64 protein-coding genes, 1 pseudogene and 2 riboswitches (2 of these 67 running past the window's edge) are annotated in these 56661 nt (G+C 37.8%); of the genes and pseudogenes, 55 read left to right on the forward strand and 10 right to left on the reverse strand.

What is annotated here, in order from left to right:
* Positions 1 to 12, reverse strand: the 5' end (the start) of a protein-coding gene (locus A2U94_RS02235; protein WP_025911580.1) for an endolytic transglycosylase MltG. 417 nt of this gene lie to the left of the window's left edge; only the first 12 of its 429 coding nucleotides appear in the window; it begins with the start codon at positions 10 to 12; its stop codon lies off the left edge, out of view.
* The gene (locus A2U94_RS02240) at positions 5 to 310 is read right to left on the reverse strand and encodes a hypothetical protein (RefSeq protein ID WP_025911579.1); all 306 of its coding nucleotides are present in this window, start codon (positions 308 to 310) and stop codon (positions 5 to 7) included. Before A2U94_RS02240 ends, A2U94_RS02235 begins: the two co-directional genes overlap by 8 nt.
* A 128-nt stretch (positions 311 to 438) precedes the next feature.
* Here A2U94_RS02240 and A2U94_RS02245 point away from each other — a divergent pair, with 128 nt between their 5' ends.
* The 12 genes from A2U94_RS02245 to A2U94_RS02295 all read left to right on the forward strand — a co-directional run bounded on the left by A2U94_RS02245 (position 439) and on the right by A2U94_RS02295 (position 12700).
* Positions 439 to 933 (forward strand): DUF4912 domain-containing protein, encoded by a 495-nt coding sequence (locus A2U94_RS02245; RefSeq protein WP_025911577.1) that lies wholly within the window; start codon positions 439 to 441, stop codon positions 931 to 933.
* Positions 926 to 3190 (forward strand): glycosyltransferase, encoded by a 2265-nt coding sequence (locus tag A2U94_RS02250; protein WP_025911576.1) that lies wholly within the window; start codon positions 926 to 928, stop codon positions 3188 to 3190. The genes A2U94_RS02245 and A2U94_RS02250 overlap by 8 nt, the downstream gene beginning before the upstream one ends.
* A complete protein-coding gene (locus A2U94_RS02255) occupies positions 3187 to 4293 on the forward strand; it encodes a nucleotidyltransferase family protein (protein WP_025911575.1) in 1107 nt (368 codons plus the stop codon). Before A2U94_RS02250 ends, A2U94_RS02255 begins: the two co-directional genes overlap by 4 nt.
* A 186-nt stretch (positions 4294 to 4479) precedes the next feature.
* The gene (rpmG, locus tag A2U94_RS02260; protein WP_013059189.1) at positions 4480 to 4629 is read left to right on the forward strand and encodes a 50S ribosomal protein L33; all 150 of its coding nucleotides are present in this window, start codon (positions 4480 to 4482) and stop codon (positions 4627 to 4629) included.
* 60 nt (positions 4630 to 4689) lie between these two features.
* Positions 4690 to 5262 (forward strand): 5-formyltetrahydrofolate cyclo-ligase, encoded by a 573-nt coding sequence (locus A2U94_RS02265; protein WP_025911572.1) that lies wholly within the window; start codon positions 4690 to 4692, stop codon positions 5260 to 5262.
* Positions 5231 to 6052: a DUF92 domain-containing protein gene (locus A2U94_RS02270; RefSeq protein ID WP_035321355.1), complete on the forward strand. Its 822-nt coding sequence runs from the start codon at positions 5231 to 5233 to the stop codon at positions 6050 to 6052. Before A2U94_RS02265 ends, A2U94_RS02270 begins: the two co-directional genes overlap by 32 nt.
* Positions 6053 to 6097: 45 nt before the next feature.
* Positions 6098 to 6274, forward strand: a complete 177-nt coding sequence (yqgO, locus tag A2U94_RS21430; RefSeq protein ID WP_167556106.1) for a protein YqgO — start codon at positions 6098 to 6100, stop codon at positions 6272 to 6274.
* Between the two features lie 129 nt (positions 6275 to 6403).
* Positions 6404 to 7924: a rhomboid family protein gene (locus A2U94_RS02275; RefSeq protein ID WP_025911570.1), complete on the forward strand. Its 1521-nt coding sequence runs from the start codon at positions 6404 to 6406 to the stop codon at positions 7922 to 7924.
* Between the two features lie 116 nt (positions 7925 to 8040).
* The gene (locus A2U94_RS02280; RefSeq protein ID WP_025911569.1) at positions 8041 to 8241 is read left to right on the forward strand and encodes a YqgQ family protein; all 201 of its coding nucleotides are present in this window, start codon (positions 8041 to 8043) and stop codon (positions 8239 to 8241) included.
* 8 nt (positions 8242 to 8249) lie between these two features.
* Positions 8250 to 9215 carry an ROK family glucokinase gene (locus A2U94_RS02285; protein ID WP_025911568.1) on the forward strand — a complete coding sequence of 322 codons (966 nt, stop codon included), beginning with the start codon at positions 8250 to 8252 and terminating at the stop codon, positions 9213 to 9215.
* Between the two features lie 289 nt (positions 9216 to 9504).
* Positions 9505 to 11409 carry an LTA synthase family protein gene (locus A2U94_RS02290; RefSeq protein ID WP_025911566.1) on the forward strand — a complete coding sequence of 635 codons (1905 nt, stop codon included), beginning with the start codon at positions 9505 to 9507 and terminating at the stop codon, positions 11407 to 11409.
* Positions 11410 to 11791: 382 nt separating this feature from the next.
* The gene (locus A2U94_RS02295; protein WP_231882726.1) at positions 11792 to 12700 is read left to right on the forward strand and encodes a M14 family metallopeptidase; all 909 of its coding nucleotides are present in this window, start codon (positions 11792 to 11794) and stop codon (positions 12698 to 12700) included.
* A gap of 56 nt (positions 12701 to 12756) precedes the next feature.
* Here the strand turns inward: A2U94_RS02295 and A2U94_RS20390 are convergent, their stop codons facing one another.
* Positions 12757 to 12930, reverse strand: a complete 174-nt coding sequence (locus tag A2U94_RS20390) for a DUF2759 domain-containing protein (RefSeq protein ID WP_025911564.1) — start codon at positions 12928 to 12930, stop codon at positions 12757 to 12759.
* A gap of 196 nt (positions 12931 to 13126) precedes the next feature.
* Here A2U94_RS20390 and A2U94_RS02300 point away from each other — a divergent pair, with 196 nt between their 5' ends.
* Complete coding sequence (locus A2U94_RS02300; RefSeq protein WP_025911563.1) at positions 13127 to 13759, forward strand: MBL fold metallo-hydrolase; 633 nt, start codon at positions 13127 to 13129, stop codon at positions 13757 to 13759.
* A gap of 42 nt (positions 13760 to 13801) precedes the next feature.
* Here A2U94_RS02300 and A2U94_RS02305 read toward each other — a convergent pair whose 3' ends face one another.
* Positions 13802 to 14041 (reverse strand): DUF2626 domain-containing protein, encoded by a 240-nt coding sequence (locus tag A2U94_RS02305; protein WP_025911561.1) that lies wholly within the window; start codon positions 14039 to 14041, stop codon positions 13802 to 13804.
* A 279-nt stretch (positions 14042 to 14320) separates the two neighbouring features.
* Between A2U94_RS02305 and A2U94_RS02310 the strand changes: the two genes are divergently transcribed.
* The 8 genes from A2U94_RS02310 (at position 14321) to comGG (ending at position 18905) form a co-directional block, all read left to right on the forward strand.
* Complete coding sequence (locus A2U94_RS02310; RefSeq protein WP_025911560.1) at positions 14321 to 14704, forward strand: Spx/MgsR family RNA polymerase-binding regulatory protein; 384 nt, start codon at positions 14321 to 14323, stop codon at positions 14702 to 14704.
* A gap of 216 nt (positions 14705 to 14920) precedes the next feature.
* On the forward strand, positions 14921 to 15979 hold the full coding sequence (gene comGA / locus A2U94_RS02315) for a competence type IV pilus ATPase ComGA (protein ID WP_025911559.1): 1059 nt from the start codon (positions 14921 to 14923) through the stop codon (positions 15977 to 15979).
* Entirely contained in the window at positions 15960 to 17018 is a 1059-nt protein-coding gene (gene comGB, locus A2U94_RS02320) for a competence type IV pilus assembly protein ComGB (protein ID WP_025911558.1), read from the forward strand. Before comGA ends, comGB begins: the two co-directional genes overlap by 20 nt.
* A gap of 13 nt (positions 17019 to 17031) precedes the next feature.
* Positions 17032 to 17343, forward strand: coding sequence for a competence type IV pilus major pilin ComGC (gene comGC / locus A2U94_RS02325; protein WP_025911556.1), 312 nt, complete (start codon positions 17032 to 17034; stop codon positions 17341 to 17343).
* Positions 17309 to 17779, forward strand: a complete 471-nt coding sequence (gene comGD / locus A2U94_RS02330; RefSeq protein WP_231882727.1) for a competence type IV pilus minor pilin ComGD — start codon at positions 17309 to 17311, stop codon at positions 17777 to 17779. Before comGC ends, comGD begins: the two co-directional genes overlap by 35 nt.
* A complete protein-coding gene (locus A2U94_RS02335; protein ID WP_025911553.1) occupies positions 17763 to 18098 on the forward strand; it encodes a type II secretion system protein in 336 nt (111 codons plus the stop codon). The genes comGD and A2U94_RS02335 overlap by 17 nt, the downstream gene beginning before the upstream one ends.
* A complete protein-coding gene (gene comGF / locus A2U94_RS02340; RefSeq protein ID WP_025911552.1) occupies positions 18095 to 18523 on the forward strand; it encodes a competence type IV pilus minor pilin ComGF in 429 nt (142 codons plus the stop codon). Before A2U94_RS02335 ends, comGF begins: the two co-directional genes overlap by 4 nt.
* Positions 18486 to 18905, forward strand: a complete 420-nt coding sequence (comGG, locus tag A2U94_RS02345) for a competence type IV pilus minor pilin ComGG (RefSeq protein ID WP_025911549.1) — start codon at positions 18486 to 18488, stop codon at positions 18903 to 18905. The genes comGF and comGG overlap by 38 nt, the downstream gene beginning before the upstream one ends.
* A gap of 78 nt (positions 18906 to 18983) precedes the next feature.
* Here the strand turns inward: comGG and A2U94_RS02350 are convergent.
* Positions 18984 to 19583: pseudogene (locus A2U94_RS02350) on the reverse strand (cupin domain-containing protein).
* A gap of 144 nt (positions 19584 to 19727) precedes the next feature.
* Here A2U94_RS02350 and A2U94_RS02355 point away from each other — a divergent pair.
* Positions 19728 to 19919, forward strand: coding sequence for a YqzE family protein (locus A2U94_RS02355; RefSeq protein ID WP_025911548.1), 192 nt, complete (start codon positions 19728 to 19730; stop codon positions 19917 to 19919).
* A gap of 37 nt (positions 19920 to 19956) precedes the next feature.
* Here A2U94_RS02355 and A2U94_RS02360 read toward each other — a convergent pair whose 3' ends face one another.
* Positions 19957 to 20778, reverse strand: a complete 822-nt coding sequence (locus tag A2U94_RS02360) for a YqhG family protein (RefSeq protein ID WP_025911547.1) — start codon at positions 20776 to 20778, stop codon at positions 19957 to 19959.
* Positions 20765 to 22441, reverse strand: coding sequence for a DEAD/DEAH box helicase (locus A2U94_RS02365; RefSeq protein ID WP_025911546.1), 1677 nt, complete (start codon positions 22439 to 22441; stop codon positions 20765 to 20767). Before A2U94_RS02365 ends, A2U94_RS02360 begins: the two co-directional genes overlap by 14 nt.
* A gap of 186 nt (positions 22442 to 22627) precedes the next feature.
* Positions 22628 to 22716: riboswitch (glycine riboswitch) on the forward strand.
* Between the two features lie 3 nt (positions 22717 to 22719).
* Positions 22720 to 22801: riboswitch (glycine riboswitch) on the forward strand.
* 106 nt (positions 22802 to 22907) lie between these two features.
* Here A2U94_RS02365 and gcvT point away from each other — a divergent pair.
* Genes gcvT through gcvPB form a run of 3 tightly spaced genes read left to right on the forward strand, consistent with a single transcriptional unit; the run spans position 22908 to position 26830 of the window.
* On the forward strand, positions 22908 to 23996 hold the full coding sequence (gene gcvT, locus A2U94_RS02370; RefSeq protein ID WP_025911545.1) for a glycine cleavage system aminomethyltransferase GcvT: 1089 nt from the start codon (positions 22908 to 22910) through the stop codon (positions 23994 to 23996).
* A gap of 31 nt (positions 23997 to 24027) precedes the next feature.
* On the forward strand, positions 24028 to 25374 hold the full coding sequence (gene gcvPA / locus A2U94_RS02375) for an aminomethyl-transferring glycine dehydrogenase subunit GcvPA (protein ID WP_025911543.1): 1347 nt from the start codon (positions 24028 to 24030) through the stop codon (positions 25372 to 25374).
* Positions 25367 to 26830, forward strand: coding sequence for an aminomethyl-transferring glycine dehydrogenase subunit GcvPB (gene gcvPB / locus A2U94_RS02380; protein WP_025911541.1), 1464 nt, complete (start codon positions 25367 to 25369; stop codon positions 26828 to 26830). Before gcvPA ends, gcvPB begins: the two co-directional genes overlap by 8 nt.
* A 40-nt stretch (positions 26831 to 26870) precedes the next feature.
* Here gcvPB and A2U94_RS02385 read toward each other — a convergent pair whose 3' ends face one another.
* Positions 26871 to 27245 carry a rhodanese-like domain-containing protein gene (locus A2U94_RS02385; protein ID WP_025911539.1) on the reverse strand — a complete coding sequence of 125 codons (375 nt, stop codon included), beginning with the start codon at positions 27243 to 27245 and terminating at the stop codon, positions 26871 to 26873.
* Positions 27246 to 27469: 224 nt separating this feature from the next.
* Here A2U94_RS02385 and lipM point away from each other — a divergent pair, with 224 nt between their 5' ends.
* The 4 genes from lipM (at position 27470) to A2U94_RS02405 (ending at position 33363) form a co-directional block, all read left to right on the forward strand.
* A complete protein-coding gene (lipM, locus tag A2U94_RS02390; protein ID WP_025911538.1) occupies positions 27470 to 28303 on the forward strand; it encodes an octanoyltransferase LipM in 834 nt (277 codons plus the stop codon).
* Positions 28304 to 28578: 275 nt separating this feature from the next.
* Positions 28579 to 31134, forward strand: coding sequence for a vitamin B12-dependent ribonucleotide reductase (locus tag A2U94_RS02395; RefSeq protein WP_025911537.1), 2556 nt, complete (start codon positions 28579 to 28581; stop codon positions 31132 to 31134).
* A gap of 510 nt (positions 31135 to 31644) precedes the next feature.
* Complete coding sequence (gene mntR / locus A2U94_RS02400; protein ID WP_025911536.1) at positions 31645 to 32076, forward strand: transcriptional regulator MntR; 432 nt, start codon at positions 31645 to 31647, stop codon at positions 32074 to 32076.
* 405 nt (positions 32077 to 32481) lie between these two features.
* Positions 32482 to 33363, forward strand: a complete 882-nt coding sequence (locus tag A2U94_RS02405) for a patatin-like phospholipase family protein (RefSeq protein WP_025911535.1) — start codon at positions 32482 to 32484, stop codon at positions 33361 to 33363.
* A gap of 39 nt (positions 33364 to 33402) precedes the next feature.
* Here the strand turns inward: A2U94_RS02405 and A2U94_RS02410 are convergent, their stop codons facing one another.
* Together A2U94_RS02410 and A2U94_RS02415 are read right to left on the reverse strand one after the other, a co-directional pair.
* On the reverse strand, positions 33403 to 33801 hold the full coding sequence (locus A2U94_RS02410; RefSeq protein WP_025911533.1) for an SA1362 family protein: 399 nt from the start codon (positions 33799 to 33801) through the stop codon (positions 33403 to 33405).
* 41 nt (positions 33802 to 33842) lie between these two features.
* A complete protein-coding gene (locus tag A2U94_RS02415; RefSeq protein ID WP_025911531.1) occupies positions 33843 to 34790 on the reverse strand; it encodes a DUF1385 domain-containing protein in 948 nt (315 codons plus the stop codon).
* 222 nt (positions 34791 to 35012) lie between these two features.
* Here A2U94_RS02415 and A2U94_RS02420 point away from each other — a divergent pair, with 222 nt between their 5' ends.
* The 26 genes from A2U94_RS02420 to spo0A all read left to right on the forward strand — a co-directional run.
* Positions 35013 to 35537 carry a YqhR family membrane protein gene (locus tag A2U94_RS02420; RefSeq protein WP_025911530.1) on the forward strand — a complete coding sequence of 175 codons (525 nt, stop codon included), beginning with the start codon at positions 35013 to 35015 and terminating at the stop codon, positions 35535 to 35537.
* Positions 35538 to 35629: 92 nt separating this feature from the next.
* Positions 35630 to 36067, forward strand: a complete 438-nt coding sequence (gene aroQ, locus A2U94_RS02425; RefSeq protein ID WP_025911529.1) for a type II 3-dehydroquinate dehydratase — start codon at positions 35630 to 35632, stop codon at positions 36065 to 36067.
* 3 nt (positions 36068 to 36070) lie between these two features.
* Positions 36071 to 37129 (forward strand): M24 family metallopeptidase, encoded by a 1059-nt coding sequence (locus tag A2U94_RS02430; RefSeq protein ID WP_025911528.1) that lies wholly within the window; start codon positions 36071 to 36073, stop codon positions 37127 to 37129.
* Between the two features lie 19 nt (positions 37130 to 37148).
* Complete coding sequence (gene efp, locus A2U94_RS02435) at positions 37149 to 37706, forward strand: elongation factor P (RefSeq protein WP_025911526.1); 558 nt, start codon at positions 37149 to 37151, stop codon at positions 37704 to 37706.
* 123 nt (positions 37707 to 37829) lie between these two features.
* A complete protein-coding gene (locus tag A2U94_RS02440) occupies positions 37830 to 38111 on the forward strand; it encodes a YqhV family protein (RefSeq protein ID WP_025911524.1) in 282 nt (93 codons plus the stop codon).
* A 66-nt stretch (positions 38112 to 38177) separates the two neighbouring features.
* Positions 38178 to 39110, forward strand: a complete 933-nt coding sequence (spoIIIAA, locus tag A2U94_RS02445) for a stage III sporulation protein AA (protein WP_025911522.1) — start codon at positions 38178 to 38180, stop codon at positions 39108 to 39110.
* Positions 39111 to 39126: 16 nt separating this feature from the next.
* Positions 39127 to 39639: a stage III sporulation protein SpoIIIAB gene (gene spoIIIAB, locus A2U94_RS02450; RefSeq protein WP_025911521.1), complete on the forward strand. Its 513-nt coding sequence runs from the start codon at positions 39127 to 39129 to the stop codon at positions 39637 to 39639.
* Positions 39640 to 39657: 18 nt separating this feature from the next.
* The gene (gene spoIIIAC / locus A2U94_RS02455) at positions 39658 to 39864 is read left to right on the forward strand and encodes a stage III sporulation protein AC (protein ID WP_025911519.1); all 207 of its coding nucleotides are present in this window, start codon (positions 39658 to 39660) and stop codon (positions 39862 to 39864) included.
* 20 nt (positions 39865 to 39884) lie between these two features.
* Entirely contained in the window at positions 39885 to 40268 is a 384-nt protein-coding gene (gene spoIIIAD, locus A2U94_RS02460; protein WP_035321354.1) for a stage III sporulation protein AD, read from the forward strand.
* Positions 40269 to 40305: 37 nt separating this feature from the next.
* Positions 40306 to 41478, forward strand: a complete 1173-nt coding sequence (gene spoIIIAE / locus A2U94_RS02465) for a stage III sporulation protein AE (protein WP_090752760.1) — start codon at positions 40306 to 40308, stop codon at positions 41476 to 41478.
* 11 nt (positions 41479 to 41489) lie between these two features.
* Positions 41490 to 42101 carry a stage III sporulation protein AF gene (gene spoIIIAF, locus A2U94_RS02470; RefSeq protein WP_025911513.1) on the forward strand — a complete coding sequence of 204 codons (612 nt, stop codon included), beginning with the start codon at positions 41490 to 41492 and terminating at the stop codon, positions 42099 to 42101.
* Positions 42102 to 42108: 7 nt separating this feature from the next.
* Positions 42109 to 42756: a stage III sporulation protein AG gene (gene spoIIIAG / locus A2U94_RS02475; protein WP_025911511.1), complete on the forward strand. Its 648-nt coding sequence runs from the start codon at positions 42109 to 42111 to the stop codon at positions 42754 to 42756.
* 13 nt (positions 42757 to 42769) lie between these two features.
* Positions 42770 to 43363 carry a SpoIIIAH-like family protein gene (locus A2U94_RS02480; RefSeq protein ID WP_025911509.1) on the forward strand — a complete coding sequence of 198 codons (594 nt, stop codon included), beginning with the start codon at positions 42770 to 42772 and terminating at the stop codon, positions 43361 to 43363.
* A 330-nt stretch (positions 43364 to 43693) separates the two neighbouring features.
* Positions 43694 to 44197: an acetyl-CoA carboxylase biotin carboxyl carrier protein gene (accB, locus tag A2U94_RS02485; RefSeq protein WP_025911508.1), complete on the forward strand. Its 504-nt coding sequence runs from the start codon at positions 43694 to 43696 to the stop codon at positions 44195 to 44197.
* Positions 44198 to 44210: 13 nt separating this feature from the next.
* Positions 44211 to 45563 (forward strand): acetyl-CoA carboxylase biotin carboxylase subunit, encoded by a 1353-nt coding sequence (accC, locus tag A2U94_RS02490; protein ID WP_025911507.1) that lies wholly within the window; start codon positions 44211 to 44213, stop codon positions 45561 to 45563.
* Positions 45564 to 45592: 29 nt separating this feature from the next.
* A complete protein-coding gene (locus A2U94_RS02495) occupies positions 45593 to 45994 on the forward strand; it encodes an Asp23/Gls24 family envelope stress response protein (protein WP_025911505.1) in 402 nt (133 codons plus the stop codon).
* Between the two features lie 289 nt (positions 45995 to 46283).
* Positions 46284 to 46676, forward strand: coding sequence for a transcription antitermination factor NusB (gene nusB, locus A2U94_RS02500; RefSeq protein WP_025911503.1), 393 nt, complete (start codon positions 46284 to 46286; stop codon positions 46674 to 46676).
* Between the two features lie 83 nt (positions 46677 to 46759).
* Entirely contained in the window at positions 46760 to 48103 is a 1344-nt protein-coding gene (gene xseA / locus A2U94_RS02505; RefSeq protein ID WP_025911501.1) for an exodeoxyribonuclease VII large subunit, read from the forward strand.
* 2 nt (positions 48104 to 48105) lie between these two features.
* Positions 48106 to 48339 carry an exodeoxyribonuclease VII small subunit gene (locus A2U94_RS02510; RefSeq protein ID WP_025911499.1) on the forward strand — a complete coding sequence of 78 codons (234 nt, stop codon included), beginning with the start codon at positions 48106 to 48108 and terminating at the stop codon, positions 48337 to 48339.
* A gap of 2 nt (positions 48340 to 48341) precedes the next feature.
* Entirely contained in the window at positions 48342 to 49235 is an 894-nt protein-coding gene (locus A2U94_RS02515) for a polyprenyl synthetase family protein (RefSeq protein ID WP_025911497.1), read from the forward strand.
* A 316-nt stretch (positions 49236 to 49551) separates the two neighbouring features.
* Positions 49552 to 51450, forward strand: coding sequence for a 1-deoxy-D-xylulose-5-phosphate synthase (dxs, locus tag A2U94_RS02520; RefSeq protein ID WP_025911495.1), 1899 nt, complete (start codon positions 49552 to 49554; stop codon positions 51448 to 51450).
* Positions 51447 to 52277, forward strand: a complete 831-nt coding sequence (locus A2U94_RS02525) for a TlyA family RNA methyltransferase (RefSeq protein ID WP_025911493.1) — start codon at positions 51447 to 51449, stop codon at positions 52275 to 52277. Before dxs ends, A2U94_RS02525 begins: the two co-directional genes overlap by 4 nt.
* Before the next feature lie 186 nt (positions 52278 to 52463).
* Positions 52464 to 52913 carry a transcriptional regulator AhrC/ArgR gene (gene ahrC / locus A2U94_RS02530; RefSeq protein ID WP_025911491.1) on the forward strand — a complete coding sequence of 150 codons (450 nt, stop codon included), beginning with the start codon at positions 52464 to 52466 and terminating at the stop codon, positions 52911 to 52913.
* 16 nt (positions 52914 to 52929) lie between these two features.
* Positions 52930 to 54648 (forward strand): DNA repair protein RecN, encoded by a 1719-nt coding sequence (recN, locus tag A2U94_RS02535; RefSeq protein ID WP_025911489.1) that lies wholly within the window; start codon positions 52930 to 52932, stop codon positions 54646 to 54648.
* 186 nt (positions 54649 to 54834) lie between these two features.
* A complete protein-coding gene (gene spoIVB, locus A2U94_RS02540) occupies positions 54835 to 56112 on the forward strand; it encodes a SpoIVB peptidase (protein ID WP_025911488.1) in 1278 nt (425 codons plus the stop codon).
* A 225-nt stretch (positions 56113 to 56337) separates the two neighbouring features.
* Positions 56338 to 56661, forward strand: the beginning of a protein-coding gene (spo0A, locus tag A2U94_RS02545; protein WP_025911485.1) for a sporulation transcription factor Spo0A. 468 nt of this gene lie beyond the right edge of the window; 324 of the gene's 792 nt are visible here — the first part of the coding sequence; it begins with the start codon at positions 56338 to 56340; its stop codon lies beyond the right edge, outside the window.

The following is a 56661-nucleotide window of genomic DNA, read 5'->3' on the forward strand; positions in this document are numbered from 1 at the left end:
TAAACTATTCATGGCGATTTACTCCTTGTACGTTAAGCAGTCGTTTTACGTCTTCTTTATGAAGATGCTGCTGGTTTGGAGGTAGAGCATTAGCATGGGCCGAATGAGTTGCTGTATCAGGATCTTCGTCAGATAATAGGGCTTCTTCTAACAAATCTAAGCGCTTAGTGGTTTGATATTGATCTTGTAGAACAGTCAATGAAAGGTGCTCTAGCTGTTTTTCTACGGATTGTATTTTTGTTTCCTTTAAAAAAGAAAATAAAAGTAAAAATAGGGAAAGTGCAATTAGGGTAATAAAAGCATATAACATGTGGTTCACCTCTTACAAAAGATAAAATCAATCTATGATACCATAAATCGACAAATTGTGTTTATTGTTACAGTTTTTTCTTAGTGGTAATATGACAATAAGTATATCTTAAGTAAAGTGGTGAGGCTTTGAAGACAAAAGTAAATGAATTGGATGTATGCGTTGTAAATCGAGTAAACGCTTCAGCTTTGTATGTACATTGGTCTTTTTCTGACGCTATTCAGGAAATGGTGGAAAAGATGTATCAAAAGAAATGGAATGATCTGGCATTTGCTCTGTGTATTTATGATGTAACCGGTCTTAGCGTCACATTTGATGGGCATCAATCAAAGCGTCATACGCTTTTAGAGGTGTACAGCAATCAGACAGAAGCATTCTTAAAAGATATGGATACGAACTGTACATATGTTGTAGATGTGGGCGTATACGAACACCATTTCTTTGCACTGATACGTTCAAGTAGAGTTCAGCTGGGAACAAGTATAGAACCTAAGCAATTGGATCAAACGAAGTGGTCCTGGAGTGAAAATGCACCGCAAACGGATTATGTTCATGATGACTGCTTTAGCACGTATTCTTATTATACAAATGAGTGGAACAAGGTGAATCAAAGTGATGAATGACTTTAATTGCCTAGTAATTAATATGGAAGACCCAGTCTATGACATGGTTCATTGGAGTGAAGCGAATGAAAAAGCATTATTTGAGCATTTAGTTAGAAAGTATCTCCCACTTGTACATTACATTCAAAATAATGGCTTAAAAGGTGCTTCAATTATTCTCTCTTCTTTAATTTTAGGAATTTTGGATCATAATGGCTTTAATCAACGATTTAATCACTTCATACAACGTCAAGGTCAATTTGTTGATACTCTGAAGCAGTGGGATGGAAGATTGCTTGACGCGTTAAAGTATTATCAGGATGAACAAATTATAGAGTGTATAGCAATACCTATAACTACGAGGTGTCCATCCCTATTAAAAACATCTAAAGGATACCATTTACAGATTAGCCTTGCAATTGAGCTATTTAATAAATACCTGGGGCAAAGGCCTAAAGGGTTTTACTTGCCAAATGGAGATTATACGTATGAAATTGATAAGTTATTGAAAGCGCATAACGTTGAATATAGTTGTATTGAGGTACAGCACGACTACGGAGTCAATCTGTATACTTCATCAAGCGGTATATTCCTTCTTAAGCATGACGCGCTATTACCTGTCATTTCAAAAAGTGACACAGGTTTACGAAGTTTAAAGGATGGAAAGCTACTATATCAATGTGTAAAAGATATAAACAATCAACAGAAATTAGTGAAGATTTCACCTAAGCATGAGTCATCTAGATATAATCAACCAATCACAGAGGAAAACAGCTGGTTTTATAAGACGATGCAGCAGACAGAAGTAAAGTTAAGCAAGGTTAATAATAAACTGCATAAACTTGAGAGGAAAAAAGAATTAGCGCATACATGGATTATCTTGGCGTCTAGCGAGTGGTTAATTCACTCCAAAGATGACTATAACCGGCAGTTAAAATTATTTAACCAGTTATGTCATGTTGAAGAACAAAAAGTAATGAAGAATGAATATTTACAATGGGTTCCCGATGTGGTGAAAGAATGCGGGATTGCTTATAAAGAGACCAAGAAAGATATCTCCTTATATTTACCGGGAAATATGTCGATTTTAATGCTAGCTTGGGAATATCCACCCCTTGTTATCGGAGGGTTAGCTCGACATGTTTTTGATTTATCCAGAGCTTTGGCGAAATCTGGCCACTATGTGGTCGTTATTACCGCATTTGTAGAAGGGCTACCTTTGTATGAATGTATGTATGGTGTTCATGTCTATCGAGTAAAAAGTTTGCAACCTCATCATGCTGACTTTCTTACGTGGGTAAATAGTTTAAATGTAGCGATGGCATTAGAAGGTATTCGTTTAGCAGCAGCTACGCCGTTTCAAGTAATTCATGCTCATGATTGGTTGGTTGGTACAGCAGCACAGGGTATCGCTAGCCATGTGAAAAAACCGCTCATTACAACAATACATGCAACAGAGCATGGACGGAATAATGGCATTCATAATGAAATGCAGCAAAGAATTCACCAGCGTGAAGAAGAGCTTGTTCATGAGTCCACAGCCATTATTGTATGCAGTACCTATATGAAAAAAGAAATAATGGAATTGTTTAATATAGAGCCAGAGCGCATTTCAATTTTTCCAAACGGCATTGATCAGCACATGGTTGCTAGTGTCGTTAATCGTTCAAAAGAAGTAGCGGTCAAAGGAAAGTTTAAGCTGCGAAATGCACCTATCTTCTTTTCAATTGGTCGCATTGTTTATGAAAAAGGCTTTCAGCTTTTAATTCAAGCTGCAGAATACTTTAAACAGGTAGATATTGATATTCAGTTCATTATTGCGGGTAAAGGGCCCCTCTTGCATGAATTTCAACAACAAATTAAAAATCGAAACCTAGATCAGTATATTAAATTTATTGGCTATATTACGGATGAAGAACGAAACTGCTTGCTACACTTAAGTACCGGAGTAATCTTCCCAAGTCTTTATGAACCATTTGGTATTGTAGCATTAGAAGGAATGGTGGCGAAAAAACCTACAATTGTTTCTGAAACGGGTGGTTTAAAAGATATCGTTAATCATAGGGTAACCGGACTTACGTTCAAACCTGGGGTTGTCGAAGAGTTAATTCATTGCGTTTTCACTGTGATCACAGATTCACAACTGATTCAAGAAATTAGTGAAAAAGGGTATGTTGAGGCAACTACGATGTTTAGTTGGGAACAAATTGCACTGGATACAAGCGCATTGTTTCAAGATCAAATCAAACAGAGTAAAAGGAGGAAGGAAAAGCGTTGAAAGCCATTATACTTGCTGGTGGTAGAGGAACGCGTTTACAGCCGTTAACAAACGACGTTCCAAAACCGATGCTTCCACTCTATGAATATCCTGTTATCGAATATATAGTTGAACTCTTAAAAAAGTATGGAATTAATGAAATTGGCATTACGCTACAGTATCTACCCGAACAGATTATGAATTACTTTGGAGATGGAAAGAAGTGGGGGGTCTCAATTACTTATTTTATTGAAGAGATGCCTCTTGGAACAGCGGGGGGAGTCAAAAAAGCAGATTGGTTTATTGAAGAAGAATGCATCATCATTAGTGGCGATGCTGTAACGGATTTAAATCTAGCTAACGTCATTGCGTTTCATCGTCAACATCAAAGTGAAATGACAATTGTGACGAAGCTTGTGCCAGATGTTACACATTACGGACTCGTATCTGCGAATGACAAAAATGAGGTCACGCGTTTTATTGAAAAGCCAAAGCAATACGAAGCAACTGGAAACTTAATTAATACTGGTATTTATGTAATTCATAAATCAATTTTAAACAGTATTAGCCGTGAAGGAGCAGTTGACTTTAGCTTTGATGTTATTCCCGCACTGTTAAAGAATAATCGTAAAGTCTATCATTATACAACCGCAAACTATTGGATTGATATCGGGCAGCTTCATCATTATAGGCAGGCACATTATGATTTATATGAAAAATTGTTTGGTTCTAATAGTTTGAACCATATTTCAGACACTGCTGTTATTGCAGAGGATGTGAAGGTCATTCCTCCTGTTTATATTGGAGAAGAGGTACAAATCAGATCGGGATGTACAATTGGTCCGTGGGCTGTTATCGGGAAAAACAGTCACATTAATAGTAACGCAACAATTCGAAAAAGTGTTTTGATGAATGATGTTATTGTAAAAAAGAACTGCTTTTTATATGATGTTGCGTTGGAACACGGGATGATTCTTGAAAGAGAAAGTGTGCTTTTAAACGATAAAGCCGAAAGCGGAGCCGTCGCGCGTGTGTTTGATGTGAAGACTAAGCCTCTTTTTAGTATCGCAAAGTTTATGAATCAATTTTCACTTAGAGTGCAAAAACAAAAGAAAGAATTTTAGAAAAATAATCTTTATAAGGAATTTATTAGTTGAAAAATACTCGCTTTACCTTGTATTAGAGATGAAAAGAAATAATATAATCAAAAATTAACTGTGTTAGTTAGAAAAACAGACTGGCATTCCGAAGTAAAAAATGATATTATAGTAAAGTCTGATTTATGTTTATAATGTTTGGAGGGAAAATAGATGCGCGTAAACGTTACATTAGCTTGTACTGAAACTGGTGATCGTAACTACATCACAACTAAAAATAAGCGTAACAACCCAGATCGTCTTGAGTTGAAAAAATATAGCCCAAGACTTAAAAAAGTAACACTTCACCGTGAAACTAAGTAAGCAGTAGGAGAATATTCCTGCTGTTTTTTTTATATAAATATCAGTGTGAGGAGTGAAAAGATGAATAAAGCGGACATGCGACGTAAAATGAAGCAGACGTTATTGAACTTATCGACAGCAGGTACATACAATGCAAAATCCATGTTGATTACAAAGCGGCTCTTAGATACTACCTGGTGGAAAGATGCTGATGTAATTGCAATAACGATTTCTAGAGGACAAGAAGTAGATACAAAACGACTAATTGAAACAGCTTGGTCTCAAGGAAAAACTATCGCTGTTCCAAAGTGCATTTCCGAGCAAAATGAAATGATTTTTCGGAAAATTACATCTTTCTCTCAGCTAGAAGTTGTATATTTTAATTTGCAGGAACCAATTGAATTACAAACAGAGCTTATTAAAAAGAGTGAAATTGATCTCATTCTTGTACCAGGTGTCGTATTTAGTTCAAATGGTTATCGAATTGGATATGGAGGAGGCTATTATGATCGCTTTCTCGTCGATTATGAACAAATGAAGGTAAGCTTGGCTTTTCATGAACAAATCGTACAACGTGTACCGGTTGAATCCCATGATATCCCGGTGGACGCTATTATTACAGATGAGGAGATTATACATTGTGCTCATAAATAGTTTTCTTATTTATGTAATCATTTGTTTTGTATCCTTTATAGGATATGTACTTAGTGTTTTGTCAAGGTCAGGTGCCATTATGGCTGCTGCTGTTGGTATTAGCATTTATATTGGTTTTGAATTAAAAGGTCTATTACTGTTAGGGATGTTTTTTGGAACATCTACGTTTTTTAGTCAATATAAAAAAGTCAAAAAGAAACTAGTGGAAGAAAAAGTAGCTAAGCATGATCAGCGTGATCATATACAGGTAGCTGCAAATGGTGGGGTTGCAGCGCTGAGTGCTCTTTTATTCTTTAGCTTTGAATCCCACGTCTTTTTAATGATGTTTGCCGTTAGTTTAGCAGCGGCTAATGCCGATACGTGGGCTTCTGAAATTGGCGTATTAAGTAAAAAAAAACCAGTCTTTATTTTAACCTTTAAACAGGTAGATCCAGGAACGTCAGGAGCCATTTCGATACTTGGAACAGCAGCGGGTATCGGTGGATCTTTGATTATTGCAGCTACTGCTTTCTATGCTTTTCCCGAGTTATCAATTATAGAGTGCTTATTTATTAGTATGTTTGGCTTTTTAGGAAACCTTATTGATACGTTTTTAGGAGCGACAATTCAGCTAAGATACCGCTGTTCGGTCTGTTTTTTGCAAACTGAAAAAGAACAGCACTGTGGGATTCCAACTCTTTATGAAAAGGGATGGAATTACTGCAATAATGACGCTGTTAACTTGTTATCCGTTATATTTGCTACAATTCTTGGAGGGATTTTTTTTATCTTATGTAAAGCCACGGGATAAAGTAGGTTAAACTGTGCATGCTAAATCGTAAGGAGGTTTAGCGAAATGAAACGTTTTATAGGATGGCTTAGTGTACTTTTAATCGGTTATGTTGTATATCAAATAAGATATCGTTTAGTTAACGTGTTTTTTCGTAATTCGTTTTTACGTAGCTTAGCAGTTCGTTCATTTTTTAATATGCCTTACGTGCGGGAGCGTTTAATGAATCAAGTGTTTCGCTAAATGCAACGCATAATAAAAGCACTTTATAAGTCCACTTATAAAGTGCTTTTATTATGCAGAGAAAAGATTGATTTTTTAAGGGTTTTTTGCGATGGTAATAAAGAGAAAATAATAGGGGGTGCATAATGGATGTCAGCCATGCAAGATTATTATTATTGGTCCTTGGTTCATGCAGTACAACATAATAAAGAATGTTCGATTATACATACGAATCGTGATGGAACAGAAGTGTGGTTTGATTGTAAAGTACACGGTGAAAAAACAACGTTTCGAGTGGCGCGTAAAAGCTTTAGCTGGGAGAACGATCTTCAAAAAGATCAAGTGCTAGCGTTCGAGCGTGCTGAGGGACTACGAAAGCAACGGTTTCAGCGTAGAATAATCTTTCATAATATATACATAATAGATTTTGAACCTTTGCAATACGATGGAAGAGAGCAAAAAAATCTTCAGTTAAAAAAGGTGAAGGTGAAATTAGAAAGGTATGTGGGAGAGCAAGTTTATGAAATAGAGTCGCTATTTTCACATTTAGACTTAGCAGTACCAAATGTTGAAGGGTATTCAGAAGAACAGTTTCTTCATCAAGCTCATCAAATACGCTATGAAGTGTTAAGTCAGATGAATACAGAGCGTAAAGAAGAAGAGAGGTTGTTTCAATATGGAAAGCCTTTCTTTACATACATTTTTCTTGTTGCTCAAATTTTAATGTTTCTATTTTTAGAGTGGAAAGGAAGTAGCGAAGATCCGTTAACTCTCATTGAGTATGGTGCAAAGTACAATCCTCTTATTTTAGAGGGAGAGTGGTGGCGTTTCTTTACGCCAATCATTATACATATTGGTGTTTTTCATCTATTAATGAACAGCTTAGCTCTTTATTATTTAGGAACGTTAGTAGAAAGAATGTATGGTAGCGCACGCTTTTTGTTCATCTATACAGCAGCAGGCTTTGCAGGCGTTTTAGGAAGCTTTGTATGGACTTCAAACTTATCAGCAGGAGCTTCAGGCGCAATATTTGGCTGCTTTGGTGCGCTACTTTTTTTAGCACGTACAAATCCAAGAGTCTTCTTTCGGACAATTGGTTATAATGTGTTAGCTCTTATCGTCATTAACCTTATCTTTGGTTTAGTAGTACCAGGAATTGATAATGCAGGACATATCGGTGGGCTTGTTGGTGGATTCTTAGCTGCCAGCATTGTTAGTTTGCCGAAAAAACCAAAGTTATACGTACAGATACCAGCATTTGTATCAACCGTATTGCTCGTACTGGGCTTGTTATACTATGGTTTTTCTATTCGAACAACAACAGCAGACGAGCCATACGCTCTCAGCTTAGCAAGCGAGTATATTAAACAAAAAAAATATGAAGTAGCAATTAAATCGTTAGATAGCTTTGTAGAACGGGATACAAACAATGCATTGATTTACTATTTAAGAGGATATGCTTACACTGAGCTAAAAGAATATGAACGAGCGGAACAAGAGCTAAAAGAATCTGTGAGGTTAGACTCTAACTTTCATGAAGGCTACTACTACTTAGCTCTATTGAATGCAGAGTTAAATCATGTGGATGAAGCGAAGGAAAACGTAGAAAAGGCATTAGAAATAGAACCAGCTAACAAAGAATATCAAGATTTACAACGGAAATTAAATTGATAAAAATAGACAGAGTACTTAAGATTTTCTGCTTTACTATTGTGAGAACGTTTACTAAAATAAACTAGATAGGATTAAATGGTCTCATTATTTTATGACTATATGCAGGTGAAGAGATGAACACGTTATACGATGTGCAACAACTTTTAAAATCGTTTGGAATTGTTATATATATTGGTAATCGTCAAGCTGATATAGAGTTAATGGAAACAGAGATACGAGAGCTATATCAATCAAAGTTGATTGAAACACAAGATTATCAAATGGCAATTTTATTGCTTAGACAAGAATTACAAAAACAAAAGGAAAAAGGATGAGTAAAAAAATGGATGATAAATGGTTAGTTGGTGTTGACTTAGGCGGTACAACAATTAAGATGGCTTTTGTTAATCAATACGGAGAAGTGATTCATAAATGGGAAATTCCAACGGATATTAGCGAACAAGGGCGAAAAATCCCAACGGATATTGCAAAAGCAATCGACAAAGAAGTCGTGAACTTAGGAGAAAGCAAGTCGAAACTTATGGGGATTGGTATCGGTGCTCCAGGTCCAGTGAATTTTGCAAACGGTTCGATTGAAGTAGCAGTTAACTTAGGGTGGGAAAAATTCCCTATTAAAGATATTCTAGAAGTGGAAACTTCTTTGCCTGTAGTAGTGGACAATGATGCAAACATTGCGGCAATTGGTGAAATGTGGAAAGGTGCAGGAGACGGAGCGAAAGATTTACTATGCGTAACGCTTGGAACAGGTGTAGGAGGAGGGGTTATTGCAAACGGTGAAATCGTTCAAGGAGTAAACGGTGCGGCTGGTGAAATTGGACATATTACATCGGTGCCTGAGGGTGGAGCGCCATGTAACTGTGGGAAAACAGGCTGTTTAGAAACAATTGCTTCTGCAACAGGTGTTGTTCGATTAGCGATGGAAGCAGTGGTGAATACGGATAAGTCAAGCACCCTTCGTACACTTCTAGATGAGCATGATCAAATTACTGCTAAAGACGTTTTTGATGCTGCCCGTGCAAACGATGAATTAGCTGGAGAAGTGGTTGACAAAGTGGCGTTTCATTTAGGACTAGCACTTGCAAATTCGGCTAACGCATTGAACCCCGAGAAAATTGTCCTTGGAGGCGGTGTATCACGTGCAGGAGATGTGTTGCTCGATCCAGTGAAGTCTTACTTTAAAAAGTTTGCGTTCCCAAGAGTAGCTGAAGGAGCAGAGTTGGCAATTGCTACACTTGGTAATGATGCAGGAATTATTGGTGGGGCATGGTTAGTTAAAACATATGTATAAATAGGCGTAAACTAAAAAAAGAGAATGGTAGACGGTTCTACCACTCTCTTTTTTATGTAAAATAAAAGAAGGATTATCTTATCTCTTTGGTAAATTATCTTAATTATGTTTTTTGAAACTTTTTAGAAGAAAAAACGTAGAAAAAGAGAAGTATCTAATCTGATTATAACATTTCAATTATAAAGGTAATATGTTATAAATTATTTGCTTTTTTGTAAAAAAAACATTAAGATTAGGGTCGTTATATGACATTTACGGTGTCTGAAAACAGTGGATAAGGAGGTCCTTGATGAAAGACAAAATTTCATTGTCAAAGTTGTCGTTTATTCTTACTGCTGTCGTTTTGCTTTGGATAAAAACATATATTGTTTATAAAACACAGTTTGATATTACAATTGAGAATTCGACACAAGAGTTTCTATTGTTTATAAACCCACTGAGCTTTTTATTGCTTATTCTAGGGGCAGGTTTATTCTTTAAAACACGTAAAGGAGCTAAGGCTTACGTTTTAACTACTAGTTTCATAGTTTCCTTTATTTTATTTGCAAACGTAATGTTCTATCGTTTCTTTAATGATTTCTTAACGTTACCCGTTCTTTTTCAAACAAGTAACATGGGAGACTTAGGAAATAGTGCGTTTGAGTTGTTTAAGTTGACGGATGTTTTAATGTTCGTAGACGTAATTTTCCTAGCAGTCCTTGCTTCTTTATTTAAAGCAAACAATAAAGTAGACGAGCCGACTACTCGTAAAACAAGGTTTGCTTTTTATATTGCAGTGGTGGCCGTATTTATTTCAAACTTGGCTTTAGCTGAAACAGAACGTCCAGAACTATTAACTCGTGCATTTGATCGTGAAATGCTGGTGAAAAATATCGGTACGTACAACTATCATATTTACGATATTGTACTGCAGTCAAAGACAAAAGCCCAACGAGCATTTGCTGATAGTAGCGAATTTGTTGAAACAGAAAATTATTTAAAAGCAAATCAAAAAGAGCCAAACCCTGATATGTTTGGAAAAGCAAAAGGGAAAAACGTAATTGTTGTTTCACTAGAGTCTACTCAAAGTTTTGTTGTAAATAATACGATAAACGGTGAAGAAGTTACGCCGTTTTTGAATGACTTTATTGAAGAGAGCTATTACTTTGATAATTTCTATCACCAAACAGGACAAGGAAAGACTGCTGATAGTGAGTTCTTATTAGACAATTCACTGTACCCACTAGGGCGTGGATCGGTATTCTTTACGCATGGAACTAATGAATTTAATGCAACGCCTGAAATATTAAAAGAAGAAGGTTACTACTCTGCTGTTTTCCACGCAAATAACAGTAGCTTCTGGAACCGAGATATTGTATACCCTAACTTTGGTTACGATCGATTCTTTAATATTAATGATTACAACGTAACAGATGAAAATTCTGTAGGATGGGGCTTAAAGGACAAAGAATTCTTTGAACAATCTGTGGAACACATGAAAACATTACCACAGCCTTTTTATTCAAAATTCATTACGTTAACAAACCACTTCCCATTTGAGCTAGATGAAGAAGATCGAATGGTTGATGAGTATGATTCAAACAGTCGCACGTTAAATCGCTACTTCCCAACATTACGTTATCAAGATGAAGCGTTTAAACAATTTATTCAAAAGTTAAAAGACGAAGGATTGTATGAGGATTCAATTATCGTTGTATATGGTGACCACTATGGTATTTCACAAAACCATAACGCAGCAATGGAAAAATATCTAGGAAAAGAAGTAACGCCTTATGTATGGACACAGCTACAGCGAGTGCCTATGGCGATTCATATTCCTGGAGAAACTGATAATAAAACAATCTCAAAAGTTTCAGGCCAAGTTGATTTAAAACCAACTATTTTACACTTATTAGGTATAACTACGGATAATCACGTTCAATTTGGAACAGATATGTTTTCCGAGGATAAGTTAGACTTTACTGTCCTTCGTGACGGAAGTTTTATTACAGATAAGTACGTGTATACTAGTGATAAATGTTACGATAAGTCTACTGAGCAGGAAACAGATAGAAGTAACTGTGAACCTTATATGGAAAAAGCAAAACAAGAGTTAGATTACTCCGACCAGATTGTATATGGAGATCTTCTACGTTTCTATGATGGAACAACTTATCGTCCAGATAAAAAGCAAGAAGAAACTGATAAGAAATAAGAAAAAAGAGACTGAGACATAAGTAGTTCAGTCCTTACTATACCTGAACGATTGAGAGTTCATAACTTTTAATCGTTCAGGTTTTTTTGGTTGATTGTGAAAACAATGTTGGAAACAGGGTGGAATGGAGCGTAGGACACTCGACTCCTGCGGGAAAGAGAGGGAAAACTGAGATCCCGCAGCGCAGCGAGGAAGCTCAGGTTCCTCCCCGCGGAAAGCGAGTGGCCGTAGCGCAATGGAACGAACGTGTTGAGACAAACCAAAGAGATGGGAACATCTATTGTTCGTCTTTTAGAAGTAATCATTTTGTTATGTCCCAAACTCTTTTTTTGTTCATTCTCCATCATAGTTTTAACATATAGATAATAAAGAGGAGCGTGATATGATGACCATTGTGAATGAATGTATTCCTTATAACTATGAGCGAACGATAACTGACCTCTATCGATTAATTTCTAAGTACCCTTATGGAAGGATTGAAAGTATTGGAAGAAGCGTACTTGGAAAACAGATTCCACATCTACTCATTGGTCATGGAAGCCATGTTGTACATATAAATGCTTCATTTCATGCGAACGAGTGGATTACAACAAACGCACTAATGAAATTTCTAGAAACGTATTTACGAGCCATTTATCGAGGAGAACGCGTTGCTGGAATTGATGCTCAGCTTTTATATGAAAATATTACTTTGTCTATTGTACCAATTGTAAATCCAGACGGTGTTAACTTAGTTATAGATGGAATTAATGCACATGAGGCGTACTCAGCGTTTATTCCTTATATAGGAAGGGAGGTTAATGATTTTCAGGGGTGGAAAGCAAACATTAGAGGGGTGGATTTAAATAATCAATTCCCTGCATATTGGGAGATTGAAAGAGAACGTAAAATTCCAAAGTCACCACACTTTCGAGATTTCCCTGGCTATGCTCCTTTATCTGAGCCTGAGGCTAAAGCGATGGTTCAGGTTGCAAAACGATATCAATTTGACTGTGTAATTGCGCTGCATACCCAAGGTGAAGAGTTTTACTGGGGATATATGAACAAAGAGCCAATGGAAGCGAAAGAGATGGCGGAGTATTTTGAGAAAGTGAGCGGATACCGAGCAGTGAGAACAATTGATAGTCACGCGGGGTATAAGGATTGGTTCATTCTTGAAACTGGAAAGTTAGGCTTCACGCTTGAACTTGGTAAAGGAATTAACCCAATTCCTTTATCGCAGTTTCACATTTTATATCCAAAAACAGAATCAATTCTTGCTAATGCAATGAATATCCTTGCATGTAAATAAAATATAATCGTAATAAAAGCGCCTATCAAAGAGGCGCTTTTCTTTATACTCATTCGTTAATGAGCTGCTGGATATCCATGATGTAAAATAGTCATAACCGTAAACCAACCAAATACAGCAAACGTTGCCACAGCAAAGCCTACTCCAAGGAAGTTTTTATTGCGCAAAGATGAAATAGCGGCAAAAATACCTAATAATGTTGTTAAGCCTAATATAATCATTAGTCCCATGAAACAACCTCCTTATTTGTAAGGATTGAAAGTAAAGCGCTAACATACTTCTAACTTCTTTATTGTAAAACTTTTCTAACGATTTGTCGAGGTGGAAAATTAGCAAAACAATGTTCTAGGGTTTTCATTTCCCTAGATTTATGTGTATGATAAAGCATAGAGACAATGAACTGAGAAAGATAAGGAGGCGCTGCTGATGAAATATCATCGCGTACCATTAGGACCTATACAAACAAACTGTTATTTACTTGTGAATGATGACAAAGAATGCTTAATTGTTGACCCAGGCGGCGAAGGAAAAAAACTTAATCAACTCATACATAAGCAACAATATAAACCACAAGCAGTGGTATTAACTCATGCGCACTTTGATCATATTGGTGGAGTGGATGAAGTAGCATCACATTTCTCTATCCCTATATATGTTCATAAAAAAGAAAAATCTTGGTTAAAAGACCCAGCAGTAAATGGTTCCACTTTTTTTGGTCTAGGAGAAGTAACTGTTCAATCTGATGTGACGCTGTTTGCCGGAGAGGGCAGCACAACAATTGGGTCATTTTCGTTTGAATTATATGAAACGCCAGGTCACTCGCCAGGGAGCGTATCTCTTTACTTTAAAGAAGCAGAGTTAGTTATTTCAGGAGATGCACTGTTTGAAGGAAGTGTTGGGCGTACCGATTTACATGATGGAAATCATGAACAGTTGCTGAAGAGCATTCATACAAAGCTTTTGGTACTGCCTGAAGAAACGTTAGTTTTATCTGGGCATGGTGGAGAAACAACAATTGGTCAGGAAATGGATCACAATCCGTTTTTAAATGGATTTTAAAAAAGAAGCAGCGATGAATCCATCGCTGCTTCTTTTTTATCATTATTGTCCGCCTGGCGTCATCATAAATGTACTCCAGTAAGTAAACCCTACAAAGAATACTGTTAAATAAGCACCAAACACATAGATGTACATACGTTCTGATAGTTTTAAATAGCTTAGTAAGACAAAAAAACCTGTTTGAGCTAAAAAGAGCAAGGATGTTTGTGGCATATGTCCAAGGTAAAACATGACTGCAAAGATCCCTGTCCAAAACCCCATTACACGGTACATACGTTCCATGTTTGTTGCCTCCTTTATCCCACTTGTCAATTATTAATTATAAAGTACAATTTATCCAATTGTAAATATAATCTAAGCATGCTTGTTGAAATTGTGTAGAAAGATAAGTAATTCTTTTCCATTATAGTACATTTATTGTTTGATGAAAACGTTATCTTTTTTGTTCAGCGAATCTTTTTGAAAAAAAGCATAAAAATAAAACAAAATAGTGTACAATAGTTATACAAAACATGTACGATGTGTATAAATTGATTAAACGACCTTACAGGAGGATATAAAATGGAATCAGTTATGTTTTATACGTATCCAAGTTGTACATCTTGTCGTAAGACGAAAAAATGGCTTGTAAAGCAAGAAGTTAATTTCAATCAGCGCCACCTCTTTCGCGAAACTCCTACTTATGAAGAGATGCTTGAATTATTATCAATGACAACTGAAGGTATTGATGAAATTTTAGCTAAGCGGAGTCAAGAAGATAAAAATTTAGATGTCGATGTAGAAAGCATGACGATTTCGGAAGTCGTTCATTTGTTAATGGAGCAACCAAGACTTCTTAGAAGACCCATTTTAACAGATGGTAAAAAGCTTGTAGTAGGATACAATGAATCCGCGTTAAAAAACCTCGTAAAAAAGCAAAAAAAGGTTTCATCAATGGTGGGATGATGAGAGTTGTTATGGTAGATGGATAAGCGATAACGATTGAAGGTAAATAAATCGTTATCGTTTTTTTATGCTTTATGAAAAAATTAGTTCCGAGCCAATCGTTTAAAAAGAAAGAAAAAATTTTAAAAAAAGAAGGAATTTCACTAAATAAGTCGAATTTCAACTAACACTACCAAGAAATATGCTTAAATATGACAGAATAAGGAGAGATGCTCATTGAATGAAATTGAACAATTAGCCACACGCATGATTCGTGAAGCATGTGAGATGAAGAGCTCGGATATTCACATTATCCCTCGAGCTAGAGATGCCATAATTCAGCTAAGAGTTGATCAAGATTTGGTTGCTCATCAAACGCTCCCAAAAGAGGTATCTGAACGACTCATTTCCCACTTTAAATTTTTAGGGAGCATGGATATTGGTGAAAGACGAAAGCCTCAAAATGGTGCACTGTCTACAACAATCGATCATATTAAAGTTAATCTACGTTTATCCACTTTACCTACATTGCAGGATGAAAGTCTCGTTATTCGTGTATTACCCCAAACGCAAACAACTTCTCTTAAATATTTATCACTTTTTCAAAATCATACCAAAAAACTTATTTCACTGCTTAAGCATTCACATGGATTAATTGTGTTTACTGGGCCAACAGGATCCGGTAAAACAACAACTTTGTATACGTTACTTCATGAGGTCAACCATTTATTAAATCGAAATGTCATTACGCTTGAAGATCCAATTGAACAGCAGAGTGAAAAAGTACTGCAGGTACAAGTGAATGAACGAGCTGGCATCACGTATGCAACAGGTTTAAAAGCAATTTTACGTCATGACCCTGATATTATTATGGTCGGGGAAATCCGCGACGCTGAAACAGCTCAAATTGCGGTTCGCGCAGCTTTAACCGGTCATCTAGTACTGACAACTATGCATACGAAAGATACAAAAGGCTCTATTTATCGATTGCTTGAGTTTGGTGTTAGTATTCAAGAAATTGAACAAACGTTGGTAGCCGTAGCTGCACAGCGATTAGTCGAAATAAAATGTAATTTTTGTGAAGGAAGATGTCATCCGCTATGTAAGAAAGAGCGTTTAAATAGACAGGCTAGCGTGTATGAGCTTCTATATGGAAGGGAAGTAAACGAAGTAATTAATGAAGTGAAAGGAAAGGAATTTCAATATGATTATGCACGACTAAGAGATGCAATTCGAAAAGGTATTGCGCTTGGGTATTTGTATTCACATGCGCTAGATGGGTGGGGGTCTTATTAAACGAAAGACATCAAACAAACATTGGGGACTTTCCAAACAAGCTAAAGTTTTAAGTCAGTTATCGAAGCTTGTTGAAAAAGGATATACGCTATCTCAAGCTTTATCGTTTATAGCATTCCAGCTATCAGCGAAGCAGCGTAGCGATGTGGATGCTTGTTTAATGGCAATGCGTCAAGGCGAGTCTTTGCACAGCTGTCTTCTAAAACTGAAGTTTCACCGAGACGTATTAAGCTACCTTTATTTTGCTGAACAGCATGGAGATCTTCATTTTGCGCTAAAAGAAAGTAGTCATATGCTAAGTGAGAAGATAAAAAACAAGAAACGATTTCAAAAGCTAGTACAATATCCACTTTTACTTTTAAGTTTCATCCTTGGGATTTTATTTATATTAAGCACCGTTTTGTTACCGCATTTTCAGTCTCTTTATAAAACAATGGGACACGAACAATCACCATTTCTTCTTATCTTTATGTCGACTATGTCTTACTTTCCACACGCACTTCTTGGAATCTCTGGAACCTTGTTGCTAATAGGAGGTCTGTATCTTATTAGTACAAAAAAGCTTGCTCCTGTAAAGAAAATGAACATTTTGATGAAAATTCCTTTTATGAAGCAGTTCACTAAGCTGTTTAACTCCTATTTTTTCGCGGTTCATACGAGTAATTTATTAAAAGGTGGACTATCAATTTATGAGTGTCTCTCGCTCTTTCAGCTGCAGCAACACTATCCTTTTTTTAGAGAAGAAGCTAAGCTTTTCACAACAGAACTTGCCGCTGGAAAATCTCTTAATCAAATTTTACAAACACGTCCTTATTATCAAAAAGATTTAGCAGAGGTCGTTGTTCATGGACAAAAAAATGGGGATTTAGCAAAAGAATTGTACGACTACAGCCTATATATGGTTGAGAGAATGGAAGAATGGGTTTTTCACATTCTCAAATATGTTCAGCCCATTACGTTCGCCTTTATTGGTATCGTTATTCTACTTATGTATATGTCAGTCATGATGCCAATGCTAGAAATTATGTCGAGTTTATAAAGGGGATTCAAACATGTTAAAAAATGAGAAAGGTTTTACTTTAATTGAGATGCTCATTGTTATGTTAGTTATTACAGTGCTATTGCTTATTATGGTGCCAAATGTATTAAAGCATAACGCTGTTATTAACAATAAAGGATGCTCGGCTTTAGTGAAAACAGTGGAAGCACAAGTGCAGGTGTATGAGCTTGAAAACGGAACAAAGCCTACTTTAAACGAGCTTGAAAGCGGAGGATACTTAAAAGAAGGAACGGTGTGTCCAAATGGTTCGAAAATTACAATAGGTACGGATGGACGCGTATCAGCGAGTGATGGAAACTCGTAAAATGAATCAAAAAGGCTTTACGCTAATCGAGTCCTTAATCGTGTTAGCCATTGTGCAAGTTATGGTGTTAATCATCGTCATCAATTTAAAACCTCTTATGGCCCACTATCAGTTAACCTCATTTTTACGACAACTTCAAGCAGATACCTTTTATACGCAACAAATAGCCATCACTACTCAGCGTCCGGCAAGGCTTACATTTGAGCTAGCCAACTCCCGATATTTGTTGCTTAAGATTGGAGCTGAAAGGCCCATTATGCAAAGAGGTTATCATTCGAATATTCGCGTTGTGTTTAGCAGTGGTACAAGTTCGATTCAATACAATGAGCAAGGAAATATTTCGCAGGCAAAAAGCTTGTTTATTTCAAGTAACAAAGAAACATATAAGGTCACGTTCCAAATTGGAAGAGGACGCTTTTATGTTACGAAAATATAATAATCAAACAGGCTTCACATTACTGGAAATGCTAGTAGCATTCAGTGCGCTGATTATGCTCACCGCTGTGATTGTTCCTTTATATATTCAAGCAATACAAGCTGAAAAAGATAAGAAGCGAATGTATGTAGGAGATGCGCTTTTGTATGAAAAAGTCATGACGGATGCTGATCAAAAGCACTTACTCTCTGAAAAGAGGATGTATAACGGGGTTGAATACCTCCTTGTATTCAAAGAAGAACCGGTTCCAAAGTGGTGTGTTTCTTGGAAAAGAACTAATCAGAAAATCATAGAAAGATGTGAATCTACGTTAAAATGAGGAACCAAAAAGGTTTTACATTAGTAGAAATGTTGCTTAGTTTAACGATTTTCTTTGTAATAGTATCCTTTATTCCGCCTGTCTTGTCATTGGCTAACCAAAAATATGCCCCTGATGACCTAGCAACAGAAATGGAATGGGAAATCTTTATTCAGCAGTTAACAAAGGAGTATCGAAGAGCGCATCATGTTAGCGTTAACGAAAGAATTTTATCATTACGAATAGATGGAGAGCCTTTAGTTACGTATGAACCTTTTAACGATAAGGTTCGGCGTAGGGTTGACCAGAGTGGTCATGAAGTTGTCTTGCAGTTTGTGAAGTTAATTGAGTACAAATACGAAAGTAATCTGCTTCATGTTAAGGTGGTATATAAACACGGTGAAATTCATGAAACAACGATTAAAACATTTATGGATGTTGAATAAAGATAGGAAAGCGTACCAAGCGGGTTTTGCGCTTCCCTTTGTACTAGCCTTTAGTGCGCTATTTTTATTTTTACTATCCCACCAGTTGGTGTATTTTGTAACGAAAAGTACGTTTTATGCCGAAGTAAATCAGCGCTATGAATTAGACTATTTACTGCAAAAAGGAGTCCGAGATTTACAAGCAGACGTTCAAACAAATAATTTTTCACAAGAAAGCAATGGGGTACTAACTTATGATTCAGGAACCGTTAAGTACCAAATACTAAGGCAGACAGAGGATAGTGTGACTATTCAAGTTCGCTGCGCTACAAAAGAAGAAAGACAGCTTATTCATACAATTACTTTTCAGCGAGAAAGCGGTAAGGTAATTGCCTGGGTTTAGAGATAGAGCAAAAGACCTTGAGTTTATGAAGAAATCAAGGTCTTTTGTTGTTAATCATCAAATTCAACATCTTTATCATTAATATTTGACTTTTACATGATGATGTTCTACATTACGCTTTGAATGGTTAGTGAAAGGAGGCCCAATCACAACCGTTTCATCAGTGGGTTCCAATGCTTGTTTAATTTGGCTTTCGTTGACATTATAAGCTTTTTGAAACACTTCAGGAGGTGTTAAGCGAAGGATGTCTGAACCTTCTGCTGATTCAAACTGGTCGTTATTAAAGAAAAGGTGAAGGTGAGCTTCTTCTGTTAATGGTTCAATCCAGTGCCACCAACCCATTGGGATAAATGCTACATTTCCTTTTTTAATACGATACGTATGCAGGGTGCTCGTATCGGGATCTATAATTGATACCTCGACTTCTCCAGAAATCACCACATCTAACTCCCAAGCATTTGGGTGCCAATGGGGTTCTCTCATATAGCCTTTAGTTAAATATAAGTCTACAAAAGCTCAACCGATCATGGCAGGGAGCTGTGTAGATGTTACTTGATACGCAATGTTGTTGGTGTTTCGTTTAAATAATACGCTGTTTTGGTAGTTAAACGATAAGTTTGGTGTACCAGACGTCTTCTTAATATTCGAATTATCAGGAACAAATCCAGAATGACTCATAGTTGTTTCAACCTCTTTCTTACAAAAGAATATAACGTATCATATTATTAGTCAGGAAAGAATGTGTTACATCATCACAAAGTTTTCTTGCTTTTGATTAATAGCTTTTCAGCGAGGATATACTAGTTCGTAGGAGATGATGATGTGAAAACAAACGACTACGTGAAGTACGTAACGCAGCAGCTTGTTCAATATATGGATCAACCGAAAGAAATTCGTAAAACCAAACGAATTGAAAAGAAAAAGACACGAGATCCGTTTTTTAATAGGTGGTTTGGAATGATTCCTCTTTCATTTCAAATCTGGTATCGAAATACGAAAAAAGGTAAAAAGTAGCCTGCGCTCTTTTTACCTTTTTTATTTATAGAATGTTTTATACGAAATGACGTGAAAGGTGATGATTAACAGTTTGTTCAGACAAGTAAAACAATCCGCCGTTTACAATTTTCGTTAAAATAACAGGCTCATATAAATCTTGTAAAGCCTGTTTTTCTGTCGTATAGCTTTCGGGTAGCTCTTCCATATTCTCATAGAAATGATCTAAAAGTGCAAGGTCTTCATACCATCTTTCTTGCGCTTTTTTTGCCCAATCCATCGGCTGCTTTGAAATGTGATCTTCCACATAAGCTGATAATCTTGAAATTCCGCTTTTGGGGCGAATAATTGGCGATAGCGTAAAGCAATAATCAGGAATCTTTGACGTGAAGTTTTGTTTGGACATCATCAGCTGAAAGTTATCAAGAATCGCTCCCGTAATTAAATTTAACCCAAGCGATAGTAATTCATCTTTTTTTCGGTCACACTTATACGAAACCTTCATATTTAAAGCAAGCCAAGGCTGAAGTGAACGCTGCGATTGTGAGTGAGAATGCATTTTTTCATATAAGTGAACGAATCCTCCAAACTTTTGGGCTGACCCAAAAATTTGATGTAAACGCGGTGAGCCAAAGTGAATTTTTTCGCCTTGTACAGATGAATCATCATAAGTTGGATCGGTGATAAACGTAAGTGAAGCAGGATTAGGTTTCCCGCCTGTTTTTTCAATATAATGCCAATAAAAAGGTCGGTTCATAAGCTCTTTATCCATTTCAATAGTAAGCTGAACCTTCAAATAAGATGGGTCGTCTTCTGTCAAGTCACAGTTATGTGCCGTGAAATATTTTTTGAGAAATTGATGAATTTCAGTTTGCTGCATGCTGTTCACCTTCTTCATCTTCGTGATATTCAATAATGGATGTAAGATTGTTCATCTTAATTTTCATTTCTCCTTCACTTCGTGAATGAAGAAGAATATCTTGAATGTGATCTTCAATGTTATCAATTTCTAGTTTGGTTAAAATTTCATCGAGCTCACCAACAACACGCTCAAATAAATTTATTTTTTCATAAAGTAGCTTTAAAATATGTTCTTCGACTGTATTCTCAATTGCTAGATTATAAATGTGCACATCATGCTGTTGACCCAGTCTATGAACGCGTCCAATTCGTTGCTCTAATCTCATTGGGTTCCAAGGTAGGTCGTAGTTAATGATATGGTGACAGAATTGAAGGTTAATTCCTTCACCTCCAGCTTCCGTTGCGATAAAAACTTGAGCATGGCTTTCAAAAAGCTGTTTCATCCAGTCTTTTTTTCCACGCTTAAATCCACCCCTAAACGGAACAGATGTAATACCGTGTTGTTTTAAATACCACTGTAAATAAAGCTGAGTTGCTCGATATTCCGTAAAAATGATGACTTTATCATTAATCTGTTGAATTAATTCAATTACCTTTTCTGCTTTCGCATTTTGAGGAACGGTTTGTACTTTTTCAAGGAGTGGTTTAAGCATCTGAGTAGCTTTTTCACTGTTTTCGTCCTCTTGGCGTTCAAGCATGCTTTTTAAGGTCATAAATACTGCTTCGCGACTGCTACAAGCTTCGCGCTGCAATGTTAAAATTGCAAAGGAACTGCTGGGTAAATTTGAATGTTGCTTAAATGAAGTGATTTGATCATACAACTCTCGTTCTTCAGATGAAAACTCAACAGGAACGGTTTGAACAATTCGTTTTGTCCATTCAATACCTGTGTCTTGCCTGCGGTTTCGAATCATCACTTTGTTAACGAGTTCCTTTAAATACTCATCATTTTGAACAGAACGTTTCTTAGCAGAAAATAAATCAGCAAAATAATCTTTGTTTCCTAGGTGGCCTGGTTTTAATAACGAAACTAAGTTGAAAATCTCTTCTACTCGATTTTGAATTGGTGTCGCTGTTAATAATAAGCAGAACTTTTTCTTTAAGCTTTGAACAAACTCATAGTTTTTTGTTTTATTATTTTTTAGTTTATGAGCTTCATCGATGATGATAAGGTCATAATCTTGTTCTAATACAATTTCGCGATGAGGGGAGCGCTTGGCTGTATCAATGGATGATACTACTACGTCGCATTGCTCCCACACGTATGTTTTCTTTTGTGGAACAGCAGGAATAAAAAATTTATGGTTAAGTTCCATTGCCCATTGGGATACAAGTGATGCTGGTACAAGAATAAGGGCTTTTTTCACAAGACCACGAATCATATATTCTTTTAAAATGAGTCCTGCTTCAATTGTCTTTCCAAGCCCCACTTCGTCAGCTAAAATCGCTTTTCCATTCATTTCTTCTACCACTTTTTTAGCTACTTCTAACTGGTGTGGATGCGGGGTTAGGTCTGTTAAATGGCGAGGTGCTTGCAGACCTTCAAATTCAGTAATTAACGTTTGCTCCTCGATTTCATATGCTAATTTATACATTTCCCAATCAGACCAAGAGCCGTCTTGCTCAAGTTTATTTAAAAAAGTAGATTCCCATGCTTCATCTTTCTTCATACTGATGTTCATCGTTAGTTTTGCTCCTTTCTGAAAGTTTTTATTGAACTGCTGAACAGAATCATGTAGGATAAAAATATATTTTAGAAAATTTAAAATAGAAAATAGATTGTCACTAAATGAACTATTTTGTTATTGATGTGTGTAAGTAATAGTTTCTTAGTAGTATGCCCAAAATTACAAACTTTATAGAGGCGAATGATGACAAGGGGAGAGACTGCTTTAAAGTGGCGCCGAAGGAGCAAACAACATGTGAATCTCTCAGGCAAAAAGACTCTTGTTGGACGCAACTCTGGAGAGCGTCTATTTCGAATAGACCACCCACGAGGCAAACCTATTTAACGGGTAAACTTTCAGGTGAAAAGGACAGAGACTTCCTGCTATACAGCAGGGAGTTCTCTGTCCTTTTTTATGTGTAAAAAAGATACGATGATTCCCCGAAACCAAAGCAAATGGCCTTATATGAGGAGGATGTTAAATGACTGAGCTAAACAAAACACCACTTTACGATGTCTATCAACAGTACGGTGGAAAGATTATTGATTTTGGAGGTTGGGCTCTTCCAGTTCAATTCTCATCTATTAAAGAAGAACATCATGCGGTTCGTACAAAAGCTGGCCTGTTCGATGTTTCTCACATGGGAGAGTTTGATGTAAAAGGGACAACTAGCTTGGCATTTTTACAAAAAGTTATGACGAATGATGTTTCAGTATTACGTCCAGGTAAAGCACTATATACCGCAATGTGCTATGAAGATGGGGGCACAGTGGATGATCTCCTTGTTTATCAAAAAGGAGAAGATGACTACCTGCTTGTTGTAAACGCAGCAAATATTGAAAAAGACTTCGAATGGCTACAGCAGCATAAGCCAGAGGGTATTGAGCTTGTAAATCGTTCAAGTGAGTTTGCTTTACTAGCTTTGCAAGGTCCAGCTGCACAAGGTGTTTTACAGAAATTAACAGATGAATCATTATCTGACTTGAAACCATTTACATTTAAAGATGATGTAGAAGTAGCAGGTGTGAGAGCGCTTGTTTCACGTACAGGTTATACAGGCGAGGATGGTTTTGAACTGTACTGTTCTGCATCAGATGTAGTAACGCTTTGGACTGAGCTTTTAAAAAATGAAGAGGTAGTTCCGTGTGGATTAGGAGCACGAGACACGCTTCGTTTTGAAGCAACTTTAGCTTTATATGGTCAAGAGCTTTCAAAAGATATTACGCCAATTGAAGCACGTATCGGATTTGCAGTGAAAACGGATAAAGAAGATTTTATCGGCAAAGAGGTATTAAAGCGTCAGCGTGAAGAAGGACCAAACCGCAAGCTTGTTGGGCTTGAAATGATTGATAAAGGAATTCCACGACATGGATATGAAGTGTTTAGTGAGGAAGAAGAGATTGGCTTTGTTACAACAGGCACACAATCGCCAACTTTAAATAAAAACATTGGTCTTGCACTTATCGATGCTAAACATGCTGAGCTAGGTACAGAAGTGTATGTGCAAGTGCGAAAAAGACGTTTAAAAGCAAAAGTCGTGAAGACACCTTTTTATAAGCGTTCAAAATAATGTTGGGTAATTAAAGAGAGGGGACAAAAGAATGGTACATCGTTATTTACCAATAACATCAGAAGATCAGCAGCAAATGTTAAAGGCAATTGGCGTGTCTTCAGTGGATGAGTTGTTTTCAGATATCCCAGAAAGCGTTCGTTTCCAAGGGGAATACAATATAAAAAAAGCGGCATCAGAATCTGAGCTAGTAAAAGAGTTAACAAACTTAGCTACTAAAAATAAGAACGTAAAGGAATACGCTTCATTTTTAGGAGCAGGTGTTTATGATCACTATATGCCAATTATTGTTGATCACGTTATTTCGCGTTCAGAGTTTTACACAGCTTATACACCATATCAGCCTGAAATTTCGCAAGGAGAGCTGCAGGCTATCTTTGAATTTCAAACGATGATTTGTGAGCTAACAGGAATGGATGTTGCCAATTCATCCATGTACGATGGTGGTACAGCACTTGCTGAGGCAGCCATGTTAAGTGCAGGTCAAACGAGAAAGAAAAAAGTGTTAGTTTCAGAAACAGTTCACCCTGAATCACGAGCTGTGTTAGAAACGTACGCAGCAGGTCAGTACATTGAAGTAGTAGAAGTACCAAGCAAAGACGGTGTAACGGATCTGACGGTGCTGAAGGAGCGCATGGATGATGATGTAGCGGCTGTCATCGTTCAGTATCCAAACTTCTTTGGTCAAGTAGAACCTTTAAGAGAAATTGAAGCCATTGCTCATCAAGGAAAAGGAATGTTTGTTGTATCAAGCAATCCACTATCTCTTGGATTGTTAACTCCTCCGGGTCAGTTTGGTGCTGATATTGTTGTAGGAGATGCACAACCTTTTGGTATTCCAACACAGTTCGGTGGTCCTCACTGCGGCTACTTTGCTACAACGACAAAGTTAATGCGTAAAATTCCGGGACGCTTAGTTGGTCAAACGATTGATGAAAATGGTAAGCGTGGCTTTGTCTTAACGCTTCAAGCACGTGAGCAACATATTCGCCGTGATAAAGCAACTTCAAACATTTGTTCAAATCAAGCGTTAAATGCACTTGCAGCTTCAGTAGCGATGACTGCCTTAGGAAAGCAAGGGGTAAAGGAAATGGCTACGCAAAATTTATCAAAAACGCATTATGCATATAACGCATTAAAAGCAAGCGAAGTAGATGTTGTTTTTAATGGGGCATTTTTCAATGAGTTGGTTGTAAAACTACCTCAACCCAGTAAGGAAGTAAATCAAAAGTTATTAGCGAAGCATATCATTGGTGGCTATGATTTAGGCCGAGACTATCATGAGCTTAAGGATCACATGCTACTTGCTTTTACTGAACTCCGTACAAAAGAAGAAATCGACCAACTTGTGAAGGAATTGGGGGATCTTTATGCATAATCAACATCAATCGCTTATTTTTGAAATGAGTAAAGAAGGACGCGTTGGCTATTCATTACCAGAACTAGACGTGCCGGAAGTAACCAGTACAGAAGTGTTGCCAGCAGAATATGTACGTACCGAAGCACCAGAACTTCCAGAAGTGTCTGAGCTAGACATTATGCGTCACTATACTGCTCTTTCAAAACGTAACCATGGAGTAGACTCTGGCTTTTATCCGCTTGGTTCTTGTACAATGAAATATAATCCAAAAATTAATGAATATACAGCCCGTATTCCAGGCTTCGCTAATATTCATCCACTTCAGGATGAAGAAACGGTTCAAGGTGCTCTTGAGCTCATGTATGATTTGCAGGAGCACTTAACAGAGATTACAGGCATGGATGAAGTTACGCTTCAGCCAGCAGCAGGTGCTCATGGTGAGTGGACGGGGTTAATGATGATTCGTGCCTATCATGAAGCAAACGGTGATACGAAGCGTACGAAAGTAATCGTTCCTGATTCAGCTCATGGTACAAATCCAGCCTCGGCAACAGTAGCTGGATTTGAAACAGTTACTGTAAAATCTAATGAGCATGGTTTGGTAGACTTAGATGATCTTCGTAAAGTAGTAAACGAAGAAACAGCAGCTCTTATGTTAACAAACCCAAATACGTTAGGTCTTTTTGAAGAAGATATTTTGGAAATGGCAGAAATCGTTCATGCAGCTGGTGGTAAGCTTTATTATGACGGAGCGAACTTAAATGCTGTATTAAGTAAAGCACGACCAGGCGATATGGGCTTTGACGTTGTACATTTAAACCTTCATAAAACATTCACAGGTCCACACGGTGGTGGTGGTCCAGGTTCTGGTCCAGTTGGTGTAAAAGCAGATTTAATTCCATTTTTACCAAAACCGGTACTAGTCAAAACGGAAAGCGGCTTTACTTTCGACTACAATCGCCCACAGTCCATTGGCCGAGTTAAACCGTTTTACGGCAACTTTGGTATTAACGTACGTGCTTATACGTACATCCGCTCTATGGGTCCAGATGGTTTAAAAGCGGTAACGGAAAATGCGGTATTAAACGCAAACTACATGATGAGACGATTGTCAGAGCATTATGATTTACCGTTTGATCGTCATTGTAAGCATGAATTTGTTTTATCAGGGAAGCGGCAAAAGAAACTCGGTGTTCGCACGCTGGATATTGCGAAGCGACTGCTTGATTTTGGGTATCATCCACCGACAATTTACTTCCCTCTTATTGTCGAAGAGTGCATGATGATTGAACCAACTGAAACGGAATCAAAAGAGACGCTTGATGCGTTTATTGATGCAATGATTCAAATTGCAAAAGAAGTGGAAGAAAATCCGGAAATCGTTCAAGAAGCACCTCATACGACGGTTGTGAAGCGATTGGATGAAACGCTTGCAGCAAGAAAGCCTGTACTCCGCTATCAAAAAGAAAGTTAAAAAACAGCCCCTTCATCTAAGAAGGGGCTGTTTTTGTGGTTTATTTTTTTGTTTTAATTTTGCCGTTCCAAGCTTTGAATCCGCCTTTTAGGTCATGAATCTCTTTCACACCATGCTTGCGCAAGAGCTGAGCAGCACGACCAGTTCGCATGCCACTTTGGCAGTAAATATAAACGGGTTGATCAGTACGGAACTCCTTTATACGCATACGGAACTGTGAAAGAGGAATATTTCTTGCTCCTAAAATATGTCCGTTTTCAAATTCATTTGGTTCGCGAATATCAACTAGCTGTGCTTTACGATAACCGCTGCGGAATTCTTCTTCCGTTAACGTTTTCATAATGCGACGTTGGTAAAAAAACATTACGACAGAATAAATAATAATTGCCGCAAGTACAATGATTAGTGCCCACATGTTGTTTCTTCCTTTCTTCGACAAAATACATAGTCTTATTATATAAGTGAATGAAATTAGAAGTAAAGGGATTCTTCTTGAAGTCACGATAGTTTTTACGAAAGAAAAGTAAAAAATTACTGCTTCACTTTTCTTTTCCTTCTGCTTATCTTTTGGTAGACTAAAAAACGGATTAAGTTTATTACATATGTAAATGTCTACTATACTAGTTAGGGATGAGAAGAATGAAGCAAAAATGGAGATTCATTGATTCAAAAGAACGTTCGCCATATTACAATATGGCACTTGATGAAGCGCTTTTAGAGTGGCATAGCACTGGTCAAATACCACCAACGATTCGATTTTACGGCTGGAATCCTCCAACATTATCAATTGGTTACTTTCAAAAAGCTGAAAAAGAAATCAATTTTGAACAGGTAGATAAATTAGGATTAGGATTTGTGCGTCGACCAACAGGGGGACGAGGCGTTTTGCACGACGAGGAGCTTACTTACAGCGTCATTGTATCGGAAGACTATCCAAACATGCCTAAGACGGTGACAGAGGCGTATCGTGTCATTTCAGAAGGGTTATTAGAGGGATTTCGTTCGCTGGGTCTGGAAGCATATTTTGCAATCCCTCGCACAGAAGAAGAAAAAAATAGTTTGAAAAATCCACGTTCATCTGTTTGTTTTGATGCACCTTCATGGTATGAGCTTGTGGTAGAAGGGCGTAAAATTGCTGGAAGTGCACAAACGCGTCAAAAAGGTGTAATTTTACAGCACGGTTCTATTTTATTAGAGATTGACGAAGATAAATTATTTAGCGTATTTAATTATCCAAATGATCGTGTGAAAGAGCGAATGCAGCGTGCGTTTCGTTCAAAAGCTGTTGCAATCAATGCTATTGCAGGCCGTAAAATCCAAATGGAAGAAGCGAAGGAAGCATTTTATAAAGGCTTTGCTAGCGCTTTAGATATTGACTTAGAACCTTATGAATTAACAGAACAAGAAGAGCGTTACGTAGAAGAATTAGCACAAAAGAAATATGCTTCTGTTGAATGGAATTTTAGAAGATAACGATTGCTTAGGAGCACACTATTTAAGCTGTGCCCCTAAGTATTCTATCTAGCTGAAGAAAGTAATTGATGTAAAAGTCAAATACTTTTTTTAATGTAAAAAAAATATTTTTCTTGACATCTATCTATATGTAGGTGCTTGGGTTTTGGTTGAATACTACATGTTGAATTTGTCCAATCCGTGTGGTAAGTTATTGATAGTTGAAATTTTGCTTTTTTCCAAAATAAGGTAAATGATTGGTAAAATAGAGCACGATTGGTAAGGGAGTTGTCAGAATGACTGTTATAGTTAATCAAAAAGTAAATATGAATATTGAAAAGCTTAATCAAGATATTGAACGCTTTCCACAAGTACACCCAATTACACCAGATATGAAAATTACTCATAAAGGCGTATCTCGACTCGTAATGTTAGACCGTTATGCGTTTAAAGATACGGAAAAACTTACGTTATCAAAAGGAGACTTTGTTGTTTTAACCGTAAAGGAAGACCCTAAGTTTCCAGCTCGAGGACTTGGCTATGTGGAAAGCATTAATTTTGACCAAAAGATGGCAGTCGTAAAGGTTGAAGATGAGTTTCGTGGAGCGTTAGCACCTGAAGAAGCAGAAAGTGGACTTATTACTCGTTCATTAGACGTAATTGAAAAACCACTTGAAATCTTCTATGAGCAAATTGCAAAGCGTAACGCTACTGGGTTAGCTTCCGCTGAACAAACGGAAGAGAAGCGAAACGAATGGTTTGAAAAATTCTATCAAGAGCTTGTTCAAATGAACTTTGTACCAGCTGGACGCGTTCTGTACGGAGCGGGAGCTGAAACGGATGTTACATACTTTAACTGCTATGTAATGCCGTACGTAAAAGATTCTCGCGAAGGAATCTCCGAACACCGTAAGCAAGTCATGGAAATCATGAGCCGAGGCGGAGGAGTTGGAACAAACGGTTCAACCCTGCGTCCACGCAACACACTAGCGCGTGGTGTAAACGGTAAATCATCAGGATCTGTCTCTTGGTTAGATGATATTGCGAAACTTACGCACCTTGTTGAGCAAGGCGGTTCTCGTCGCGGTGCTCAAATGATTATGTTAGCGGATTGGCATCCAGATATTGTTGAGTTTATTATCTCTAAAATGCAAAATCCACGCATTTTACGATTCTTAATTGAAAATACAAATGATGAAATGATTAAAAAACATGCCCAAGATAAGCTGAAATTTACGCCGCTTACGGAATCTGAAAAGGACATGTACCAAGGAATTATCAATTATAAGCAAATTCCAGGTCTTGGTGGATTCAGCGAGAAAATTATTGCAGATGCTGAAGAAAAACTACAAACTGGTGGAACGTACAGCGTTCATAATTCTGAATTTTTAACAGGAGCAAACATTTCTGTTTGTTTAACAAAAGAGTTTATGGATGCAGTTGAAAACGACGGTGAATACGAGCTTCGCTTCCCGGATGTAGAAAGCTATTCGAAAGAAGAAATGGCACACTACAACGAAAACTGGCATGAGGTAGGAGATGTTCGCGAGTGGGAAAAACAAGGTAATAAGGTTCGTACGTATCGTAAAATTCGTGCAAAAGAGCTTTGGAACTTAGTTAATATTTGCGCAACGTACTCAGCAGAGCCTGGTATCTTCTTCTTTGATAATGCAAACGACATGACAAATGCACAAGCATACGGTCAGCATGTTGTGGCAACAAATCCATGTGGAGAACAACCACTTGCACCGTTTTCAGTTTGTAATTTAGCAGCTGTAAATTTAGCGCAAATGGCAGATAAAGAAAAGAAAACAGTAGACTTTGAAAAACTTCGTCAAACGGTTGAAACGGGTGTGCGCATGCAGGATAACGTTATTGATGCAACGCCTTACTTCTTAGAAGAAAATCAAAAGCAAGCTCTTGGTGAGCGTCGTGTAGGTCTTGGTGTAATGGGTCTTCATGATTTGCTTATCTACTGTGAAACAGAGTACGGTTCTGAAAAAGGAAACGAACTTGTTGATCAAGTATTTGAAACAATTGCAACAACAGCATATCGTGCGTCTGTAGAGCTTGGGAAAGAAAAAGGAAGCTTCCCATTCTTAATTGGTGATACTAAGGAAGAAACGGATCGTTTACGTGAAGCTTTCACAAATACAGGGTTTATGAAAAAGATGCCTGAAGACATTCGCGAAAGCATCAAAGAGCACGGTATTCGTAACTCACACTTACTAACAGTAGCACCTACTGGTAGTACAGGAACAATGGTTGGTGTGTCAACAGGTCTTGAGCCATACTTCTCATTCTCTTACTTCAGAAGCGGTCGGTTAGGGAAATTTATTGAAGTAAAAGCAGATATCGTTCAAGAATATTTAGACCAACATCCAGAAGCGGATCCAAACAACCTTCCTGAATGGTTTATCTCAGCAATGGAATTGGCTCCAGAAGCTCATGCTGATGTTCAGTGTGTCATTCAACGTTGGATTGATAGTTCAATTAGTAAAACGGTAAATGCACCTCGTGGCTATACAGTTGAACAAGTTCAAAAAGTGTACGAGCGTTTATATAAAGGCGGTGCAAAAGGCGGTACGGTTTATGTAGACGGTAGCCGTGATGCTCAGGTATTAACGCTAAAAGCAGAAGAAAATACATTTGATGAAGAAGTAAAAGAAACAAAAGCAGAAAAACCACACGTTGTATTAGTCGATACAATCAACGAAGTAGGATCAACCGATGTAACGATTGGTTCTGAAATTGGAAATACGTGTCCGGTTTGTCGCCAAGGAACTGTTGAAGAAATGGGTGGCTGCAACACATGTACAAATTGTGGCGCTCAGTTAAAGTGTGGTTTATAAGAAAGTGATAGAGACTGAGACATAAGTAGTTCAGTCCTTACTATACCTGAACGATTGAGAGTTCATAACTTTTAATCGTTCAGGTTTTTTGGTTGATTGTGAAAACAATGTTGGAAACAGGGTGGAATGGATCGTAGGATACTCGACTCCTGCGGAAAAGAGAGGGAAAACGGAGATCCCGCAGCGCAGCGAGGAAGCTCAGGTTCCTCCCCGCGGAAAGCGAGTGGCCGTAGCGCAATGGAACGAACATGTTGAGACAAATCAAAGAGATGGGAACAGCTAGTGTTCGTGTTTTAGAAGCAATCATTTTGTTATGTCCCAAACTCTATCTGTTGAAATAAATGGCTGCTACATTTCCTTGTATTTGCTTATACTATATAGTATGATTTTACATGAATGTCTTTTGGTATATCGTTAGTTTTCGTCTTTTTGAGCAGTATATTACTAAAAGTTTACAGAAGCGTGTTTCGTTAGTTTATACATAATAATTATTTTATTGGGGGAGATTTCATGCCTACGCCAAGTATGGAAGATTATATTGAACAAATATATATGCTGATTGAAGATAAAGGATATGCTAGGGTTTCGGATATCGCTGATGCTTTAACAGTTCATCCCTCATCAGTCACAAAAATGGTGCAGAAGCTTGATAAAGATGAATATTTAATCTATGAAAAATACCGCGGTCTTGTTTTAACTCCGAAAGGACAAAAGATTGGTAAGCGTCTTGTTTATCGCCATGAACTATTGGAGCAACTGCTGCGTATTATCGGTGTAGATGAAGAAAATATTTATGAAGATGTTGAAGGTATTGAGCATCATCTAAGCTGGAACTCAATTGACAGAATCGGTGATTTAGTACAATATTTTGAGGAAGATCCAGAGCGTGTGCAAGGTTTGCGAAGTGTCCAAAAGAAAAATGAAGAAGAGCAACAGCTATAACGCATATTGGAAAGAGGCTGGGACATAAGTAATTCAGCCAATGATAAACCTGAACGATTGAGAGTTTCTCACTTTTAATCGTTCAGGTTTTTTGTTGATTGTGAAAACAATGTTGGAAACAGGGCGGAATGGAGCGTAGGACACTCGACTCCTGCGGGAAAGAGAGGGAAAACTGAGATCCCGCAGCGCAGCGAGGAAGCTCAGGTTCCTCCCCGCGGAAAGCGAGTGACCGTAGCGCAATGGAACGAACATGTTGAGACAAATCAAAGAGATGGGAACAGCTAGTGTTCGTTTTTTAGAAGCCATCATTTTGTTATGTCCCAAACTCCTTTTTATTTTTAGCATAATTTAATAAAAGAGGTACTAAAGTGTAGATAGGAGGCAGACTGAAGGAGTTGAGAACTTCTGTATATTGATGGCGTTTTTTCAGGTGGTGGCCTTAAAGGCTTTGCATTAATTGGGGCCTTACAAGCTTTAGAGGAGCGAGACTTTATTTTCAGGCGTCTAGCAGGTACAAGTGCTGGCTCAATTGTATGCGCTCTTATTGTGGCAGGTTATACAAGTGACGAAATGATGGAGATGATGGATGAAATGAATGTGAAGTCTTTGCTAGATCAACGCGTTTCTTTTCTTCCATCCGCCTTAACAAAGTGGCTTCTTCTCTATTGGAACTTAGGATTATATAAAGGTGAAAAATTAGAAAAATGGATAGCGAGTAAATTAAAAGCAAGAGGCATTGTTACATTTGGTGATTTGCCAGCGGAATCGCTGCGCATCATTGCTTCTGATTTAACAAATAGTCAGCTCGTTATACTACCCGATGATTTGCCTAGGTATGGAATAGATCCAAAGAAATTTCCCGTAGCAAAAGCTGTGCGGATGAGCTGTAGCATTCCCTACTTTTTTGAGCCAGTTAGGCTGCGGACAAATCCCGTAAGCCTCATTGTGGACGGTGGGGTATTAAGTAACTTTCCTATTTTTTTATTTGACGATGATCAAAAGCGTAAACAAAGGCCTGTTTTGGGTATTAAGCTTAGCCCTCGTGAAAAAGAAGAAGATAAAAAAAATATTAAAAATGCAATCGCGATGTTTTCAGCTTTATTTGATACAATGAAAGACGCTCATGATGCAAGGCATATATCAAAACGTCACGAGCGAAATATTATCTTTTTACCAGTTAGTGAAGTGTTCGCTACGGAATTTTCCTTACCAGACGAACAGAAACATCAGCTTTTTCACTATGGCAAGAATAAAGCGGAGCTATTCTTAAAAAGATGGTGCTATTAAATAGAAAAAACTGCGTCTTTGTAAGGCGCAGTTTTTTCATTAAAAGAAGGCACGGTTTTTCTTTTTTCCTTTTTTGCCTTCAATGACTGTTAAATGTGTATTGCTTTTCTTCTTCTTTAACGGTTTGTTAACTTTAGCAGATGGACGTTTTTGGACGTTTCGATAAGCGTTCATATCCACTTTATTACCGCTGCGTTCTTTTTCTTTTTGGCGTATTTTTGATTGTTTTACAGCTCGATGATAGCCTTTGTCTTGTCCTTTGGTTTGGGCAGGACGGATAATAAACCGATAAACTAAGTAAAACAAAATGATAAATAAAAAGATATAGCCTGCTTGGCGCAATAGGCTTGTTGGATTTGTTGCAAGTGTGTAAATAAACCCAATGATTCCTAAAGCAATTAATGAATTAACAAGTGGTTTAACGAATGGACGCCTCATTTTGTTCACCTCCTAAAATGATAAAAGAAAGCAAAACAGTCTTAACTTACTTGTTCGCCACCGGTTACAGATTTTCCCTCATTTTCAATGCGTAAAAGCTCTTGAAACGAAGCGATTGCAACTTCGACTTGGTCATCCTTAGGTTCCTTTGTAGTAAGAAGCTGTAGCCATAGCCCAGGGTAACCTAAGAATCGTAAAACAGGTACATGGCGAACTTTATTGGTCAATTGTAGTACTTCAAAAGATAAACCCAACACGACGGGAATCAAAGCAAGTCGGTTTACGACTCTAAGCCAAAGCGGGTCCGTAGGGACAAGGAGATAGACAAACATTCCAACGACAACTGTAAATAGAATGAAGCTACTTCCGCAGCGATAGTGTAGCCGAGACTGAGCTTGAACTGATTCTACCGTAAGTTCCTGATTGTTTTCATACGCATTAATGACTTTATGTTCTGCTCCGTGATATTGAAAGACGCGTTTAATAAGCGGAGTTTGTGAAATCGCGTAAATATAACCGAGCAATAATAAAAGCTTAAAGAAGCTTTCAATCACTACTTGTGCTAAATCGGAAGCGAAAATAGGACGAGTCAAATTTGCTAAAAACACTGGGATTAGAGTGAAAAGCACTTTTCCAAATAGAAAAGAAAGTACACCAATTGTTGCAACACCCAATATTAAGGATAGTTTTGATTCTTTTTTTTCTTCTTTAATTACATCGTCTTCGTTAGGATGTACATCGTAACGTTCAGATGAAAAATTTAAATGTTGTGTACCGTTTGCACTTGCTTCAATAATCGCTGCAATTCCTCTTAAAAACGGAATTTTTTTCAGCGCTGTTAGTACACGATTCGATCTCCGAGAAGATTGAAAATACTCAATAGATTGATCTTTGCGACGAATGGCAGTGACCATCATTTTCTTGCCGCCAAACATGACTCCTTCAATGACAGCCTGCCCACCGTATGCGTTTTTTTGTAATTTAGACATTTCAGACACCAACCTAACTCAGACTAATTGCCCCTTAATAATTTATATTCTACAGCAATTTCGAATAAACCTCTAGGTCGATGTATGTTATCTAGTTTAGACAAAACTTTTCTATATCACACATGAAATGATAAAATTTTCCTGTTGTTTTCATTAAGAAACGTTCAACTTTATAATAGAACAGTAAAGATCAGCTCATACTATTCAGTAGAGGTGATGAAGATGACAGCTAAACAAGATAATAAGTCGACACATCAACAAATACAATCAAAGGAAGGCTCATTCTTAGCTAAAGTGGTAGTTATTGGTTTTGTAGGAGGAGTGTTTTGGAGCTTAATGGGATACATTACGTATTTATTTAGCTTTAGTGAAATTCATCCCAATATGATTTTACAGCCGTGGGCTTTTGGTAGCTGGAAATATCGCTGGCCAGGGCTTATTGTTAGCGTTTTGATAATTGGTATTATATCAATTGGTGTAGCGCTTCTTTACTATGTGCTCTTAAAAAAGTTTAAATCAATATGGTTTGGTATTGCATATGGGGCAGTGCTTTGGGCGCTCGTTTTCCTTTTACTCAACCCGTTGTTTCCAAGCATGAAAATGATAGGAGAATTAACGTCTAATACCATTATTACAACCATTTGTTTATACATCTTATACGGGATATTTGTCGGATATTCCATTTCCTTTGAGGCAGCAGAGCTAAACAGCAGTTCTAGACATAACCCAGAACTTGTGAATGAGTAGTGTGAATGTTTTGATTTATGATAAACTAAAAAGAGAAAACGTAAGGTTTATTTTAATGATAAAAATAGCTGTGTAAGCAAGGGAGAGTGTCCATGAGAAAGTTTTTGGTAATTAATGGTCCGAACTTAAATAGGCTCGGTGTTCGAGAACCAGCAGTTTATGGGAGAGAGAATTTAAAAACGTTAGAGCGCAACCTCCAGCAGCTTGCTGAGCAACAGGGTGTGCATATTGAATGTGTTCAGTCTAATCATGAAGGAGTTATTATTGATTGGATTCATGGAGCAGACGAGAACTTTGATGGAATTGTCATTAACCCAGGGGCATTCACCCACTATAGCTACGCAATCCGCGATGCGATTGCAAGCATTTCAGTTCCTGTGCTTGAAGTTCATATTTCAAACGTACATAAGCGAGAAGCATTTCGTCACGAATCAGTGACGGCGCCTGTCACAGCAGGACAAATTGTAGGTTTGGATATTTATGGATATGAGTTAGCGATTCTTGCTCTGTTGCAAAAGAAAGGGGAATGAAGGATGAAAATAGAGAAATTACGCAAACAGTTTCATACGTTAAATGTTGACGGTATGGTTATTACAAGTGAATATAACCGTCGCTATATGACTAACTTTACTGGTTCGGCAGGTATAGCAGTAATCTCTAACGATAAAGCTGTATTTATCACAGATTTTCGTTATGTAAAGCAGGCCGCTGAACAAACAGAGGGATTTGAAATTGTGCAACATAAAGGCCCAATCTTAGAAGAAGTAGGGCAGGTTATTACGAAGCTTGGAATGAAAAGCGTTGGCTTTGAAGAGAATCATGTTTCATATGCTCAGTTTCAACAGCTTGAAAAGCATGTCAAAGCAGAGCTTATTCCAGTTTCCACTGCCGTTGAAAACTTACGCTTGATAAAGAGTGACTCAGAGATTAAGATATTAAAGGAAGCTGCAAAAATTGCAGATGCAGCATATGAGCATATTTTGACCTTCGTTAAGCCTGGTGTAACAGAGCTTCAAGTGTCTAATGAGCTGGAGTTCTTTATGCGAAAGCAAGGTGCAATTTCGTCCTCGTTTGATACAATTGTGGCGTCAGGTCATCGTTCGGCATTACCGCACGGCGTTGCTTCTGAAAAAGTCATTGAAGCAGGAGAATTTGTTACGCTTGATTTTGGTGCGTATTATAAAGGCTATTGTTCTGACATTACCCGTACATTTGCGGTAGGGAAAGTCAGTGAAGGACTAAAGGGAATTTATGATACAGTATTAGAGGCGCAGTTAAGAGGCATGAAAGGAATTAAAGCGGGTATTACGGGTAAGGAAGCCGATGCCTTAACAAGAGACTATATTGTAGAAAAAGGATATGGACAGTATTTTGGTCATTCTACAGGTCATGGTGTGGGGTTAGAGGTTCATGAAGGCCCGTCGCTTTCTGTGAAGTCTCAGGATACGCTGCAGCCAGGAATGGTTGTAACGGTTGAACCAGGTATTTACATACCAAACCTTGGTGGCGTTCGTATTGAAGACGATACCGTGGTAACAGAAGAAGGAAATGAGTCATTAACATACTCACCGAAAGAACTTATTATTTTATAAGATGTAGGAGGATTTTTTCATGATTTCAGTAAACGATTTTCGCACAGGTCTAACAGTAGAAGTAGACGGAGGTATTTGGCGCGTAATGGACTTTCAACACGTAAAGCCAGGTAAAGGAGCAGCGTTTGTTCGCTCAAAGCTTCGTAACTTACGTACTGGAGCTGTTCAAGAGAAAACATTCCGTGCAGGTGAAAAGGTAGCAAAAGCACAAATTGATAACCGTAAAATGCAGTATTTATATGCAAGTGGTGATCAGCACGTATTTATGGATAACCAATCATATGAGCAATTAGAACTTCCAGCATCAGCAATTGAATATGAGCTAAAGTTCTTAAAAGAAAACATGGAAGTAGCTATCATGATGTATCAAGGTGAAACGCTGGGTATTGAGCTTCCAAATACAGTTGAATTAAAAGTTACTGAAACAGAACCAGGTATTAAAGGTGATACAGCATCAGGTGGTACGAAGCCAGCTACGGTTGAAACAGGCCTAATTGTACAAGTTCCATTCTTCGTGAATGAAGGCGATGTATTAATTATCAACACAACAGATAGCAGCTATGTATCACGTGCATAATAAAGCATAAAAAAAGAAGAGATGATCATCTCTTCTTTTTTTATGCTTTTCTTTTTCGTAAGTGATAAGTTGTCTACGGATTGCATAGGTTGTACTAAATGATGTAATACGTGGGAGGAAGTTATGAAGCATTGGTTTGATCACATAAACGGAACTGTTTTGACGATGGCTTGTTTACGGTTTGTCTCATCTTTTATTGAATTCATCGCAGCCATTTTAATTTTTACGAATAATGATGTCAAAAAAGCATTAATGATTAATGGAATGCTGGCGCTGGTAGGGCCAATTGTGATGATCACGTCATTTAGCCTTGGATTAGTATCAGTTGCTGACCAACTATCTTTTGGCAAGCTTGTGCTCATCGGTACAGGCGTCCTTTTAATTTTAATTGGGGTATTTAAGTGAAGTTTCTGACATAACAAGTAAAAGCTTGCCATACATTGAAATGAGTATAAAGGTGAGGGGATTTCAATGCTAGATGAAATTGTGGCTATTTTTCCAGAAGGCATTAAGCGCAATGTACAGCCATATATACAGCGCTATATAGATACTTTAGAGGAAGTGCGCATTCGAATTGGAAGGCCAATTGAGCTAACAATTGACAGTCAGCCAGTCTTTTTGTCCTATGTGGTAACGGCAGAAGATACGCTATTTATTTTAAACAAGCTCAGTCATTTCTCTATTTATATGATTGAAGAAGAATTGAAAAAAGGGTATGTCACGATTGAAGGGGGTCATCGAGTAGGACTTGCAGGTAAAGTTATTACTGAAAATGGACATGTTCGTGTAATCCGTGATGTGACGTCGTTCAACATTCGAGTGGCAAAAGAACAGATTGGCATAGCGGAACCACTAATTCCTCTTCTCTACCAATCCCGATGGCTTAGCACCATTTTGATTGGTCCCCCACAAACGGGAAAAACAACAATGATAAGAGACTTAGCAAGAATGATGAGCACAGGGAATAGGCAACGAAAGATTGAAGCGGTTAAAGTGGGTATCGTAGATGAACGCTCGGAAATCGCAGGCTGTGTCAAAGGTGTTCCACAACATACTTTTGGAACACGAATAGATGTTTTAGATAGCTGTCCGAAAGCTGAAGGAATGATGATGATGATTCGATCGATGAGTCCAAACGTATTAATTGTGGATGAGGTAGGAAGTGAAGAAGATTGTCAAGCTGTGTTAGAGGCTGTCAATGCGGGTGTACAAGTGTTTATGACGGTGCATGGTTATGATCTATTTGATTTAAATAAACGTCCCTCCTTGAAACAATTAATAGAACTTGAAGTATTCGAACGCTATATCGTATTAACCAATGAGAATGGTCCAGGAACTGTAAAAACCATCTATGACCGAGGAAGAAAGCCACTTTCGTTGAAGTCGAATTATTCTTTGAAATAAAAAGGGTGACGAAGAAATGAAAATTTTAGGAGCTATTTTTATTTTGCTTGCTTCTACGTTCACGGGTTTTGAAGTTGCCAAGCAGCTTAGCGAAAGGCCGAGGCAACTTCGGCAATTGAAAACAGCGCTACGATCGTTAGAGTCAGAAATTATGTACAGTAATCGCCCACTTCATGAAATTTCACACATGCTTTCAAAACAATTTCCTAATCCGTTATCGCTTTTTTTTAAGGAGTTTGAACAGCGTTTAACACAAGGAATGACCACTGCCAAAGAAGCGTGGGAGTACGCTCTTCAAACTCATAAAAAAGCGCTTGCCTTTAAAGAGGGAGAACTTGAAGTGTTGAAGCAGTTTGGTGAAACGTTAGGACAACATGATCGGTATTCCCAACAAAAACATATATTATTAGCTATTAACCATTTGGATCGGGAAGAACAGGACGCACTTGAACAGCAAAATCGGTATGAAAAAATGATAAAAAGTCTGGGCTTTTTATCAGGATTGCTACTCGTCATTTTATTGATGTAGTGATTGGGGGAATTAGGGATGAACATTGATATGAATACAATTTTTCAAATAGCAGGAATCGGTATTGTTGTAGCATTTCTCGTTACGGTGTTAGAGCAAATGGGGAAGAAAGATTACGCGAACTGGGTAACGCTTATAGGGTTTATTTATATCTTGTTTATGGTTGCATCGATTGTTGAAGATTTATTTCAAAAAATTAAAGCCGTTTTTTTATTTCAAAGCTAAGGGAGTGATTAGCCATTGAAATGATACAAATTGTGGGCTTAGGCTTAGTGGCTACCTTTTTAGCACTCATTTTAAAAGAACATAAATCGCCCATTGCCTTTTTACTTGTTGTTTTTGTAGGCTGCGTGATCTTTTTACTTTTAATCGATCAGATATACGAGATTATTAAAATGATTGAAAAACTTTCTGTGAATGCACATGTGAATATGATTTATGTGGAAACAATCTTAAAGATTATAGGGATTGCTTACATTGCAGAGTTTGGTGCTCAGATTACGAAGGACGCTGGGCAAGGTGCGATTGCTTCTAAAATTGAACTGGGCGGTAAAATTTTAATTTTATCAATGGCTATTCCAATTTTAACAGTAATTATTGAAACAATTATTTCCATGCTACCGTCCTAAATTATTAAGCTTATGAGGTGACGAGATGAAGTGGTGTATGAGTAAACGAAAATTGCTCGCATTCCTTTTGCTCCTCTTCTTTTTCTTTCCAAATAATGTACAAGCCTCTCAGTCTGCGCCTCAAGAAGAAATAGTAGATGAACAAATAGACCAGCTCGATATCGACGAAGTGAAGCAATTTTGGGATGATATCTTGACTCAGTATGGCGGCTTTTTACCAGAAAGTCAAAAGGGTAGTTTAGTTGACTTCTTAAAAGGTGACAAAGAGTTTTCACTTCAAGAATGGCTGAACGGGTTGGTGAAATTTTTACTTCATGAAATTATTTCAAATGGAAAACTGCTGGGAACGCTCATTATGTTAACCGTATTCAGCGTCTTTTTACAAACGTTACAAAGTGCATTCAATCAGCAAGCTGTTAGTAAAGTGGCATATGCACTTGTTTATATGGTGTTAATTATCATTGCTTTAAATAGTTTTCAAGTAGCCATTGCATACGCAACCGGCGCAATTGAAACAATGTCTAAGTTCATTTTAGCCTTAGTGCCATTATTATTGGCGTTAATGGCTTCATCAGGCGGGGTAATATCGGCTGCTTTCTTTCATCCAGTCATTTTATTTTTAATGAACATTAGCGGGATGCTCATCCAGTATATAGTCATGCCACTATTATTTTTATCAGCACTATTAAGCATTGTGAGCACTATTTCAGATCAGTACAAGGTTACACAGTTAGCTCAGCTACTTCGAAACGTCAGCATTGGTATTCTAGGAATCTTTTTAACAGTCTTTTTAGGAGTCATTTCAGTACAAGGTGCTACTTCTGCTGTGGCGGATGGAATTACTATTCGGACCGCTAAATTTGTTACGGGAAACTTTATTCCAGTTGTGGGACGAGTGTTTACGGACGCGGCAGATACCGTTATCACAGCTTCACTTCTTTTAAAGAATACAGTTGGAATAGCAGGAGTGGTGGTTTTACTTCTAATTGTTGCTTTTCCAGCTATTAAAGTATTAGCCCTAGCACTTATTTATAAGCTAGCAGCAGCACTTTTACAGCCGATTGGCGGTGGTCCTGTTATTTCGTGTTTAAGCATTATTAGTAAAAGTGTTGTTTACATTTTTGCTGCATTGGCAATTGTCTCACTGATGTTTTTCCTGTGCTTAACAGTCATCATTACGGCCAGCAACGTTACGATGATGGTGAGATAGGAGGGAAAGAAATGCAAGCACTAACAAGTTGGATTACGAATATTATTCTATTTATTTTACTAGCAACCGTTATAAATTTACTGCTTCCTAGTTCAGGCTTTCAAAAGTATACGAAGCTCGTCATTGGCTTGCTTTTAATGTTAATTATTGTTACGCCAGTCTTTCAAATTTTAAAAGTAGACGTGAACAAAATGTTTAATTCTATTCGATTGTCAGCGGCTAGTGACGATGCAGGCGTAGAAAATTTAATAGAAAGTAAGAAAAAAGAAATACAAGCTTCACAACGTGCATATATTTTAGAACAAATGGCTGTCCAAATGGAGACAGAGGTAAAAGAGGAGCTGATGGAACAGTATGGTGTAGCAATTGATCAGATGCACATTGAAACGAAAAACGAAGAAGCAGATCCCGAAGCCGACAATATAAAAACGATTACAGTTGTGATGAGTGCAGAAGAGCCTGAGGATGAACAGGCCGTGGCAGTTGTGAAAGAAATCTCCATTGACACCTCCACACCAATTGAAAAGGAACCTTCAAAAGAAGCGACGGATATTACTACGTATCTAGCAGCTAAATGGGGCATAGATGAAAAACAAATGATTGTAAACTTGGAGGAGGAGTGAACGTGACATGAATGATAAAAAAGAAGGATCATCATTTTTAAAAAGACTTTTCTCCTTGACAAAAAAATCAGATGATAAGAAGCCGTCTAAGCTTGTCTACATGGGTATTTTATTAGCAGCAGGCATGGTGTTTATGCTCATGAACGGTTCAAAGGGTATGTTGCAATCAACAGTAGATGAAGCAAAACCAGCTTCTTCTACTGTACAGGACCAAGAGGATGTTCCGGCATTTGGTTCAAAAAAAAACACAGCGATTACCGATTATGAAAAAAAATATGAAGAACAGTTACAAGACGTATTAGAACAGATTGATGGTGTAAGCAAGGTGGAAGTAATCGTAAACCTCGATGCAACAGAGGCAAAAGTTTATGAAAAAAACACGGTGACCCAAAAGCAGTCGACAGACGAAACAGATCGTGAGGGTGGAAAACGAAAAGTAGAAGACATCTCTACGGATGAAAAGTTAGTTATCGTCAGAAGTGGTGACCAGGAAAAGCCTGTTGTAGTGAAAACAGAAAAGCCGAAAATACGAGGTATCCTCGTCGTTGCGAAAGGGGCTGATAATATCGAAGTGAAAAAATGGATTATTGAAGCAGTCACGCGCTCCTTAGATGTGCCTAGTCATAGAGTTGCTGTATTACCTAAAAAAGGTTAAGGGGGAAATCCAAATGTTATTAAAAAAGCAAACAGTTTGGTTATTAACAATGTTAAGTTTAGTAGTGGTTTTATCAGTGTATTATATGACAACGCCAGAAAGCCCTCAGTCAAACGTAGCGGTTGTGGATCAACAAGAAGAAAATACGAACAAAGAAGCTGTAAAAGAAGATGCTAAAGAGCCAGCAAAAGAAGATACAAAAAAGGAAAATGCTAAGTCTACTACAGAGAGCAAAACGACTGTATCAAATGTAGAAAGTGATGAATTATTTACGGCGCTTCGCTTAGAGCTAATTGATGAGAGAAGCAAGCTGAAAGAAGAGTTACAGGAAGTAGCTGCTTCTAAAAACGTATCAGCTACTGAAGTAAGTAAAGCAATGGATAAAATCGACCAGCTATCGGAGCTAGCAGAGAAAGAGGCTGTCATTGAAACTTTAATTAAGTCTAAAGGTTATGAAGATGCACTGGTAAGAGCTGATGGTAGCGAGGTTAACATTACTGTGAAAACTGAAAAGCATTCTAAAGCAAAAGCAAATGAAATTATTCAATTAGTGAAAAAAGAGCTTGGGCAAAAAGAGGTAGCAGTTGAGTTTCAACCAACAAAATAAATCAATTCAAAAAGCGATGAAGCCTATTGTCATCGCTTTTTTTATGATTCTTACTAGGCTGATAGCTGAATTTTAACGTGGATTTATCCAGGTGATTGGGTTATAATTATCGTTATAGCCTTATATTAGTACTAGGTTATAATGTTTTTCTACAATTGTAATTTCTCTATCGATACAATTATAATTGGAAATAGTAGTAAGTTCTAAAACCCATTTTGAGTAGATTATTCTTTTACATGCGCACAAAGCAATTTGAATGAAGGTTGCAATTTGTCGTATCATAGCAAAGTAGTAGAAAGATTTCTATTTCATGAAGTAGGAGTGTTTAATATGTTGAAAATTCAAGAAATCCGTGAATTAATTAAATTAGTTGATCAATCATCCATTGAAGAATTTGTATATGAGCATGAAGGGGCAAAAGTAAAAATGAAAAAGAAAGGTGCAATTGTTTCAAAGAACGCTGCACCTGTACAAGTTGTTTCATCAACTCCTGAAGTAGTAGCACCACAACCTGCTGCTCAGCCACAAGCGGCAGCCGTAAGTGAAACAAAAACAGCTGAGCCAGTAGAAGCAGCACCAGCAAAAGATGAGAATCTACATAAAATTACGTCTCCAATGGTTGGAACGTTTTATGCATCATCTTCTCCAGACGACGATGCGTATGTTGCAGTGGGTGACAAAGTTCAAAAAGATTCCATTGTGTGCATCGTTGAAGCAATGAAATTATTTAATGAAATTGAAGCAGAGGTTAAAGGTGAGATTGTGGAAATTTTAGCTGAGAATGGTCAGCTTGTAGAATATGGTCAACCTCTGTTCTTAGTGAAGCCTGAATAAGGAGCGGTAAAACATGATTAAAAAGCTTTTAGTTGCAAATAGAGGAGAAATTGCAGTTCGTATTATTCGTGCCTGCAAAGAATTAGGCGTAGAGTCAGTTGCAGTTTATTCCCAAGCCGATCGCAACGCTCTTCATGTACAGCTTGCAGATGAAGCTTATTGCATCGGACCTACGGCATCAAAAGATAGTTATTTAAACTTTACAAATATCATGAGCGTTGCAACATCGACAGGTTGTGATGCGATCCATCCTGGATATGGATTCTTAGCGGAGAACTCTGATTTTGCAGAGCTTTGTCGCGAATGCAATATTACATTTGTGGGACCTACTCCTGAAGCTATTACAAAAATGGGAACAAAAGACATTGCGCGAGAAACAATGCGTGAAGCAGGTGTGCCAATTGTTCCAGGCTCAACGGGTATCGTAGAGTCTGTTGAAGATGGCATGTCAATTGCTAAAGATATTGGGTACCCTGTTATTATTAAAGCAACAGCCGGCGGTGGAGGAAAAGGAATTCGCGTTGCGAGAACGGAGCAAGAGCTCGTAAAAGGAATTACGATTACGCAACAAGAAGCTGCTACGGCATTTGGTAACCCTGGTGTATATATTGAAAAGTACATCGAGGACTTCCGTCATGTTGAAATTCAAGTATTAGCAGATACACATGGTAACGTGATTCATTTAGGAGAGCGCGACTGTAGTATTCAGCGCCGACTTCAAAAATTAATTGAAGAAACGCCTTCTCCAGCATTAAATGAAGAAACACGTACTAAAATGGGAGACGCAGCTGTAAAAGCGGCTCAAGCAGTTGGCTATACAGGGGCTGGTACAGTAGAGTTTATCTTTGATTATCGCGAAAATAAATTCTATTTTATGGAAATGAATACGCGGATTCAAGTAGAGCATCCTGTAACAGAAATGGTAACAGGTGTTGACTTGATTCAGGAACAAATTAAAGTAGCAAATGGCGAACATCTTCCTTTAAAACAAGAGGAAGTAACATTTAATGGGTGGGCAATTGAATGTCGTATTAACGCAGAAAACCCTGAGAAAAACTTCATGCCATCTGCTGGAACAATCGAAATGTATTTACCACCAGGGGGCTACGGAGTACGCGTTGATTCAGCCGCATACCCAGGCTATACAATCCCGCCATATTATGATTCTATGATTGCGAAGCTAATTGTTCATGCACCAACTCGCGAAGAGGCAATCGAGCGAATGAAGCGTGCTTTAAGTGAGTTTGTTATTGAAGGAGTTGCAACAACGATTCCGTTCCACTTGAAATTATTAAATCACGAACAGTTTGTAGGTGGAGAATTCAATACAAAATTTCTTGAGCTACATGATGTAATGAATTCGTAGTATAGTATAAATAATAGGAGGTGCTGTACATGAACGAAAATCATGTATTAGAAATGGAAGAACATCCAAATTCCTTAGGTAAAGTTGAAATTGCTCCTGAAGTCATTGAAGTAATTGCAGGGATTGCGGCTTCAGAAGTAGATGGCGTTACGGCTATGCGTGGCAATTTTGCAGCAGGTGTCGTTGAAAAGTTAGGGAAGAAAAACCATGGAAAAGGCGTTAAAGTTGATTTAACTGAAAATGGTATTAAAGTTGATGTATTCTGCATGATGAAGTTTGGTGTATCTATTCCGGTTGTGGCGCAAAAGGTACAAGATAATATCCGCCAAGCGTTAAAAAATATGACAGCAATTGAAATAGATGAAGTAAATATTCATATTGTAGGCGTTCAATTTGATACGCAAAAGCAAGAAGTTGAAGAAGAGGAGTAACTCCTAATTTTAGTTATTTCTTTTCCAGACAAGCTATGGTAAAGTGAAAAAGACTGTCTCGTCACATAGACGGTCTTTTTCGTGTTTATGAGTTGGTCTGGAAGGTGTAACATGGCGGAAAAGCACTTAATGAAGAAGGACGCCATGTTACGCTTTCTAGTGTTGGATGATTAAAAGCCGCGTAAAAATGAGATAGTAATGACGGGTGAAATTCCTTCTTTGATTTACAATAAATTGTGCTATTATCTAGGTATACTAGTGAAAGTAGATAAATAAAGGAGTCAAAATAATGAAAAGACATACAGCAAGACAAAAAGCATTACAGGCCTTATTTCAATACGATCTTGGGCAAATTGAGCCATTAGAAGCGATGGAAAATGTGTTGCAAGGGGGAAAAGGTGACGATTTCTTAGAAAAATTAGTGTTAGGCGTGGCAAACAATCAGAAAGAGATTGATGGCATTCTACGCGACCACTTAGAAAAATGGACGTTAGATCGAGTTGCAACGGTAGACCGTACTATTTTACGTATGGCGGTATATGAAATGAAATACGAAGAAGAAATTCCCGGAAATGTTACAATAAATGAAGCAATTGAGTTAGCAAAAGTATTTGGTGATGATCAATCTAGTCGCTTTATTAATGGCGTATTATCGAAGGTAGCTGTTACTCTATCTCGTTAACCGAGTACAATCTAATAGGGTACTTCTCTCCTTTATCTAAAAAGGAGAGGGGAAGAACCTTTTAGAAACAAGGAGGTTATATTATGAGTGAAGTTCGTTATTTAACTGTGTCAGCATTAACACGCTATATTAAGCGGAAATTTGATGTCGATCCTCATCTACAAGATATTTGGATTAAAGGTGAAATATCTAACTTTAAAAAGCATAGTAGAGGTCATATGTATTTTACTTTAAAAGATGAAAATGCTCGCATTGCAGCGGTCATGTTTGCTGGTCATAACAGCAAATTAGCCTTTCAGCCTGAAGAAGGAATGAAAGTGTTAATTCGCAGCGAAATATCTGTATACGAGCCGAGTGGAAACTACCAAATGTATGTAAAGGAAATGCAGCCTGATGGCGTTGGTAATCTCTACTTAGCTTATGAACAGTTAAAGAAAAAGCTTGAAAAAGAAGGGTTATTTCATGCTTCCCACAAACAAAATCTCCCTAAATACCCGAGTACAATCGGTGTAATTACATCCCCGACAGGAGCCGCAGTGCGCGACATTATTACAACGCTAAAGAGGCGCTATCCAATCGCTAAAATCATTGTTATACCAGCTCTCGTTCAAGGTGTGAACGCTGCTCCTTCAATCGTAAAAGCAATTAACGAAGCAAACAAGCGAGACGAAGCTGATGTGCTAATTGTTGGGCGAGGAGGAGGGTCAATTGAAGAGCTATGGGCGTTTAATGAAGAAGTGGTTGCACGCGCGATTTATCATTCCGCGCTGCCTATTATTTCAGCTGTTGGCCATGAGACGGACTTTACAATCGCAGATTTTGTAGCAGATCTAAGAGCACCTACTCCAACAGGAGCTGCAGAACTGGCGGTACCAAGTATTGCTGAGATTTCAGAGCGTATTTCACAGCGGAATATTCGTTTACTTCGCGCGATGAATGAAAAAATTCAGCACAGTAAAAGAAGATTAGAAAAGTCTCAAAAATCGTATGCGTTTCGTTATCCACAAAAACTAATCGAACAAAAAGAGCAACAACTTGACCGCGTTATCGATACATTATATCGTGAAAGCAAGAGATTTTTTGAAAGAAAGCAAAATCAGTATGAACAACTTGCTATGAACTTGCAGCGTAACCACCCTCAGCAAAAAGTTAAGCAAGCACGTGAACAGCACATGCAGCTAGCAAAAGTATTGCAAAGAGAAATGCAACAGATTATGAAACAGCAACACCTTTTATTTGCAACTACAGCTTCTAAGCTACATGCATTGAGCCCGTTAAAAACAATGGAGCGAGGTTATAGCCTGGTGTACGATGATGATCAGACGCTAATAAAGTCCACAAAACAATTGGCAAAAGGTGATACCATTCAAGTTCGATTAACAGATGGACAATTACAGTGTGAAGTGTCAGATATAAAGGAGCGATAAAAATGGCGAACAAAACAGAGCAGACGTTTGAAGACGCAATGGACCAGCTAGAGAAAATTGTGAATAAGTTAGAAGAAGGCGACATTCCGTTAGAAGAAGCGATTGAAAAATTTCAGCAAGGGATGTCTTTATCAAAATTCTGTCATGATCGCCTTCAGCAAATTGAAAAACAAATGGAGAGCATTTTGCAAGAAGACGGCACGTTAGCACCTTTTACTGTTCAGGAGGAAGAATAGACGTGAGCGAACAGCAGCTACAGGAGTACATTCAGTTTACAAAAGGTAAAGTAGAGACATTTCTACATGGATATGTAACGAATCTGCAAGCGCCTTCGCTATTAAAAGAATCGATGTTGTATTCATTAACGGCTGGAGGAAAGCGTCTGCGACCAATGTTGGTCTTTGCGACGCTAAAAGCATTAGGGCATGATGAAGAAAAAGGGCTCGCAGCTGCAAGCGCAGTTGAAATGATTCATACATATTCACTCATTCACGATGACTTACCAAGCATGGATGACGATGATTTACGAAGAGGTAAGCCAACAAATCATAGGGTGTATGGCGAAGCGACGGCGATTTTAGCTGGTGATGCGCTATTAACCAACAGTTTTCAGGTAATTATAAACGCCTCAGAAATAAAAGATGAAGTAAAAGTGAAGCTTCTAAGTGAGCTTGTGAAAGCAGCTGGAGCAGAAGGTATGATTAAAGGACAGGTTGCTGATATGCAAGGAGAACAGCAGCATGAACATTTAACTCTTCAGCAGCTAGAAGATATTCATATACATAAAACAGGAAAGCTTTTAAGTTTTTGTGTGAAAGCAGGTGCAATCTTAGGTGAAGCGACTGAGGAACAATTAGAGCTTCTAGAGAAGTTCAGCTTTAACTTAGGGCTTGCTTTTCAAATTCAAGATGACATTTTAGATATTGAAGGGTCCGAAGAAGCAATTGGTAAACCTGTTGGAAGCGATACGGAGAATGAAAAGACGACGTATCCTCTTCTACTTGGGATGGAAGCAGCAAAGCAAAAGCTTCATCATCATATTCAATCCAGCTTAGATGCGCTTAAAACAACCAAGTTGGATACGGGGTTGCTTGAAGAAATTTGTCTATACGTGGCGAAGCGTGATCGTTAAGTAATGGCCCTGTTTTTTATATAAATGAGATAAAATAAGATTGAGTCCCAATATTGCCTATGCTATAATAGCCTTACTACTATGTCAAAGACGTAGTGCATAGGTTTGCAAGACATATACAATATTTTGGTGGCCGTTATCACATTTGTGTTAGCGGCTATTTTTTCACGGTTTTCTTTTAAAGAGAGGTATGTTTACTTATAACCTGACAAAGGTATTATAAGTAGTAACTGTGTTAATAATTGACTATTAGTATAAAACCATACAAAATGTATTAAGGTAACTTTATAACAAGTACGAAAGTGAGTGATCCAGATTGGATCTTACAACGATAAAAAGTCCTGATTTTTTAAAAAAGATGTCAATAACAGAATTAGAAGCATTGAGTGAAGACATTCGTCGCTTTTTAATTACAAAACTCTCTGCAACAGGAGGCCACATTGGGCCAAACCTAGGAGTAGTTGAGCTGACGGTTGCGCTTCATAAAGTATTTAACAGCCCAAAGGATAAATTTTTATGGGATGTTGGACATCAGTCCTATGTTCATAAAATTTTAACGGGGCGAGCATGCGAATTCGATACGATTCGCCAGTACAAAGGTCTTTGTGGCTTTCCTAAGCGGGATGAAAGTGAACATGATGTGTGGGAAACAGGACACAGCTCTACGTCATTATCTGCTGCAATGGGAATGGCAATTGCGCGTGATTTGCAAAAAACAAAATCTTATGTTGTCCCAATTATTGGTGACGGAGCATTAACAGGCGGAATGGCCTTGGAAGCGCTAAACCATATTGGACATGAAAAAACAGATATGACGGTTATTTTAAACGATAACGAAATGTCAATTGCCCCAAATGTAGGTGCTCTTCACAGCGTACTGGGACGACTTCGTACAGCAGGGAAATACAACTGGGTAAAAGATGAGCTAGAAGTATTTCTGAAAAAAGTGCCAGCCGTTGGAGGGAAGTTAGCAGCCACAGCGGAGCGAGTTAAAGATGGCCTGAAGTATATGGTTGTGTCCGGTATGTTTTTTGAAGACCTTGGGTTTACATATCTAGGTCCGGTGGATGGTCATAATTACGAAGAGCTTTTAGAAACTCTTCAGTATGCCAAGAAAACAAAAGGTCCAGTTGTCGTTCATGTTATTACGAAAAAAGGTAAAGGTTACTTGCCAGCAGAAAGTGATACTAGCGGTGCGTGGCACGGTCCAGGCCCTTATAAAATTGAGTCTGGTGACTTTATTAAAGATAAGAATGTACCGGTAGGATGGAGCGCATTAGTGAGTAATACTGTTTTAAAGATGGCTCGTAAAGACGACCGTATTGTAGCAGTGACTCCTGCTATGCCGGTTGGTTCGAAGCTAGAAGCATTTCAACAAGAATTTCCTGATCGTATGTTTGATGTTGGAATTGCAGAGCAGCATGCGACAACGATGGCAGCTGGCTTAGCTACTCAAAATATGAAGCCATTTTTAGCTATTTATTCAACGTTCTTGCAGCGCGCTTACGATCAAGTTGTGCATGATATTTGTCGTCAAAAGTTAAATGTATTTATCGGAATTGATCGAGCTGGTTTAGTAGGAGCAGATGGTGAAACACATCAAGGTGTATTCGATATTGCGTTTTTACGTCATTTACCAAACTTGGTGTTGATGATGCCGAAAGATGAAAACGAAGGTCAGCACATGGTTCATACAGCCTTAACATATGAAGCAGGACCGATTGCTATGCGTTACCCTAGAGGGAATGGTTTAGGCATACCATTAGATGACGAGCTAAAATCGATTGATATTGGGACATGGGAAGTGCTAAAAGAAGGTACAGATGCAACGATCTTAACGTTTGGTACAACCATTCCAATGGCTATGGAAGCGGCGGAAGCGTTAAGTAAAAAAGGTATTCAAGTTGAGGTTGTAAATGCACGTTTTATTAAGCCAATGGACGAACAGATGCTGCATAACATTTTAAAATCAAATCGTCCTGTTTTAACAGTTGAAGAAGCCGTATTGCAAGGTGGGTTTGGAAGTGCAGTACTAGAGTTTTCTTCAGAGCATGGCTATTATTCCGCCATCGATCGTATGGGGATTCCAGATAAATTTATTGAGCATGGAAGCGTAACAAAGTTATTAGAAGAAATCAACTTAACAACCGAAGAAGTAATTAATCGAGTAAATAAACTCGTAAGACCAATACAAAAGAGGCTTGAAGTGAAGTGACGAAAAAAGAACGAGTAGACGTTTTACTAGTCGAAAGAGGCTTGGTAGAAACGAGAGAGAAAGCGAAGCGAACAGTTATGGCTGGTCTTGTATACGCGAACGAACAGCGGTTAGATAAGCCTGGGGAAAAGATTGACCGAGATACACCGTTGACTGTAAAGGGAGCAGTAATGCCGTATGTGAGTAGAGGTGGCTTTAAGCTTGAAAAAGCACTGAAAGAGTTTGATGTACAAGTAAAAGATCGTATTATGATTGACATCGGCTCATCAACGGGTGGATTTACTGACTGTGCTTTGCAAAACGGAGCAAAAATGTCATATGCATTAGATGTTGGGTACAACCAACTAGCTTGGAAGCTACGACAGGATGAGCGAGTGGTTGTAATGGAACGTACGAACTTTCGTTATGTTACGCCAGCTGACCTAGCAGCAGGATTACCTGAATTTGCGTCAATTGATGTTTCATTCATTTCCTTAAAGCTAATTCTACCCGTGTTAAAACAGCTCCTTGTATCAGGTAGTGATGTGGTAGCACTTGTGAAGCCGCAGTTTGAAGCCGGTCGTGAGCAAGTTGGAAAAAAAGGGATTGTACGAGATGCAAAGGTTCATGAAGAAGTTGTTGAAAACATGATGAACTTTGCACTCAAGGAAGGGTATGATGTACGAAACGTATCGTACTCACCGATTACGGGTGGAGATGGAAACATTGAATTTTTACTTCACCTACATTGGAAAGGGCAAAGAGAACAAGGAGAGAACCTTGCTGGTCTGACAGCTCAAGAAGTTGTTGAACAAGCGCATTCTGTACTTAAAGAGAAAAAGTCTTAACGCTCTTGTCTCTTTTCAAGCATCAAAAGCCAATGCTAGTAATTCTAGCATTGGCAATTTGATTATACACCTTTATACGCAAAGGTGTATAATCAAATTGAATGTCAGCATGATGTGGAAGAGAATCATAACATTTCGTCTATACTATAAGAGATAAGATAATACATATTAGTGTGAGGTGCCAGTATGAACAAAGGGCAAAGACATATTAAAATTCGTGATATTATTACAAACAATGATATTGAAACGCAAGATGAGTTAGTAGATATTTTAAAAAATCAAGGATTTAACGTAACGCAAGCAACCATCTCTCGCGACATTAAAGAGCTTCACTTAGTAAAAGTTCCGTTAATGGATGGTCGCTACAAATACAGTCTCCCTGCAGATCAGCGCTTTAACCCTTTACAAAAGCTAAAGCGTTCATTAATGGATGCTTTTGTGAAAATTGATTCAGCTGGACATATGCTGGTAATGAAGACCTTGCCGGGTAATGCCAACGCCATTGGAGCATTGATTGATCATTTAGATTGGGAAGAAATTTTAGGTACAATTTGTGGTGATGATACGTGTTTGATTATTTGTCGAACGCCTGAAGACACCCAAAAGATTTCGGATCGATTCTTAGAAATGTTGTAAAGGTGTGTGAAACAGATTGTTAGCAGAACTATCAATCAAAAACTTTGCCATCATTGATGAGCTTTCAGTATCGTTTGAAAAAGGCTTAACAGTTTTAACAGGTGAAACAGGAGCTGGTAAGTCAATTATTATTGATGCCATTCATCTGCTTGTTGGTGGACGCGGTTCATCCGAGTTTGTAAGGCATGGAACAAATCGAGCGGAAATCGAAGGGTTATTTCTAATTGAAGACGAGCACCCTTGCTATGAAAAAGCGAAGCAGGTGGGAGTTGAAGTTGAAGATGGCATGGTGGTACTCAGACGAGATATTACCATGAATGGTAAGAGTATTTGTCGTATTAATGGAAAGCTAGTCACGCTTGGCATTTTACGTGAAGTGGGTCAAACACTGATGGATATTCATGGTCAGCATGAGCATCAGGACTTAATGAACCAAGATCGACATCTAATTCTTCTTGACCAGTATGGAGGTCAGAAGGTTGAAGAAGCACTATCAGAATATCGAGAAGTGTTTGCTACATATACAACGCTAAAGAAACAATTAGAACAATTAACAGAAAACGAACAGCAAATGGCCCACCGCTTAGATTTAATTCAATTTCAGCTTGATGAAATAAAAGCGGCCGACCTTCAACCAAATGAAGATGAGCAACTGATGGATGAGCGCCTTAAAATTTCTAACTTTGAAAAGATTTATACGTCCTTAACGGATGCATATAACGCTCTTCATGGTGAGCAAAGAGGACTAGATTGGCTAGGTGTAGCTATGAACCATGCAGAAGAAATTTCGAATTTAGAAGACACCTATGGCGAAATTTCAGAAGTCATATCATCAAGCTTTTATCAAATTGAAGATGTGTCTTATCGTATTCGCCAGCAGCTCGATTTATTAGAGTATGATCCAAAGCGTCTCAATTTTATTGAATCACGGCTAAATGAAATTAGTCATTTAAAGCGTAAATATGGTCAAAGCGTTGATGAAATTCTAGAGTATGCAGCTCAAATTGAAGATGAAATTGATCGAATTGAGAACCGGGATACTCATGTTGAAAAAATTAAACAAAAACTGTCGAGCGTAGCAGAGGACTTGCTTGTTGAAGCGAAAAATGTTTCTGAGGTTAGAAAGCAGTTAGCTGCGGAATTAACGGATAGTATTCATCAAGAGCTACAGGAGCTTTATATGGCTAAAACTATCTTTAATATCGTATTTGAAAAGCTACCGCCAAACCAAGCTGATAGCGAACTGAGCGGTGGTTCTGTTAAGTTTACTAAGGATGGTATTGATTCAGTGGAGTTTTATATTTCGACAAACCCAGGAGAGCCGCTAAAGCCACTTGCTAAAGTAGCTTCTGGTGGAGAGTTATCTCGTATTATGCTTGCACTAAAAAGTATTTTCTCTAAGCATCAAGGTGTTACGTCCATTATTTTTGATGAAGTAGATACAGGAGTGAGCGGTCGTGTCGCACAATCCATTGGTGAAAAAATTCACGCCATCTCTGTAGATTCCCAGGTGCTTTGTATTTCGCATCTTCCACAGGTCGCTGCTATGGCGGATACACATTTGTTTATTTCAAAGCAAATCAAAGATGATCGCACTACAACATCTGTTTTACCGTTAAACGAAGAAGAGAAAACAAAAGAAATTGCTCGCATGATTGCAGGAGCTGAAATAACCGATTTAACGCAGCAGCATGCCCAAGAACTGTTAGGTCTAGCAGCAAAAATTAAACAATAATTATTTAAAAAGCGCTTCTGGTGGATTGTTATGTGCCAAAAGCGCTTTTTTTATGTAGTAAACATCGGTTAAAAATCTTTCCTGCGGTTCTTTTTATTTTTCTTTGAACTTCGGTTATAAATGGGCTATAAGAAGGCAAAAGTAAAAGTGTAGCCATTTAGGCGAGGAAGCGAGGAGAGTGAAAAGATGAACAATCGACTTAGATATATAATTGGTGCAATTCTCCTTGTTTCGTTTATTTTTGTAGGCTTTATCCCTGTTGTGCAGCAATACCTTACTATCCCAAAACAAATGACACTGTTTAAAAGTGATGAAGTAAATTTTTCCACATCGTTAGCAGTTAGCACTCATAGTAATGATGTTATTGAAACGATGAAACAAGATGCTAAGCTTAGCATAGCTGGCAAAGAAGTAGGCAAAGAAGAAATGATGCTTCATCTTGCAGGAGTACCGGTCAAAAGAGTAGATGTTCAAGTATTATCTGATTTTAAAGTCATTCCTGGAGGTCAATCAATTGGCGTCAAGTTGAACTCTAAAGGTGTTTTGGTTGTTGGTTACCATCAAGTTGATACGAAAGATGGAAAGAAATCTCCTGGTGAAATTGCAGGCATCCAAGTAGGCGACATGATTACAAAAATCAATGGCAAAACAATTGAAAAAATGAGTGATATTACGCCATTTATTCAGCAAGCAGGAAAAACTGGAGAGCCTTTAAAATTACAAGTAATGAGAGAAAAAGAACAATTACAAACAAAGTTATATCCCTTAAAAGACAAAGAAGATTACGCGTATCGAATTGGTCTATATATTAGAGATTCTGCTGCGGGCATTGGTACGATGACTTTCTATGATCCCAAATCAAAAAAATATGGAGCGTTAGGTCACGTAATTTCCGATATGGATACCAAAAAGCCAATTGTTGTAGAAGATGGGCAAATCGTACGCTCTACCGTCACATCAATTGAAAAAGGTGAAAACGGTGTTCCAGGCGAGAAGCTAGCGCGTTTCTCAGAAAATAAAGAAATTATCGGTAATATTAAAACAAATAGCCCATTTGGTATCTTTGGAAAGCTATCTGAAACGATGGAAAATGGCATTTTAGATAAGCCGATGCCGATTTCACTATCTCATCAAGTAAAAGAAGGACCAGCTAAAATCTTAACGGTGGTCGAAAACGATAAAGTGGAAGAATTTGATGTGGAAGTTGTTAGTAGTGTTCCGCAAAAGTTTCCTGCTACTAAAGGAATGGTCATTAAAATTACAGACAAAAAGTTATTAGAAAAAACAGGCGGTATTGTGCAAGGAATGAGCGGAAGTCCAATTATTCAAGATGGCAAAGTAATTGGAGCCGTTACTCATGTGTTTGTGAATGACCCAACTTCAGGATATGGTGTTCATATCGAATGGATGTTAAATGAAGCGGGCATTAATATTTATAAAAAAGAATCAAAAAGAGCGAGCTAATGATAAATAGTTCGCTCTTTTTGTTATGAAAAGACTGTCGTATTTTTGTTAGAAAAACGTCGAAAAAACCAGAAAACAAAAGGAATTTATGGGATAATGATAAAAAAGACTTTTTTATAAAAAAATAAAGGAAATAATGTTGCATTGTCGAATTTGTCCTTTAGAATAAAGAGTAGAGACATGCGGGACTGGCGTATAAGTTAAGGGAATGAGGAGGAAGATACTTTGAAAAAAATTAAAGTATGTTTAGTCGATGATAATAGAGAATTAATTGGACTGCTTGAGGATTACATTTCTGAACAAGGTGATATGGAAGTAATCGGGGTTGCGTATAACGGGCAGGAATGTTTGTCTATTTTAAAAGATAAAGACCCGGACGTGCTTGTACTAGATATCATCATGCCTCATTTAGACGGGCTTGCAGTATTGAGTCAATTAAAAGAAATGAAAAAAGAAAACTATCCTAATGTAATTATGTTAACTGCTTTTGGTCAAGAAGATGTGACGAAAAAGGCAGTCGATTTAGGTGCTGCTTATTTTATATTAAAG

This window comes from Bacillus sp. VT 712 (genome assembly GCF_001614195.1).
GTDB classification, from domain to species: Bacteria; Bacillota; Bacilli; order Bacillales; family Bacillaceae_H; genus Priestia; species Priestia flexa.

What these genes read in the sequence shown, in the direction of transcription:
- A2U94_RS02240 (WP_025911579.1), bottom strand. Translation starts at nt 310, where the DNA reads ATGTTATATGCTTTTATTACCCTAATTGCACTTTCCCTATTTTTACTT.
- A2U94_RS02250 (WP_025911576.1), top strand. Translation starts at nt 926, where the DNA reads ATGAATGACTTTAATTGCCTAGTAATTAATATGGAAGACCCAGTCTAT.
- rpmG (WP_013059189.1), top strand. Translation starts at nt 4,480, where the DNA reads ATGCGCGTAAACGTTACATTAGCTTGTACTGAAACTGGTGATCGTAAC.
- A2U94_RS02265 (WP_025911572.1), top strand. Translation starts at nt 4,690, where the DNA reads ATGAATAAAGCGGACATGCGACGTAAAATGAAGCAGACGTTATTGAAC.
- A2U94_RS02270 (WP_035321355.1), top strand. Translation starts at nt 5,231, where the DNA reads ATGAGGAGATTATACATTGTGCTCATAAATAGTTTTCTTATTTATGTA.
- yqgO (WP_167556106.1), top strand. Translation starts at nt 6,098, where the DNA reads ATGAAACGTTTTATAGGATGGCTTAGTGTACTTTTAATCGGTTATGTT.
- A2U94_RS02275 (WP_025911570.1), top strand. Translation starts at nt 6,404, where the DNA reads ATGTCAGCCATGCAAGATTATTATTATTGGTCCTTGGTTCATGCAGTA.
- A2U94_RS02280 (WP_025911569.1), top strand. Translation starts at nt 8,041, where the DNA reads ATGAACACGTTATACGATGTGCAACAACTTTTAAAATCGTTTGGAATT.
- A2U94_RS02285 (WP_025911568.1), top strand. Translation starts at nt 8,250, where the DNA reads ATGGATGATAAATGGTTAGTTGGTGTTGACTTAGGCGGTACAACAATT.
- A2U94_RS02290 (WP_025911566.1), top strand. Translation starts at nt 9,505, where the DNA reads ATGAAAGACAAAATTTCATTGTCAAAGTTGTCGTTTATTCTTACTGCT.
- A2U94_RS02295 (WP_231882726.1), top strand. Translation starts at nt 11,792, where the DNA reads ATGATGACCATTGTGAATGAATGTATTCCTTATAACTATGAGCGAACG.
- A2U94_RS20390 (WP_025911564.1), bottom strand. Translation starts at nt 12,930, where the DNA reads ATGGGACTAATGATTATATTAGGCTTAACAACATTATTAGGTATTTTT.
- A2U94_RS02300 (WP_025911563.1), top strand. Translation starts at nt 13,127, where the DNA reads ATGAAATATCATCGCGTACCATTAGGACCTATACAAACAAACTGTTAT.
- A2U94_RS02305 (WP_025911561.1), bottom strand. Translation starts at nt 14,041, where the DNA reads ATGGAACGTATGTACCGTGTAATGGGGTTTTGGACAGGGATCTTTGCA.
- A2U94_RS02310 (WP_025911560.1), top strand. Translation starts at nt 14,321, where the DNA reads ATGGAATCAGTTATGTTTTATACGTATCCAAGTTGTACATCTTGTCGT.
- comGB (WP_025911558.1), top strand. Translation starts at nt 15,960, where the DNA reads ATGGGTGGGGGTCTTATTAAACGAAAGACATCAAACAAACATTGGGGA.
- comGC (WP_025911556.1), top strand. Translation starts at nt 17,032, where the DNA reads ATGTTAAAAAATGAGAAAGGTTTTACTTTAATTGAGATGCTCATTGTT.
- comGD (WP_231882727.1), top strand. Translation starts at nt 17,309, where the DNA reads ATGGACGCGTATCAGCGAGTGATGGAAACTCGTAAAATGAATCAAAAA.
- A2U94_RS02335 (WP_025911553.1), top strand. Translation starts at nt 17,763, where the DNA reads ATGTTACGAAAATATAATAATCAAACAGGCTTCACATTACTGGAAATG.
- comGF (WP_025911552.1), top strand. Translation starts at nt 18,095, where the DNA reads ATGAGGAACCAAAAAGGTTTTACATTAGTAGAAATGTTGCTTAGTTTA.
- comGG (WP_025911549.1), top strand. Translation starts at nt 18,486, where the DNA reads ATGAAACAACGATTAAAACATTTATGGATGTTGAATAAAGATAGGAAA.
- A2U94_RS02360 (WP_025911547.1), bottom strand. Translation starts at nt 20,778, where the DNA reads ATGCAGCAAACTGAAATTCATCAATTTCTCAAAAAATATTTCACGGCA.
- A2U94_RS02365 (WP_025911546.1), bottom strand. Translation starts at nt 22,441, where the DNA reads ATGAACATCAGTATGAAGAAAGATGAAGCATGGGAATCTACTTTTTTA.
- gcvT (WP_025911545.1), top strand. Translation starts at nt 22,908, where the DNA reads ATGACTGAGCTAAACAAAACACCACTTTACGATGTCTATCAACAGTAC.
- gcvPA (WP_025911543.1), top strand. Translation starts at nt 24,028, where the DNA reads ATGGTACATCGTTATTTACCAATAACATCAGAAGATCAGCAGCAAATG.
- gcvPB (WP_025911541.1), top strand. Translation starts at nt 25,367, where the DNA reads ATGCATAATCAACATCAATCGCTTATTTTTGAAATGAGTAAAGAAGGA.
- A2U94_RS02385 (WP_025911539.1), bottom strand. Translation starts at nt 27,245, where the DNA reads ATGTGGGCACTAATCATTGTACTTGCGGCAATTATTATTTATTCTGTC.
- lipM (WP_025911538.1), top strand. Translation starts at nt 27,470, where the DNA reads ATGAAGCAAAAATGGAGATTCATTGATTCAAAAGAACGTTCGCCATAT.
- A2U94_RS02395 (WP_025911537.1), top strand. Translation starts at nt 28,579, where the DNA reads ATGACTGTTATAGTTAATCAAAAAGTAAATATGAATATTGAAAAGCTT.
- mntR (WP_025911536.1), top strand. Translation starts at nt 31,645, where the DNA reads ATGCCTACGCCAAGTATGGAAGATTATATTGAACAAATATATATGCTG.
- A2U94_RS02410 (WP_025911533.1), bottom strand. Translation starts at nt 33,801, where the DNA reads ATGAGGCGTCCATTCGTTAAACCACTTGTTAATTCATTAATTGCTTTA.
- A2U94_RS02415 (WP_025911531.1), bottom strand. Translation starts at nt 34,790, where the DNA reads ATGTCTAAATTACAAAAAAACGCATACGGTGGGCAGGCTGTCATTGAA.
- A2U94_RS02420 (WP_025911530.1), top strand. Translation starts at nt 35,013, where the DNA reads ATGACAGCTAAACAAGATAATAAGTCGACACATCAACAAATACAATCA.
- aroQ (WP_025911529.1), top strand. Translation starts at nt 35,630, where the DNA reads ATGAGAAAGTTTTTGGTAATTAATGGTCCGAACTTAAATAGGCTCGGT.
- A2U94_RS02430 (WP_025911528.1), top strand. Translation starts at nt 36,071, where the DNA reads ATGAAAATAGAGAAATTACGCAAACAGTTTCATACGTTAAATGTTGAC.
- efp (WP_025911526.1), top strand. Translation starts at nt 37,149, where the DNA reads ATGATTTCAGTAAACGATTTTCGCACAGGTCTAACAGTAGAAGTAGAC.
- A2U94_RS02440 (WP_025911524.1), top strand. Translation starts at nt 37,830, where the DNA reads ATGAAGCATTGGTTTGATCACATAAACGGAACTGTTTTGACGATGGCT.
- spoIIIAA (WP_025911522.1), top strand. Translation starts at nt 38,178, where the DNA reads ATGCTAGATGAAATTGTGGCTATTTTTCCAGAAGGCATTAAGCGCAAT.
- spoIIIAB (WP_025911521.1), top strand. Translation starts at nt 39,127, where the DNA reads ATGAAAATTTTAGGAGCTATTTTTATTTTGCTTGCTTCTACGTTCACG.
- spoIIIAC (WP_025911519.1), top strand. Translation starts at nt 39,658, where the DNA reads ATGAACATTGATATGAATACAATTTTTCAAATAGCAGGAATCGGTATT.
- spoIIIAD (WP_035321354.1), top strand. Translation starts at nt 39,885, where the DNA reads ATGATACAAATTGTGGGCTTAGGCTTAGTGGCTACCTTTTTAGCACTC.
- spoIIIAE (WP_090752760.1), top strand. Translation starts at nt 40,306, where the DNA reads ATGAGTAAACGAAAATTGCTCGCATTCCTTTTGCTCCTCTTCTTTTTC.
- spoIIIAF (WP_025911513.1), top strand. Translation starts at nt 41,490, where the DNA reads ATGCAAGCACTAACAAGTTGGATTACGAATATTATTCTATTTATTTTA.
- spoIIIAG (WP_025911511.1), top strand. Translation starts at nt 42,109, where the DNA reads ATGAATGATAAAAAAGAAGGATCATCATTTTTAAAAAGACTTTTCTCC.
- A2U94_RS02480 (WP_025911509.1), top strand. Translation starts at nt 42,770, where the DNA reads ATGTTATTAAAAAAGCAAACAGTTTGGTTATTAACAATGTTAAGTTTA.
- accB (WP_025911508.1), top strand. Translation starts at nt 43,694, where the DNA reads ATGTTGAAAATTCAAGAAATCCGTGAATTAATTAAATTAGTTGATCAA.
- accC (WP_025911507.1), top strand. Translation starts at nt 44,211, where the DNA reads ATGATTAAAAAGCTTTTAGTTGCAAATAGAGGAGAAATTGCAGTTCGT.
- A2U94_RS02495 (WP_025911505.1), top strand. Translation starts at nt 45,593, where the DNA reads ATGAACGAAAATCATGTATTAGAAATGGAAGAACATCCAAATTCCTTA.
- nusB (WP_025911503.1), top strand. Translation starts at nt 46,284, where the DNA reads ATGAAAAGACATACAGCAAGACAAAAAGCATTACAGGCCTTATTTCAA.
- xseA (WP_025911501.1), top strand. Translation starts at nt 46,760, where the DNA reads ATGAGTGAAGTTCGTTATTTAACTGTGTCAGCATTAACACGCTATATT.
- A2U94_RS02510 (WP_025911499.1), top strand. Translation starts at nt 48,106, where the DNA reads ATGGCGAACAAAACAGAGCAGACGTTTGAAGACGCAATGGACCAGCTA.
- ahrC (WP_025911491.1), top strand. Translation starts at nt 52,464, where the DNA reads ATGAACAAAGGGCAAAGACATATTAAAATTCGTGATATTATTACAAAC.
- spoIVB (WP_025911488.1), top strand. Translation starts at nt 54,835, where the DNA reads ATGAACAATCGACTTAGATATATAATTGGTGCAATTCTCCTTGTTTCG.